The sequence below is a fragment of the Actinomadura latina NBRC 106108 genome, from assembly GCF_001552195.1.
In the GTDB taxonomy this organism is placed as follows: Bacteria; Actinomycetota; Actinomycetes; order Streptosporangiales; family Streptosporangiaceae; genus Spirillospora; species Spirillospora latina.
Window position 1 is genome coordinate 789,113 of the sequence record NZ_BCQS01000005.1, and the last position, 55,409, is coordinate 844,521.

Sequence of the window (55,409 nt, forward strand, 5' to 3'; positions counted from 1 at the left end):
AGTCCGCACAGTTCACTCACACGTACACCCGTCCCGTAAAGCACCTCCAGCACGGCCAGATCGCGGAGGCCGAGAGGGCCTTGGGCGTCCATGCTGTCGAGCAGGCGCGCCGCATCGTCCTGGGTGAGGACGCCAGGAAGGTCACGTTGCCGCTTGGGTGTGCCTAGGAGCAGCCCTGGATCGTCCTGTAGAAGTCCACGCCTGTGCAGGTGCCTGGTGAAGCCGCGCGCGGCGGCCGTCCGGCGAGCCAGGGTGGCGCGGGAGCGGCCAAGGGCGTGCTGGCGTGCGAGCCAGGCCCGCAATAGCGAGACATCCAGTTCCGCGGGTTCGGTAACGCCGGTGACGGCGGCGTAGGCGCACAGGTCGGCTAGATCTCCCAGATAGGCGCGCAGGGTGTGCGGCGACACGTCGCGTTCGGCGCCGAGATGCCGCCCGAAATCGGCTGCCGCGTCCTCCAGCGCGTTCGTCACAGGCGTCACGCTGCGCCAACGACCCGGCCGGCGCAAGCACCGACCGGGGTTGCGCGTGAATTGCCGCAAATCGCCGCCAGAGTTATCCACAGAACGTCATTCTGTCGCTACGCATCGTCGCGTCCCGGCAGTGTCTGAGGCCGGAGGTGAGGCACCCGTGAATGCTCACATCAGTCTCGGCCGGCGCGGTGAGGACGCTGCGGTCGACTACCTCGTCGGCCTCGGCTGGACGATCCTCGACCGCAACTGGCGATGCCGCGAGGGCGAACTCGACATCGTCGCCCACGACGGGCGCGGGCACATCGTCTGCGAGGTGAAGACCCGCCGCTCCGCCCGGTTCGGCGACCCGCTCGAAGCGATCACCACCGACAAGGCGGCCCGGTTACGGCGGCTGGCCTGGCGGTGGGCCGCCGCCCACGGGGTCAGCGGCGCGCCCATGCGGGTGGACGTCCTCGGCCTGATCGGCGACCGCGACGGCTTCTCGATCGATCACCTGCGGGAGGTGTGCTGATGACGCTCGCGAAAACCCGCTCGGTGTCCCTGGTCGGAGTGGACGGCTTCGTCGTGGACGTGGAGGCGGCCATCACCAGCGGCGTCCCGGGCCTGCACCTGGTCGGCCTGCCGGACACGGCGCTCAGCGAGGCCCGCGACCGCGTCCGCGCCGCCATCTTCAACTCCGGCGAGGACTGGCCCAATCGCCACGTCACGGTGTCGCTGTGCCCGGCGAGCATGCCGAAGAAGGGCTCGACCTTTGATCTCGCTATCGCGATTTCGCTGCTCGCAGCGGCGGAGGTCATACCGGCGCGCAGCTGCGCGGGGCTGGTGGTGATCGGCGAACTCGGCCTGGACGGCCGCATACGCCCGATCCAAGGCATACTGCCCGCCGTGCTGGCCGCCGCCAACCGCGGCTGCCGCACGGTCGTCGTGCCGCAGGCGAACGCCTCGGAGGCCGAGCTCGTCCCCGACATGCAGGTCGTGTCCGCGAGCACGCTGCGCGGCCTGCTGTGCCTCCTGCGCGACGAGCCACCGCCCATCGAGGAGGAAGAGGAGGACGATCTCTCCCTCTCCGCGGACCGGTACGCCATCAGGCAGCAGGAGATCCCACCCGATCTGGACCTGGCCGACGTCCGGGGGCAGGCCGAGGCCCGCCGCGCGCTGGAGATCAGCGCGGCCGGAGGGCACCACCTCTTCTTCGCCGGCCCCCCGGGCTGCGGGAAGACGATGCTCGCGGAGCGGCTGCCGACGCTGATGCCGGCCCTGGAGTCCGAGATCGCGCTGGAGGTCACCGCGATCCACTCGGTCGCCGGAACCCTGCGGCCGGGGCAGCCGCTGATCACCCAGCCGCCGTTCTACGCCCCGCACCACACCGCCTCGCGGGCGTCGATGGTCGGCGGCGGGTCGGGCCGCGTGCTCCAGCCGGGCGCCGTGTCCCTCGCACACCGGGGAATCCTCTTCCTGGACGAGGCCCCGGAGTTCCACGCGGGAACGCTCGACGCCCTGCGCCAACCCCTTGAAGAGGGCGTGGTGCGCATCTCCCGCATTGAGGGCATAGCGCAATTCCCGGCGCGGTTCACGCTCGTCCTCGCGGCGAACCCGTGCCCGTGCGCCGCCGCGAAGCAGATCGACTGCTCCTGCGCCCCGGGCGTCCGCCGCAAGTACGCCAGCCGCGTGACGGGCCCGCTGCTCGACCGCATCGACCTCAAGCTGGAACTGGCACCGGCCAGCCGGGCCGAACTCCGCTACGACCTGGAGTTCGCCGAATCCAGCAAGGTGGTGGCCGAACGCGTCGAACTCGCCAGGGAACGGACACGCCACCGCCTCGCGGACACCCCGTGGCGTTCCAACTCCGAGGTCCCCGGACCGGAGCTGCGCAGACGCTTCACCCCCTCCGCCGAAGCGATGCGAGGGGCCGACGAAGCCCTGCAGCGAGGCACGCTGAGCGCGCGCGGACTCGACCGCATCCTGCGGGTCGCCTGGACCATCGCCGACCTGGCCGGCCACGACGAACCCGGCCCGGACGACGTCGGCGGCGCACTCGCCCTGTGGTCCGCGGGGCGCCAATGAGCGACGAGAGAACCGCCCGCGCCACCCTCACCGCCGTCGCCGAACCCGGCGACGCGTTCCTCAACCGAATCATCGACCACCGCGGCCCGGAGGGAGCACTCGAAACCGTCCGCACCGGCCGGCTCCCCGGCACCATCGACGCCACACCCAAGGAGATCAAGCGCCTCGGCCAATGGCGGATCCGCCTCATCGCCGCCGAACCCGACCAGGACCTGGCCGTCTGCGCCCGGTTCCGCGGCCGCCTCATCTGCCCGGGAGACCCCGAATGGCCGACGACCCTCGACGACCTGGGCTCCGGACGCCCCTACGCCCTGTGGCTGCGCGGCCCCGGCGACCTGCGCTACTGCTGCCTGCGTTCGGTCGCCATCGTCGGTTCCCGCGCCGCGTCCCCCTACGGCCTGCGCGCCGCCGCCGACTTCGCGTCCGACCTGGCCGACGACGGCTGGACGGTGATCTCCGGCGGCGCCCTCGGCATCGACGCGGCCGCCCACCGGGGTGCGCTGGCCGCCGACGGCCCCACCGTCGCGGTCCTCGCCAACGGGGTCGACGTCCCCTACCCGGCGTCCAACGAGGGGTTGTTCGCCGAGATGGCGCGGCGGTCCCTGCTGGTCAGCGAGTCGCCGCCGGGCACCCATCCGCACCGGCTCCGGTTCCTCGTCCGCAACCGGGTGATCGCTGCGCTGTCCCGCGGCACGGTCATCGTCGAGGCGGAAGCCCGCAGCGGCGCCCTGAACACGGCCGGCTGGGCGTCCAAGCTCGGCCGCGTGGTCATGGCCGTCCCCGGTCCGATCACGTCCCGCTCCTCGGTCGGCTGCCACCGTCTCCTGCGGGAGGAGGGCGTCGCGCTGGTCACGCGCCCCGAGGAGATCATCGAAGCCGTGGGACGCATCGGCGCCGACCTGGCACCGCCGCCCAACACCCCCGTCCTCGCCCGCGATCGCCTCGAACCGGTCACCCGGTCCGTTCTGGAGGCGTTCCCCGCCCGCGGCGCGACCGGACCCGCGCAGCTCGCAGTCAAGGCGGGCGTCGACCTGACCACGGTCAACGCCAAGCTGGGCCTCCTGTCGGCGGCCGGCTTCATCGAACGCGCCCCATCCGGCTGGCGCCTCACGAAGTCCGGAAAATCCCCCCAAGGCCCCGCCGAAGAACCCGCGACCCGGCAGCCTCCACCCGCCCTTCCCGAGGAGCCAAAGTGACCCGCCCGACCAACCAGGCACCACCCCCAAGGCCGAGGCCGACCTGGGCGTCCCGAACGACGCGGAGAACGTCCCAGGCAGGACAGCCCCAAGCCGCAAGAGAGGCAAACCTGCGACGGCGACAAGGTCTGGTTCGGGTTGAGGGGCCTACGGGCGTCTTGCCGGGACGTGGTTCTCCCGGCAGCTCCTCGAGTCCTCAGTCGGCGTGCCCGAGCCTGGAAAGTCACGGCAGCAGGGCAGACACCCAGTGCTCTCGCCAGCCCCAGGCCGAGACTCCACCCACCGCCGAACCTAAAGGAGAGCATCCCGCCAAGCCCCCAGGCCCCGAACCCGAACCCGCGAAAAGCCACGACAGGAGCGCGAACACCAATGCCTCGGAAACCCGCGGACCAGGGCGGAGCCCGCCCGCCCCCACGGCCTCGAAAGCTAATCGTCCGAAGGGAGTTCGAAGTCGCTCTTGGCGAGTTCTTCGACGTTCACGTCCTTGAACGTGACAACGCGCACGTTCTTGACGAAGCGGGCAGGGCGGTACATGTCCCACACCCACGCGTCCTGCATCGTGACCTCGAAGAAGATCTCACCGGTGTCGGCACCGCGCACCTGCAGGTCGACCGAGTTCGTGAGGTAGAACCTGCGCTCGGTCTCGACAACGTAGGTGAACAGGCCGAGGACGTCCCGGTACTCGCGATAGAGCTGCAGCTCCATCTCGGTCTCGTACTTCTCGAGATCCTCGGCGCTCACGCTCGTGCCCCTTCCGCGCGGCCCTCGCCGGAGACCTCCCCTTCGGTCTCCTCCCCCACGGCCACATCTCCATTGTTACGCAAGGCCCGCCCGACGTTGACGTAGGAGAACCGATGCTCCGGACATGGACCGTGCGCGGTGAGCGCCTCGCTGTGCACGCGGGTCACATAGCCCTTGTGGACGTCGAAGCCGTATTCGGGGTACCGCTCGTGGAGTCCGACCATGATCCGGTCCCGGGTGACCTTCGCGACGATGGACGCCGCGGCCACGCACGCCACGGCCTGGTCACCTTTGATCATCGCCAGGCCGGGGACGTCCAGACCGGGCACCGGGAAGCCGTCGCTGATCACGTAGGCGGGCCGCTCGTCCAGAGCGGCCAGGGCCCTCCGCATCCCGGTGACGTTGCACCGGTGAAGGCCGATCCGGTCGATGTCATGGCACGGGATGACGACCGCGCTCCACGCGTATGCGCGCTCGGTGATCTCCGCGTACAGCTGCTCCCTGCGTCCGGGAGTGAGCAGTTTGGAGTCGGTGAGGCCGTCGATCCTGCCGCGCCCGCCCTGCAGGATCACCGCACCGACCACCAGCGGCCCCGCGCATGCCCCGCGCCCCGCCTCATCGACACCGGCCACGGGACTGAACCCGCCGTGCGCCAAGGCCCGTTCGAACGCGAACAGGCCCGCGTCCCGGCGGGGGGTGAAGCGGAGTGGACGTCCCCTCATGCCCGCAGCGTACGTCCCCGCACTGACGCCCCGCTCCGAATGCCCGCGATCACCCACCTTGTCCCCAACCACATGACGAGCGGCGGGTGGTTAGACGCGCGGTTCGTCGGGTGACGGCTTGGGCGTCTGGGCACTCGGGGCCGCGTCGCCTTGGGGTGGGCGCGGCATGGGGTTTCTGGTGGGTCAGGCGTTCTTCAGGTAGTGGCGGCGGCGGAAGTAGGCGAGCGGGAGGGTGCAGAGGACGGCCAGGGCGTACGGCGCGGCGGGAAGAGCGGCGGCGGTCGGCTTCTCCAGGCCTCGCTGCTTGAAGGTGCTGGGGATCGGGAGGGTGTCCAGGCGGTCCAGGGGCCAGACGATGACGAAGGCACGGCCGATGACGCGGTCGATCGGGATGGTGCCGCCGCCGGGGTCCCCGCGGTGGGAACGGGAGTCGTAGGAGAGTTCACGATGGTCGCCCATGACCCAGAGCTGGCCCGGCTTCACGGTGACGTCGAACGGATCGTTGGACGGCTTGTTCTGCTCGTGCGTGATCTGGTCGGTGAAGATGTAGGACTTCTCGTCCAGCGGTACGCCGTTGACGGTGACGCGGCCCTGGGCGTCACAGCATTTGATGTGGTCGCCGGGGATGCCGATGACGCGCTTGATGTAGTCCTTCTCGTTGGGCGCCACACCGAACGCGGTGCCGACGGCGCGCAGCGCCTTGGAGATCGGGTTGCCGGGCTCTTCCACCTGGATTTCGGGGTCCCAGGAGTCCAGGCCGTTGAAGACGATCACGTCGCCTCGGGCGATGTCCCGGGTGTGATAGACGATCTTGTTCACGAGGACGCGATCGCCGACCTGGAGGGTGTTCTCCATGGAGCCGGACGGGATGTAGAAGGCCTGGACCGCGAACGCCTTGATGACGAGGGCGAGCACGACGGCGACGACGATGAGGACGGGGAGTTCTTTCCAGAACGATCCCTGCTTCTTCTTGCCCTTGCCGTCGTCTTCGGAGTCGCCGGCCGTCTCCTCGGCCGAGTCCACGGGCTCCTTCTCTTCGGGCACCGCGCCCTCGGCTTCGGATCGCACGTCTCTCCGATCGTCCTCGTCAGTCATCAGAGCGAAAGCCTAGCGCCGCAAGGCCTGCGGGACGCCGCCCACGGGCGTGTCGCGAGCGTCCGCGGCGGTCGCGGCGGTCCGGAACAGGCAACGCCCCGGGTACCGTCGCGGGTTCCCGGGGCGCCGTGGTCCATCCGCTCAGTGCTCGCGCTTCTCCTTGATGCGCGCGGCCTTGCCGCGCAGGTTGCGCAGGTAGTAGAGCTTGGCGCGGCGCACGTCGCCGCGGGTGACGACCTCGATCTTGTCGATCGACGGGCTGTTGAGCGGGAACGTCCGCTCGACGCCCACGCTGTAGCTGACCTTGCGGACGGTGAACGTCTCGCGGGCGCCGCCGCCCTGCCTCCGGATCACCACGCCCTGGAAGATCTGGATACGGCTACGGTTGCCCTCGGTGACGCGCACGTGCACCTTCAGCGTGTCGCCCGGACGGAAGTCCGGGACGTCGGCGCGCATGGCGGCCTTTTCGATCTCCTGGATCAGGGTGTGCATCGCAGCGGTTCCTCGTGGTCGAACGCGGGCGTCGAGAGGCCCCGATGGGACTTTCGTGGGGGCGTCGCGCCGCGGGAAGTGGTCTTCGGGTGCCGTGCGCTCTGGAGGCACGGACGCTCTAGTCTGCCATATCTTCGCCGTCAACCGGAAAACCGGCGTCGCGCAGAATGGCGCGGTCCTGTTTGTCGAGGTCGTCCGGCGCGAGACGGGCGAGCAGTTCGGGACGGTGCCGGGCCGTCCGGCGGAGTGCCTCGTCGCGCCGCCAGCGGGCGATCGCCCCATGGTGGCCTGACAGGAGGACGTCCGGAACCGGCCGATCCCGCCAGACGGGAGGCTTGGTATAGACGGGGCCCTCCAGGAGCGACTCCATGGCGCCGGGGGCGAAGGAGTCGTCCGCGACGGAGGCCGCGTTGCCGAGGACGCCCGGCACGAGACGCCCGATCGCCTCGATCATCACCAGGACGGCGACCTCCCCGCCGGCGAGCACGAAGTCGCCGAGGCTGACCTCGTCCACGGGCATGCGGGTGCGGGCCTCCTCGACGACACGGGAGTCGATGCCCTCGTAACGCCCGCAGGCGAAGATCAGCCATGGCTCGGCCGCATACCGCACTGCATCGGCCTGTGTGAACGGCCGCCCGCTCGGGGTAGGGATGATCAGCCGCGGCACCATCCCCGCACCAGCGGCACTGGGTGCTTCAGCCCCGGCGGCTGCGGCCCCGCCGTATGACGCTGTCCCGCCGAACGATCCTGTGCCTCCTTCTGCCCCAACCCCGCCCGATGCCTCAACCCTGTCGGCTGCTGCATGGTCGCCGAAAGGCGCGGCTTCGGGGGGTGGCGCTGTATCGGCAGATGGCCCTGTATCCGGCGACGTGGCGCCGCCAGAGGAGGCCGGGACGCCCGATGCCGTTGCTCCGCCGGATGAATTTGTTCCGTCGGGTTGTGCGGGGGCGCCGAAGGGCGTGGTTTTGGGGGAGGTTTCTGCTTCTGACGGGGCGGCGGTGGTGGGTGTCGTGGGGGGGTGCGGTGGCGTTTTGGGGGGGCTGACTTCAGTGGGCGTGGCGGAGGTCCCGTGCCCTGGGGATGGCGGGGGTGGCGGGGTGGGAGAGCCTGGGGAGTCGGGGTGGGGTGGGACGAGCGTGTCTAGGGCTTCGCCCCAGGGGGTGGGTTTCATGACCATGCCGGGGCCGCCGCCGTAGGGGGTGTCGTCTACGGTGCGGTGCCGGTCGTGGGTCCAGTCGCGCAGGTCGTGGACGCGGACGTCCAGCAGGCCCGTGCGCCGCGCCTTGCCCAGGAGGGAGATGTCCAGGGGGGCGAAGTACTCGGGGAAGATCGTGACGATGTCGATTTTCATGATTCGTCGAGGAGTCCGGGGGGCGGGTCGATGACGAGCCGCCCCCCGGGAACGTCCACCTCGGGGACGAGCGCGGCCACGAAGGGCACGAGCTTCTCCCCGCCTGCACCGCGCACCACGAGAAGGTCCTGGCCGTGGTGCAGGATGTCCGCGACCCGGCCGACGTCGGTGCCGTCCGCGGTGACCACGGCGAGACCGATCAGTTCCTGGTCGTGGAAGTCGTCCGGGTCGGTGGACGGGGTGATGTCACCGGGGTCGACGACGAGCCATGTGCCGCGCAGGGCCTCGGCGGCGTCGCGGTCGCCGATCCCGGCGAAGCGCACGAGCAGGCGTCCCGAATGCCAGCGAAGCCGCTCGACGGTGAGCGGGCCGGCGGCGCCGGGGTCGGTGGCGATCTTCGTGCCCGCGGCGAACCGGGTGTCCGGTTCGTCCGTGCGGACGTCGATGGTGACCTCGCCACGGATCCCGTGCGGCCGTCCGACACGTCCGACCACGAGCGGTTCGCTCATCGGAACGCCACTCAGCGGACCTCGTTGACGTCGAGCAGGTCAACGCGCACGTAGCGGCCTCCGGAGAGGGCGCTGATCACCGTGCGGAGGGCCTTGGCGGTGCGGCCGCCGCGGCCGATGACCTTCCCGAGGTCCTCGGGGTGCACGCGCACCTCCAGGACCCGGCCGCCCCTGATCCGCCGGGCGCGGACCCGGACGTCGTCCGGGTTCTCCACGATCCCGCGGACCAGGTGCTCGAGCGCTTCTTCGAGCACTGTCAGCCCTCGCTCTTGGCTTCGTCGGTCTCGGTGGCCTTGGCCTCGGACTTCTTGGCCTCGGACTTCTTCGGCTCGGCCTTCTTCTTGCCGCGGGTCGCGGTGCCGGCGGCCTCGTCGTCGCCCAGGGACTCCTTGACGGCGGCCTCGAAGGCGGCCTTCTTGTCGGCCTTGGGCTCGGCGACCTTCAGGGTGCCCTCGGCGCCCGGCTCGCCCTTGAACTTCTGCCAGTCGCCGGTGATCTTCAGCAGGTTCAGCACGGGCTCGGTCGGCTGCGCGCCGACGCCGAGCCAGTACTGCGCGCGCTCGGAGTCGATCTGGATGAGCGACGGCTCCTGCTTGGGCTGGTAGAGGCCGATCTCCTCGATGGCGCGCCCGTCCCGCTTGGTGCGGGCGTCGGCGACGACGATCCGGTACTGCGGGTTCCGGATCTTCCCCAGGCGCTTGAGCTTGATCTTGACTGCCACGGGTGCGGTGTACTCCGATTTCATTACTGGGTGGACGAGCCCGCGCCAGGTGGGGAAACACCGGCTCGCGGCCGCCCGATGGACTCCGGCCGCGCAGGACGAGAGAGGGCGCCTCGCGATTCCGGTTTTCCAGCCTGTCATTCTGCCAGACGTTCGGTGTAAAGGTGCAATCGCACGGCACCGTGTCCCGACTCGTCCGACGCAGTGCGCGGCGCCGCCGCGGGCGGCTGAAGGGTCCGCGGCGGGCCGGTGCTCACTTCTTCTTGCGGCCCTGGAGTTTGCCCAGGTCCGGCATCTGGAAGCCGGGGGGAAGCTGGCCGCCGAGGCCGGGCGGAAGCCCGCCCGGACCGCCGCCGAGGCCCGGCGGGAGCCCCTGGGGCACGCCGTCGGCCGCGGGCTGCTGGTCCGGCCGGTCCTTGCCGGCGGCGCGCTTGCGCGGGTCTCCGCTGCGCTGCTTGCCCTTCCTGCTCTTCTTCGCGGCGGCCTTCGCCGCCTTCTTGCGTCCGCCCGGCATGCCGGGCAGCCCCATGCCGCCGGCCATCTGCCGCATCATCTTCTGCGCGTCGAAGAACCGGGTGACGAGGCTGCTGACCTCGCCGACGCTGACGCCGGACCCGGTCGCGATGCGGGCCCGCCGGGAGCCGTTGATGATCTTGGGCTGGGAGCGCTCCTGCGGCGTCATCGAGCGGATGATCGCGGCGATCCGGTCCAGGTCCTTGTCGTCGATCTGGCTGATCTGGTCGCGGACCTGCCCCATGCCGGGCATCATCCCGAGCAGGTTCCCGATCGGGCCGAGCTTGCGGATCATCATCATCTGCTCGAGGAAGTCCTCGAGGGTGAAGTCCTCGCCCGACGCGAACTTGGTCGACATCTTCTCGGCCTGCTCGGCGTCGAACGCCTGCTCGGCCTGCTCGATCAGGGTGAGGATGTCGCCCATGTCGAGGATCCGGCCCGCCATGCGGTCCGGGTGGAAGACGCTGAAGTCCTCCAGCTTCTCGCCCGTCGAGGCGAACATGATCGGGCGCCCGGTGATGTGCCGCACCGACAGCGCCGCACCGCCGCGCGCGTCGCCGTCGAGCTTGGTGAGGACGACGCCGTCGAAGCCGACGCCGTCCATGAACGCCTGGGCGGTGTTGACCGCGTCCTGGCCGACCATGGCGTCGACGACGAACAGGATGTCGTCGGGCTGGACGGCTTCACGGATGTCGATGGCCTGCTGCATCATCTCCGTGTCGACGCCGAGCCGGCCCGCGGTGTCGATGACGACGACGTCGTGCAGGGCGTGCCGGGCCTGGTCGAGCGAGCGGCGCGCCACGTCCACCGGGTCTCCGACGCCGCTGCCCGGCTCGGGCGCGAACACCGGCACGCCGGCCCGTTCTCCGACGACCTGGAGCTGCTGGACGGCGTTGGGCCGCTGCAGGTCGGCGGCCACCAGCATCGGCGTGTGGCCCTCCTGCCGCAGCCACCGGGCGAGCTTGCCGGCGAGGGTCGTCTTACCGGCGCCCTGCAGGCCCGCGAGCATGATCACGGTCGGCGGCGTCTTGGCCAGCCGGATCCGGCGGGTCTCGCCGCCGAGGATCTCGACGAGCTCCTCGTTGACGATCTTGACGACCTGCTGCGCCGGGTTCAGCGCCTGCGAGACCTCCGCGCCGGCGGCGCGCTCCTTGACCCGCGCGATGAAATCCTTGACTACGGGCAGCGCGACGTCGGCTTCGAGCAGCGCGATCCGGATCTCGCGGGCCGTCGCGTTGATGTCGGCCTCGGACAGCCGGCCTTTGCTGCGCAGGGACGAGAAGACCGTCGTCAACCGGTCGGAGAGCGTCTCGAACACGTGTCTGGACCGTCCTTGGAAAGCTTCTGGGATCGCCTATCAGCGTATCGGGTCACCGGCCGGGCCCCGCCCGCATCGCCGGACGCGTTCGCGGCGCCTCTCGCGGGGCTCCCCCGGCTTCAACGCAGCGCGGCCAGAACCTCTTCCCGGACGGCGGCGAGGGCGTCGGGCTCTTCGAGCGGGCGCCCTGCCCCGTCCACCACGTAGAAGACGTCCACGGCCTCGGCCCCCAGGGTGTCGACCTGGGCGGCGCGGACCTGCAGCCCGCACGCGCCGAGCGCCTGCCCGACCCGCCACAGCAGCCCGGGACGGTCGTGGGCCCGCACCTCGATGACGGTCGCCGTCCGCGAGGCGTCGTCCACGATCATGACCCGCGGCGGCGGCGCCGTCGCGCCGGGCCGCACCCGCACCGACCGCGCCCGCCGCTCCAGCCGTCCCGCAACGTCGAGCCGCCCCGCGAGCATGAGCCGCAGGTCCGCCTCCAGTCCGGCGGGATCCGGCGGCGTCCCGAACTCCGGAACGGCCGTGAAGTCGAGCACCGCGGTCCCCCCGCCTCCGGCGGCGGCGGAGGGCGCTGAGGTGGTGCGGGCGGTCTTCACCGCCAGGCGGTGGAGGGCCAGGACGCCGGCGGCGCGCCAGAGGAGGCCGTGGCGGTCGGGGGCGGCGATGGTGATGCGGGAGCCGGTCACGCGGACGGCGGCGCCGTCATGGCGGGCCAGGGCGAGGTGGTCGGACTCCGGGGCGGGGGCGGGCGGGGGCGTTCCGCCGGAGAGGGCGGCCGCCGAGCGGCGGGCGAGCTCGGCGACGAGGCCGGCCTTCCAGGCGCCCCAGGCGGCCGGGCCGGTGGCGGTGCCGTCGGCGATCGCGAGGGCGGCGAGGATGTCGAGGACCTCGCGTTCGCGGCCCGGTGCCCCGGAGACCGCGGCAGTGACGGTCTGGACGGTCACCGGGTCGTCGATGTCCCGGCGCGTCGCGGTCTCCGGGAGCAGGAGGTGGTGGCGGACGAGGGTCTCCAGGACGCGCACGTCGTCGTCCGGGAAGCCGAGGCGGGCGCCGAGGTCGCCGACGACGACGGCGCCGCCGGCCGAGTGGTCGCCGGGCCATCCCTTGCCGATGTCGTGCAGCAGGGCGCCGACGAGGAGGAGGTCGGGGCGGGCGACCTCGCGGGTGAGGGCGGCTGCGCCGGCCGCGGTCTCCACGAGGTGGCGGTCCACGGTGAAGCGGTGGACGGGGTTGCGCTGCGGCCGGTTGCGGACGCGTTCCCAGTCGGGCAGCAGCCGGACGATCAGCCCCGCCTGGTCGAGGGCCTCCCACACGGGGATCGCGGCGGGGCCCGCGCCGAGCAGGGAGACGAGGGCGTCGCGCGCGCCGGCGGGCCACGGCACCGGTGGGAGGGCGGCGCGCTCGGCCAGCCGGGCGACCGTGGCGGGTGCGAGCGGGAGGCCGCCCTGGGCGGCGGCTGCGGCGACGCGGAGGATGAGGGCCGGGTCGTCGAGGTCGGCGTTCCGCGCGAGGACGACCTCGCCCTCGTACTCGACGGCGCCGTCCCCCACGGGACGCCGCTCGGCAGCGGGCCGCTCGGCACCGGGCCGGCCGGCGCCGCGCGGGTTCGCGTCCGGGCTCCGCCGGCTCGCGCGCCGGGATCTGGTCCGGCGGTCGACGTGGCGCCACAGCGTGGTGCCCGCGTAGGTGATCGTGCGGGCCGCCTCCGTGATCGAGCGTTGCAGGACGGCCGCGTCCAGAAGGCCGAGGGCGTGGGCGACGGCCTCCTGTTCCTGCAGGACGAGGCGGTCGGTGGCGCGGCCGGTGACGTCGTGCAGGGCGTGGCGGACGTCCAGCAGCAGGTCGTGGGCGGCGCGGACCCGCCCGTCCGGACCGGACGCCACCCAGGACGCGGCGACGGCGTGCATCACGTGGACGTCGCGCAGGCCGCCGTGGGCTTCCTTGATGTCGGGTTCGAGGAGGAAGGCCAGCTCGCCCTGCGCGTCCCAGCGCTCGCGGCACATCTCCGACAGTTCCGCCAGCCGGACGGCGGAGTCGGCGCGCCAGTCGGCGAGCACGGCGGCGCGCAACTCGTCCACGAGCGTGTGGTCGCCCGCGATGCGGCGCGCCGACAGCAGGCCGAGGGCGGCCTTCATGTCGCCGCGCGCGACGGTCCGGGCCTCGTGGACGGTCCGGACGGAGTGGTCCAGGCGCAGGCCCGAGTCCCAGACCGGATACCAGACGCGGTCGGCGACGGCGGCGACTCCGGCCAGGCCGCGGTGCAGGAGGACGAGGTCGAGGTCGCCGCCGGGGGTCAGCTCGCGGCGGGCGTGGCTGCCGACCGCTACGAGCGCGACGGCCTCCGGGGCGGGAGCGAGGAGGGAGGCCAGCCAGCGGTCGAGGTCGCCTGCGCGCCCGGCCCGCGCCGCCGCGAGGGCGGCGCGGGCCGCACCGGCCGGAGGGCGGGGCGCGGTGCCTCCGTCCTCGGGCGGTGTGCGGGTGTGGGGCACCGGGGGACCTAGAGGGCTTCCGGGCCGGTCTCGCCGGTGCGGACGCGGACGACGGTGTCGACGGGCACCGCCCACACCTTGCCGTCACCGATCTTGTCGGTGCGGGCGGCGCGGACGATCACGTCGATGATGTCGTCGGCGTCGTCGGCGTCGACCAGGACCTCGATCCGCAGCTTGGGCACCAGGTCGACCTGGTACTCGGCGCCCCGGTAGACCTCGGTGTGGCCCTTCTGCCGTCCGTAGCCGCTGGCCTCGCTGACGGTCATGCCCCTGACCCCGAAGGTCTCCAGGGCCTTCTTGACCTCGTCCAGCTTGAACGGCTTGATGACCGCCGTGATGAGCTTCATCCCTACGCCTCAACCTTCTTCGCGGGGGCGGCGGGCGCCGCCGCGGTCGCCCCGGAGCCGATGCCCGCGCGGATCGTGCCGAAGTCGTAGGCGGTCTCCGCGTGCGCCGTGCTGTCGATGCCGGCGGCCTCGTCGTCCTCGCTGATCCGGAAGCCCATCGTCAGGTCGATGACCTTGGCGATCACGTAGGTCACGACGAAGGAGTAGGCGAGGGTCGCGAGGACGGCGATGGCCTGCTTGCCGAGCAGCGCGAGCCCGCCGCCGGCGAACAGCCCGTCCGCGCCGGCGTCGTTGACGGCGGTGGTGGCCAGGAGGCCGATCAGCAGCGCGCCGACGATGCCGCCGACCATGTGGACGCCGACCACGTCGAGCGAGTCGTCGTACCCGAGCTTGTACTTGAGGCCGACGGCGAACGCGCAGACCGCGCCGGCGACCAGGCCGAGGACGATGGCGCCGAGCGGGGTGATGAACGCGCAGGCCGGGGTGATGGCGACGAGCCCGGCGACGACGCCGGACGCGATGCCGAGCGTGGTGGACGCGCCGTCCCGCAGCTTCTCGACGATGATCCAGGCGAACGCGGCGGCGCAGGTCGCGGCGAGCGTGTTGATGAACGCGACGGCCGCGGTCGCGCCGGCCGAGAGGGCGGATCCGGCGTTGAACCCGAACCACCCGAACCACAGCAGGCCCGCCCCGAGCAGGACGAACGGCAGGTTGTGCGGGCGCATCGGCTCCTTCGGCCAGCCCTTGCGCTTGCCGAGGACGAGCACCAGCGCGAGCGCCGCGACGCCGGCGTTGATGTGGACGACCGTGCCGCCCGCGAAGTCGAGCGCGCCGAGGTCGAACAGCCAGCCGGACTTGCCGCCGTCCTGGCCATCCGACCACCACACCCAGTGCGCGATCGGGAAGTACACGAGCGTGGCCCAGACCAGGGTGAACACGACCCAGGCGCCGAACTTGGCACGGTCCGCGACGGCGCCGCTGATCAGCGCGACGGTGATGATGGCGAACGTCGCCTGGAAGGCCACGAACACCAGCTGCGGGATGCCCGTGCCGTCGTCGGCCGTGGCGGCCTTCTCCAGGCCGACGAGCCCCCAGTCGCCGAATCCGCCGATGAACGAGCTGAGCGCGCCGCCGTCGCCGAAGGTGAGGGAGTAGCCGTAGACGACCCACGCCATGCCCACCACGGCGATGCTGACGAAACTCATCATCATCATGTTGAGCACGCTCTTGGCGCGGCTCATGCCTCCGTAGAAGAAGGCGAGCCCGGGTGTCATCAGCAGGACGAGCGCCGTGCTCGTCAGCATCCAGGCGGTACTACCGCTATCGATCTTCATGTCTCTGAGAGCCCCTCCTCGCCAGGGAACTTCGAACTGCTCAGAGACTCGACCTCGGCGGTTTCGCGCGCGGGGCCCCCGCGTTTCGCAGGTGTGAAAACCCACCCCCGGGTGTTTCGCGAGTGTTACTAAGTCCTCACATGCCGCATTTTGTCGTTCATAGGTCGCTCTCAGTCGCCCAGAATCGCGTCCACGAACGCCTCGGGCTCGAACGGCGCCAGGTCGTCCGGGCCCTCCCCCAGCCCGACCAGCTTGACCGGGACGCCCAGCTCCCGCTGCACCTGGACGACGATGCCGCCCTTCGCGGTGCCGTCCAGCTTCGTCAGCACGACGCCCGTCACGTTCACGACTTCGGCGAACACGCGCGCCTGCTGCATGCCGTTCTGGCCGGTCGTCGCGTCCAGGACGAGGAGCACCTCGTCCACCGCGGCCTGCTTCTCCACGACGCGCTTGACCTTGCCCAGCTCGTCCATCAGCCCGGTCTTGGTGTGCAGCCGGCCCGCCGTGTCGATGATCACGACGTTGACCTTGGACTCGATGCCCTGCTTGACCGCGTCGAACGCGACGCTCGCCGGGTCGGCGCCCTCGTCCTTGCGGACGACCTGCGCCCCGACGCGCGTCCCCCACGTCTCCAGCTGGTCGGCGGCGGCGGCGCGGAAGGTGTCGGCGGCGCCGAGCAGCACCGTGTCGCCGTCCCCGACGAGGACGCGGCCGAGCTTGCCGCAGGTGGTGGTCTTGCCGGTGCCGTTGACGCCGACGACCATCAGCACCGCCGGGCGGTCGCCGTGCGCGTCGGTGTGCAGGGAGCGGTCCAGGTCCGGGCCGATCTGCTTGACCAGCTCCTCCTTGAGCAGCTCCCGGACGTCCGCCGCGCTGCGGGTGCCGAGCACCTGGACGCGGGTGCGCAGGTCGTCGGTGACCTGGCGGGCCACAGTGGTGCCCATGTCCGCGGTGATCAGGGTGTCCTCGATCTCCTCCCACGCGTCGTCGTCGAGCGTGTCGCGCGACAGCAGGACGAGCAGGGTCTTGCCGAACGTGTTCTGGGAGCGCGCGAGCCGGGCCCGCAGCCGGACCAGCCGGCCCGCGCCGGGCGGCGGCCTCTCGATCTCGACCGTGGGCCGCGGCGCCGGCACCTCCGTCGGCGGCGCCCGCTCGACGGTCGGGGCCCCGGCCTCCGCCTCGTCCACGGCGGTCGCGCCACCGGTCCGTTCCGTCGGCCGCTCCACCGGCGGCCGCGGACGTGTGCGGCGGGGCCGCAGCAAGGTGATGCCGCCGACGATCAGCGCGACGGCGGCGAGTGCGGCGATGACGATCAGATATTCCATAGCGCCCCCAGTTTTCCAGACCTGTCTACCCAGGGGGCCGCCCCCCTGGAACCCCGATACGGCGCAGGGCGTGCCCGCGCCTGTCGCTCAGGTCGGCTCCAAGGCTCAAGTCTGATCCATGAAGGTCAGGCGTGACTCGTCCGGAACCGGGGTTCAGACCGCGTCGGGTGCCCGGCCTGGTAGCGATGCCCTTTCGGAGGATTCCCACTCGTCGACGTTGCGGAGAAGGGCCTCCAGGTAGGAGCGCAGGTGGGTGCGGTAGACGTCGCTGTAGGTGCGCAGGTAGGCGATCTCGCGTTCCATCTCGCGGCGTTCGTCGGGCGGGAGGGGCGCGGACGGGGGCGGCTCGGCGGAGCGGACGGCGGCGTCGGCCACGGCGGCGGCCTTGCGGTGGGCGTCCTCCAGGAGGTGTTCCGCGCGGCCCTTGGCGTCGGACAGGATCGCCTCCCGGTGCAGCCGCGCCTCGTGGGCCAGTTCGCGGGTGTACCGTTCGGCGTCCGCGACGTAGAGGTCGGCGGTCTGCTGGGCCTGCGACAGGATCCGGACGGCCTGGAAGTGGGCGTCCTCCGGCGCCAGCACACTCGGCGTGCCCTTCGCGCGCAGCCGGTTCACCTCGCCCGCGAGGGCGGCCTTGTCGTTGAGGATCTGCACGAGTTCCCGCTCGACGTACGCCAGGAAGCCGCGGACCTCGTCCTCGTCGTATCCGCGGCGTCCGAGCGCGGCGCGGGCGAACACCACCGCCTGGAGTTCGCCCGGGGTCAGCCGAGACCCCGTGGACACGACGGGAAGGTTCGGGGAGTTCAACGCGCTCACCTCTGTGCGTCGGCGAAGGTTTCCAGGCGGATGCGGCCACGCGGGACGCCGAGCCGCGTCAGCTGCTCGACGGTGTGCCCGACCATCGCGGACGGCCCGCACACATAGGCGTCGTGGCCGTCCCAGGGGCCGTGCCTCGCCACGATGTCCGACAGGTTGCCGTGCTCGACGTCGTCCGACCGGAGGAACTCCGAGAAGCCGTGGCCGCCGGGTTCGTCCGACACGGCCGGGACGACGGTGAGCCAGTGGAACCCGCGGGCCAGCCTGGTCAGGTCCTCGAGGTCGTACAGGCCGTCGCGGGTGCGGGCCCCGAAGAACAGGTGAACGCGCGGCGGGACGGGACGCCGTGAGATCTGCTCCAGGATCGCCTTGAGCGGCGCCAGGCCGGTGCTGCCCGCGATGAGCAGGACGTTCCGCGCCGACTCCTCGTCCAGCGTGAGCGTGCCGATGGGGGAGCCCATCCGGAGCCGGTCGCCGGGCTCGGTGCCGCGCACCAGGACCGGGCTCACCGGCCCGCCGTCCACGAGCCGGACGTGGAAGTCGACGGTGTGGTCGGGACGGGGCGCGTTCGCCATCGAGTAGTACCGCCAGTGCCGCAGCCGGGCCGGCACCTCCAGCGCGACCGACTGACCGGGCGTGTAGGGCAGCGGCCGGTCCGGCTGGACGCGCAGGACGGCGATGTCGAACCGGCGCCGTTCGACCGCGACGACCTGGCCGTTCCACCAGGCCGGGCTGTTCAGGGCGTTCTGGTCCGCGGCCTCGAGCATCACCTTGGCGACGAGGCTGTAGGCGGCGTTCCAGTCGCTTTCGACGTCGTCGGTCCAGTCGTCCCCGGTGAAGTGCCGCAGGGTGGCGAGGAGGCTGGCGCCGACGTGCGGGTAGTGCTCGGCGACGATCCCGAACCGGCGGTGGTCGCGGCCGAGCTGCTGGAGGAACGGGACGAGCGCGGGGAGGTCGTCGACCTGCGCGACGATGTGGCCGAGCGCGCGCAGCAGCTTGTCGCGCTGCCCGGTCATCCCGATCGGGAACATGTCGCGCAGGTGCGGGTTGCGCACGAACAGGTCGGAGTAGAAGAACAGGGCGACGGCGTCGCCCTGTCCGGCGACCTTGTCGAAGTGGTCCTTCAGTCGTTGGGCGTCCACGCGGGATCAGGCGACGGGCTCCGCGGCGGCCTCGGCCATGACCTTGGCCACGACGCCGTAGGCGGCCGTCCAGTCGCGTTCGAGGTCCTCGCTCCACGCGGGTCCGCTGAAGTAGGCGAGGGTCGCGAGGAGGCTCGCGCCGACGGGGCCGTAGTGGTCGGCGACGACGCCGAAGCCGTGGTGGCGCCGGCCGAGGTCCCGCAGGAACGGGACGAGCGCGTCCGGATCGTCGACCGACGAGACGATCTGGGAGAGCGCGGCGAGCAGCACCTCGTGCTGCTTGGCCATCGCCGCCGGGAACAGGGACCTGAGCTGCGGCGAACGCGCGAAAAGGTCGGCGTAGAAGTATTCGGCGACGTCCACGCCGTTCGTTCCCACCAGCGCGAAATTGTCCTTGAGTTTCTGAGCGTCCATGGGCATCACGTCTCACCGGTTCTCCGGCACCGGACGGAGTCGGCCCGATTGGGGAGGCCGGAGAACCACGGTCCACATGGGTAGTCGATGCCTCCTTGCACGCACAAGCCCGCGAACGTAGCCGTAATGTCACGGTCAGTGCGGGCTGATCTCCCCCATTACCCCTCACCGGCGAAAATGCGCCATAATCCGTCAGTTATTGCACATCGCACAAATTTTCCGCCCGTCCGAAATGCGGCAAGATGGGCGATGCAACGTTCCAAGTAAATCCGTGACGGATATTACGGACATATGAAATCGACGGTCAGCGGAGCCGCTGGCTGACGACCTGGGTGACGCCGTCGCCGCGCATGCTGACGCCGTAGAGGGCGTCGGCGCCCTCCATGGTGCGCTTCTGGTGGGTGATGACGATCAGCTGGGACGACTCGCGCAGTTCCTCGAAGACGGTGATCAGCCGCTGCGTGTTGGTGTCGTCCAGCGCGGCCTCGACCTCGTCCAGGACGTAGAACGGCGAGGGACGCGCCTTGAACACGGCGACGAGGAAGGCGATGGCGACCAGCGAGCGCTCACCGCCGGACAGCAGCGACAGCCGCTTGACCTTCTTGCCGGGCGGGCGGGCCGAGACCTCGACGCCGGTCGTGAGCATGTCGCCGGGCTCGGTCAGCGAGAGGCTGCCCTCGCCGCCGGGGAACAGCCGCGCGAAGATGCGCTCGAACTCGCGGGCGGTGTCCTCGTAGGCGGTGCCGAACACCTCCTGGACGCGGTCGTCGACCTCTTTGACGAGGCCGAGCAGTTCGCGCTGGGTCTTCTTGAGGTCCTCCAGCTGCGAGGTGAGGAACGCGTGCCGTTCCTCCAGCGCGGCGAACTCCTCCAGGGCGAGCGGGTTGACCTTGCCGAGCTGGTTGAGCTGCCGCTCGGCGACCTTGGCGCGCTTCTCCTGGACGGTCCGGTCATAGGGGACGGGCTGCGCGTCCTCCCCCTGCTCGGGGTCGGGCGGGACGTGCTGGTCGGGCCCGTACTCGGCGACGAGCGACTCGACCTCCAGCCCGAACTCCTCCAGCGCCCGCTGCTCGTACTGCTCCAGCCGGAGCCGCTGCTCGGCGCGGGCGACCTCGTTGCCGTGCACGACGTTGACCAGGCGCTCCAGGGTCGCCGACAGCTCGCGGACCTGCGTCCGGACGACCTTCAGCTCGGCCTCGCGCGCGGCCTTCGCCTGCTCGGCGGCCTCGCGGCGGCGGACGGCCGCGGCGAGGGAGTGCTCGATGCGGTCGAGGGCGGTCCTGGCGCCCCGGTGGACGGCCTTGGCGACCCTCGCCTGCTCCTCCCGGCGGGCGCGGCGCTGGGCGGCGCGGGCGCGCTCCTCCCGCTCGCGGCGGGCACCGCGTTCCAGGGCGTCGGCGCGGCCGGCGATCGCCTGCACGCGCTCCTCGGCGGTGCGGACCGACAGCCGCGCCTCCATCTCGGCGGACCGCAGCCGCTGGCAGCGGGCGTTCAGCTCGTCGCGCGCCTCGGTGTCGTGCCCGGCCTCGGCGGCGACCTCGGCGGCCTCCTCCGACTCGGCGAGCCGCATCGCCAGCTCCTCGGCCGCCTGGGTGTCGCGCTCCAGCGACTCGGTCGCCGCGTCGAGGGCCTTGGTGAGCCGTTCCGCCTCGCCGCGCGCGGCGCGGACGTCGGCCTCCAGGCGCGCGGCGCGCTTGGCCTCCTGCGCGGCCTGCGCGTCGAACTCGCGCAAGCGCGCGCGGACGCGGTCAAGTTCGCTCTGGGCCTGGTTGACGCTCGACTGGGCCTCTCCGGCCGCGGCCTCCGCCGCCTCCAGCGCCGTCTGGGCGGACTGCTCGCGCTCCATCGACGCGCTGAGCTCGTCGGCGGCCACCCCGGCGCCGGTCTCGGCGGCGGCAAGGTCCTCGGTGGCCTCGTCGAGCGTCGCACGCATCCGCAGGAGGCTCTGGCCTCCGCCGGCCGCGCCGCCCTGGGCCCAGTGCGCGCCCACGAGCTCGCCTTCGCGGGTCACGGCGCGCAGCGACGGCTCCCGGCGGACGAGCGAGGCCGCGGACGGCACGTCGTCCACCACGGCCACGTCCCGCAGGAGATGCTCGACGGCGGGACGCAGCGCGTCCGGAACGCTCACCGCGTCGACCGCGTAGTCGACACCGGGCACCCGCGCGGCCGATGCCGCCGCTCCCCCGCCGATGAGCAGCCCGGCGCGTCCCGCGTCGCGGGAGCGCAGCAGCACCAGGGCGGCCTCGGCCGTGTCCAGGGAGCCGACGGCGATGGCCTCGGCGGCGTTCCCGAGCGCGGCGGCGACCGCCGTCTCGTAGCCGGCACGGACGTTCAGCAGCGACGCGACCGTCCCCAGCACCCCGTCGAGCGTGCCGTCCGCCCCGGCCGACAGCAGGGCCTCCCCGCCGTCGGCGGCGCTGGCGAGCGTCAGGTTCAGGGCCTCGATCCGCGCTTGAAGCGCCGCGACCTTCTTCTGCGCGGCCTGGTCGGCGGACCGCGCCGACCCCACCGCGGCCCGCGCCTCCTTCAACGCCCGGCGCGGACCGTCGACGCCCGCGCGCGCCGCCTCGGCGGCGTCCTTCGCGGTCGCGAGGGCCTCCTGCGCGACCTCGTGCTCGGCGGCGAGCGCCGGGTCCTCGACGACCTCGGCCTCGAACGCCTCGAACTCGACCCGGGCGTCCTCGGCGCGCTGCCCGGCCTCCTCCCGCGCCTCGGCGAGCCGGCCGATCTCCGACCGCCCGGCCTGCGCCTTGCTGCGCAGCGCCTCGACCCGGCCGCGCAGCCGGGCCAGCTCCTCGCGCCGGTCGGCGGCGGCGCGCGCGGCGGCCTGCAGACGGCGCTCCTCGGCCGCGAGGGCCTCCTCGACGCCCGTCCGCTCCTGGACGGCGTCGGCGAGCCCGTCCTGCGCCTCGTCCAGCACGGCGCGGAGCATCTCCTCCTGCTCGCGGATCTCGGCGGCCTCGCGCTCCATGTCCTCGGGGTCGCGGCCGCGCCGCTCCTCCTCCCGCGCCTCGGCGGCGTTGCGGTGCCGCTCCGCGGCGAGGTCGGCGACGCCGTTCAGCCGCTCCTTCAGCGCCGACAGCTGGAACCACGTGTCCTGGACCTGCGCGAGCTTCGGCGCCTGCTCGGCCTCCTCCGCCTCCAGGACGGCCTCGCGCCGCTGCGCCTCGGCCAGCGCCCGCTCGGTCTCGGTGCGGCGCTCCCGGATCGCGGCCTCGTCGGCGGCCTCCTGCTCCAGCCTCGTCCGCAGCGTGACGAGGTCATCGGCCAGCAGCCGCAGCCGCGCGTCGCGCAGGTCGGCCTGGATCACCGCCGCCCGCCGCGCGATCTCGGCCTGCTTGCCGAGCGGTTTCAGCTGCCGCCGCAGCTCGCCCGTGAGGTCCTGGACGCGCGTGAGGTTGCCCTGCATCGCGTCCAGCTTCCGGAGCGCCTTCTCCTTGCGCTTGCGGTGCTTGAGGACGCCGGCGGCCTCCTCGATCACCGCCCGCCGCCCCTCCGGCCCCGAGTGCAGGACGCGGTCGAGCTGCCCCTGCCCGATGATGACGTGCATCTCGCGGCCGATGCCGGAGTCCGACAGCAGCTCCTGGATGTCCAGCAGCCGGCACCCGTCGCCGTTGATCGCGTACTCGCTGGACCCCGACCTGAACATCAGCCGGCTGATCGTCACCTCGGTGTAGTCGATGGGCAGCGCCCCGTCGGAGTTGTCGATCGTCAGCACGACCTCGGCGCGGCCGAGCGGCGCCCGGTTCGCCGTCCCGGCGAAGATGACGTCCTCCATCTTGCCGCCGCGCAGCGACTTGGCGCCCTGCTCCCCCATCACCCAGGCCAGCGCGTCCACGACGTTGGACTTGCCCGAGCCGTTCGGCCCCACGACGGCCGTGATCCCCGGCTCGAACTTCAGCGTGGTGGAGGACGCGAAGGACTTGAAGCCGCGCAGCGTCAAGGTCTTCAGGTACAAACCCTCGCCATCCTCCCTGCTCCGCGTCGGTGCCGGACGCCGGGCGCCCCCCCGCGGCGGCCACCGGTTCCGCGCCCGATCGCAACGCTAGAGGCTATCGCGTACCTGCGCCGACGACCCGGGCCGCCGCCCATCCCGCCCGGGCGGGGCCGCGCCCGGCCCCGCCCCGCCCGTCAGATGCCACATTTCCAAAGATCAACACGGAACGTCCGGATTCGGCCGGCCCGAAAACAGAAGAACCTTTACCGCACCTTGAACGAGGCACACTCCGGCCGTCCAAACGGCCCGCCCCGGACGACAACTCCGCGGGACAAGAAGGGGCGACGCTCTCCGGAACTCGGGCAGGCACCCGTGAGCGCGATGACCTGGTAATTCACAGCCCTGGACGCGCCGATGCGGCGTCCCGCGAGCGCCCTTCCGGCCACCGGGTGACCCGAACGTCGCGACCGCGCACGTTAGAGGCCCAGCGCCACCGGTTCGGCGGCGTCTGGGCCTGGGGATCTGAGCCCGGCCCCACGGCGGCCCCAGCGCTGCGATCGCGTCCGAAGGCCGAAGGAGGAGAGCAGAGAATGAATGCAGCGCCGATCAGGTCAGCGCGGGTTCGCGGTCCTTGACCGCAAGGGACATCACATCGTCGTCCGGCGCCGTCGCGAGCGCGTCGTTCTCTGCCTGAAGCCGTACGAGCTCGGCTTCCAGATCACGTACGCGCTGCTGCAGGCGCCGCATCTCCGCGACCATCCGGGGGTCGGGACCGCCGACGTGGCCGAGTAGAGCCTTCGCCATGACTAAGGGTCCTCCACGCTGAGTAACCAGCAGGGATCGCGCACGAGAATCAACTGAAGTCGGTGCGCGTATCGTCTAGAGTCGCACCGGCCGGTGTCCTGGTCAAGACGCACATCACAGGCCGGTAACAACCTTCCTCTACTAGTTTAGCAGGTACGAACCGGAACGCCCCACCCGGTCAGCGTTCCAGGAAACCGGCGGCCTCGCCGCGCGGCGCGCTCCAGCGCTCCGTGACGCCCGTGACCTTGCCCGGACGTCCGGAAGTGTCACCGCCCAGCAGGTCGAGCAGCTGAAGGCAGCGGGCGCGCGGCCCCTCCGCCACGACCTCGACGCGCCCGTCGCCCAGGTTCGTCGCGCTGCCGGCCAGGCCGAGCTCCAGCGCCCGCGACCGCACCCACCAGCGGAACCCGACGCCCTGGACGCGTCCGCGCACCCAGGCCGTGAGCCGCACGATCTCCTCGTCGTCCGCTTCGTCGTCCGTCACGCTCCGAGACCCTAGTAGCGGGCGCGGCGGGGGCGCGGCTGGCACACCGGGCAGCTGTAGGACGAGCGGTTCATGAACTCGTCGCGGCGGATCGGGGCACCGCAGCGGCGGCACGGCTCGTCGCGGCGGCCGTAGGCGTCCAGGGAGCGCTCGAAGTAGCCGCTCTCGCCGTTCACGTTGACGTACAGGCTGTCGAAGGACGTGCCGCCGACGGCGAGAGCCGCCCCCATGACCTCCTGTGCGGCCTCCAGGACGCGCGTGGCCTCCGCGCGGGTCATAGTGTCGGTGGGGCGCGCCCAGTGCAGCTTCGCCCGCCACAGCGCCTCGTCGGCGTAGATGTTGCCGACCCCGCTGATCAGCGACTGGTCGAGCAGGGCGCGTTTGATGCCGGTCCTGCGGCGGCGCAGGGCCCGGAAGAACGCCCCGGCGTCGAAGGCGTCCTCCAGCGGATCGGCGGCGATGTGCACGATCGGCTCGGGGACGAGCGCGCCGGCGGAGAACGCGTCCGGGACGAGGCCGGTGAGCATCAGGTGCCCGAACGTCCGCTGGTCGACGAAGCGGAGGTCGTGGCCGCCGTCGGTGAAGGCCGCCCGGACCCGGAGGTGCTTCTCGCGTTCGCGGCCGGGCTCGCCGACGAGCAGCTGCCCGCTCATGCCGAGATGCGCCAGCACCGCCTCGGACTCGTCGTCGAGGGGGATCCACAGGTACTTGCCGCGGCGGCGCGGAGCCCGCATCGTGCGGCCGGCGAGGCGGGCGGCGAAGTCGGCCGGGCCGGCCTCGTGGCGGCGCACCGAGCGGGGGTGCAGGACCTCGGCGGACGCGATCGTCCGGCCGGTCGTCCAGCGGTCGAGGCCGCGCCGGACGACCTCGACCTCGGGCAGCTCAGGCACCGGCCTGCGCCTCCTGGACGGCCTCCTGGACGGCCTGCTCCCCCTGCGCTTCGGCCTCGCGCCCGACGACGATCGCGCGGATCTCGTTCCAGGCGGCCTCGGCGGCGTGCTGCTCGGCCTCCTTCTTGCTGCGGCCCTCCCCCGACCCGTAGGTCTTGCCGCCGACCCGCACGGACGCGCGGAACGTCTTCTGGTGGTCGGGGCCGCTCTCGGCGACGTGGTACTCGGGGACGCCCAGCTCCTCGACGGCCGTGAGCTCCTGCAGCGAGGTCTTCCAGTCGAGCCCGGCGCCGAGGCCCGCCGAGCGGGTGATCAGCACGTCGAAGAGCCGGTGCACGAGGGCGGACGCCTCGTCCAGCCCGCGGTCCAGGTAGACGGCGCCGATCAGCGCCTCCAGGGTGTCGGCCAGTATCGACGACTTGTCGCGCCCCCCGGTGCCCTCCTCGCCGCGGCCGAGCCGGATGTGCGCGCCGACGCCGAGGCCGCGGGCGACGCCCGCCAGCGCGCGCATGTTGACGACGGCGGCGCGCAGCTTCGCCAGCTGGCCCTCGGGCAGGTCGGGATGGCCGCGGAACAGGGTGTCGGTGACGACGAGGCCCAGCACCGAGTCGCCGAGGAACTCCAGGCGCTCGTTGGTGGGCAGGCCGCCGTTCTCGTAGGCGTACGAACGGTGCGTCAGCGCCCGTTCGAGCAGGTCATCGGTCACTTCGACGCCGAGCGCGGCGGTCAGTTCCGCCTTGTCCGGCGTGGGTGCGCTCTTCTTGGCGCTCACGGGCCCTCCTCGCAGGCCGTGCACCGCGCATGGCGCGGTCGCTGGTGCTGCGCGCCGGCCGAAGCGGCCGGGACGGCGAGGACGCGCGGCGAGGAGGATGTCCGCGAAGACGAGGTGCGCGCCGGTCTGCCTGATCCCGGCGTGCACCACGGCTCCGGGCGCAGCGAACCTTGGTTCAGTCTCCGCGCCGGTCACCACGCCGACGTCGCGCGCCGGGGTGGTCGGGGTGGGATGTCGTCCCGCACCTCGGGGGGCGGGCCGCGCCGTGCGCGGTTCCGCCCCCCAGGATGCGAGGAGACTCAGGCCGACGGGGCGATGACCTGCCGCCGGTCGTAGGTTCCGCATGTCGCGCACGCGGTGTGCGGCAGCTTGTGGTCGCGGCACGTCGGGCACTCGACCAGGTTCGGCGCCGCGGTCTTCCACTGCGAGCGCCGGTGCCGCGTGTTGCTGCGCGACTTCTTCCGCTTGGGGACGGCCACGTCAGCCCTCCTGCTTTCCTTCTCGTCGGTCCACTCCACGGGGGCCGGAGCTCCCGTTCCCCCGTTCCGGGGAGGCCGGCGCCATGTCGCCGGCGAGGTCCTGCAGCACCGCCCACCTGGGGTCGGCGACGTCGTGTCGGTGCTCCGGCTCGACGTCCGCGAGCCGTGCGCCGCAGTCCGGGCACAGGCCCGGGCAGTCGTCCCGGCACAGCGGGGACAGCGGCAGCGCGAGCACCACCGCGTCCCGCAGGACGGGTTCGAGGTCGATGAGGTCGCCCTCGAGGCGGAGCTCGTCGTCGCCGGCGTTCCCGCCCGAGCGGGTGTCGTCGTAGACGAACAGCTCCTGGAAGTCCGCCTCGAAGGTCGAGGCGATCGGGTCGAGGCAGCGGGAGCACTCCCCCGTCAAGGGGACCGTCGCCGTGCCGGTGACGAGCACCCCCTCCAGGACCGCTTCGAGCCGGAGGTCCAGCTCGATCGCGGCGCCCTCGGGGACGCCCACCATCTCGACGCCGAAGTTCTCCGGTGCCGGCACGGTCCGGCGCTCCTCCCGCGACGACCCGGGTTGCCTGCTCAGAGCCCGGGTGTCGAGCACGAGAGGGGTGTTGGGGTCAAGGCGAGTCAGCGGATTCCTGCTTTCCGTGAGGCATGGTGAACTGCGGCCGCCTGTGATGGCCGATGTACCAGGGTACCGTCCCGAGAGCGCCGGCCCAACTCGCGGCCCGAGTCGCCGCCCGACCATCAGGCCGCCCGGCGGTCAGCTCTGCTGCTGGAGGCGCTCCACCAGCCGGTCGTGGACGCTGTCGGGGACGAGACCGGAGATGTCCCCGCCGAACTTCACGACCTCCTTCATGAGGCTGGACGACAGGAACGCGTACTCCGGGTTCGTCGCCATGAAGAGCGTCTCCACGCCGGCGATCCGGTGGTTCATCTGGGCCATCTGCAGCTCGTACTCGTAGTCGCTGACGGCCCGCAGCCCCCGGACGATGACCGGGATGTCCTGCTCCCGGCAGTAGTCGACGGTGAGCCCGTAGAACGTGTCGACCTTGATGTTGCCGTACTCGCGGGTGACCTCGGTGATCATGTCGGCCCGCTCGTCGACGGTGAACAGGCTCTTCTTGTTCTTGTTGATCAGCACCGCCACGACCACCTCGTCGTACAGACGGGAGGCGCGGCTGATGATGTCGAGATGCCCGTTGGTGACGGGGTCGAACGATCCCGGACAGACGACACGGCGCACGACGCGAACCCCTTCGGTCCCGGTTTCTGACCTGCGGCGGTGAACGTACCAAATCCCATTCGGCCCGGTTTCACCCGGGACCGGCAAACCGTTCCCGGTCCGTCCCCGGACGGTTCCCGCCCGGCGCCCGTTCAGTCCCCCAGCGCGTCGATGATCTTGGCGGCGATCGGGCCCGACTCGATGCCGTAGCCGGGCGCCTCGGTCATCACCGCGACCGCGTACTTCGGGTCGTTCTTCGGCCCGAAGCCGATGAACCAGCGGTCGTTGTAGGAGGCGCCCTCGACGTCGGCGGTGCCGGTCTTGCCGCCGAGGATGGACGTCCCCTTCAGCGACTTGCCCGTGCCCCTGTCGACGACGGCCTTCATCAGGTCCCGCATCTGCTTCGCCTGCTCGGACGTCAGCGCGCGCGACATCCGCTTCGGCGAGATGGTGTCCACCGTGGTGCCGCTCGGGGCGCGCAGCTTGTCGATGAGATGCGGCTGCATCACCTCCCCGTCGTTGAGGACGCCGGAGGCGACCATCGCCATCTGCAGCGGGGTCGCGACCGTGCTGCCCTGGCCGATCGAGCCGAGCGCACTGAGCACCGGCTGGTCGGTCGTGGGGAACGAACTGGGGGCGCTCAGCAGGCCGTCGGCGTACTCGATCCGGTCGCCGAACCCGAACTCGCCCGCCTTCCTGTGGACGGCGCCGTTCCCGGGCTCCTCCGCGCCCATGTAGGCGAACGTGGTGTTGCACGACTGCGCGTACGCCTCGATCAGCGGGATCCGGCTCAGGTCGCAGGAACCGCCGATGTCGCCCGCGTCGTTGCTGATCGGCTGCCCGCCGCCCGGCGGCCGGTAGCTGCGTCCGGCCGTGACCCTCGTCTGCTCGCTCGCGCCGGCCTCCAGCGCCGACGCGGCGACGAGGGTCTTGAACGTGGAGCCGGGCGGGAACAGCTCCCGCGTGGCCTTGTCGAGCAGCGGCTTGAGCTTCTCGCCGTTGAGCCGCTCGAACACCTTCTCCGCCTTCTTCCCGTCGAGCGTCGAGACGTCGTTGGGGTCGTAGGACGGCGTGGACGCCATCACCAGCACCGCGCCGGTGTCCGCGTCGAGGACCACGGCCGCCGCGCGGCGGACGCCGCTGGACGCCAGCGCCTCGTAGGCGACGCGCTGCGCCTTGACGTCGACGGTCGCCTCGGCCGTCCCGCCGGGGACGTGGTTGCCGATGAGCTTGTCGACGAGGTTCGTGGTGGCGAGACGGGGGTCGGTGCCGTCCAGGAAGTGGTTCGCGGCCTCTTCGAGACCGGTCTGCGAGAACACGGAGAAGTAGCCGGTGATCGGCGCGAAGACCCTGCCGTCCCTGTAGTGGCGCTGGTAGCGGTCCCCGTCGGTCTTCTCCGACCAGGCGAGCCGCACGCCGTCCGCGACGATCGGCCCCCGGTCGACCTTGAAGCGGTCCTGCAGCCGGCGGGCGTTGAGCGAGTCGTCGCGCAGGTCCTGCGCCTCGAAGCCCTGGACGTAGGTGATGTTCGCCATCAGCGCGACGGCCATCACCAGGGCGACGACCCAGGTGCGTCCGACCGCGCGGTCGATCCCGGGCTTCATGGGCATGCCTTTACCCGTTCTCCCGCCGTGTCAACGGCCGTCCGCGCGGCCGTACCAGAAAATCGCCTCGCCGTAGCGCCGGTCGCGCTCCGCCTCGTACCCGTCCGGCCAGCGCAGCGCGGGCCCGCGCGCGGCGCGCTCCACGACGACCAGCGCGTCGGGCGCCGCCCAGCCGTGGTCGCGCAGGTCCTCCAGGAGGGCGGTGACGGCCGCGTCCGCGAGCGCGTACGGCGGGTCGGCGAAGATCAGATCGTAGGGCTCGCCGGGCTCCTTCCGGACTAGCCGCTCCACCTTGTCGGGGCACGGGACGGCGCCGGGCAGCCCGAGCGCCTCGGCGTTCTGCCGGATCACGCGCATCGCGCGCGGATGCGACTCGACCAGCAGCGCGTGCGCCGCGCCCCTGGACAGCGCCTCGAAACCGACGGCGCCCGACCCGGCGTACAGGTCGGCGACGCGCAGCCCGTCCAGCGGTCCGAGGAGGGCGAGGACGGTGGCGAACAGGCCCTCCCTGGCACGGTCGCCGGTCGGCCTCGTGTCCCTGCCCGGCGGGACGGCCAGCCGCCGCCCGCCGGCGCTGCCCGCGATGACCCGCGTCACGCCTTCTCCAGGAAGCCGGCGCGGTCCTCGTCCAGGAGGGACGCCAGGACGGTGGCGAGGCCGGGGTGCTCCGAAAGATCGGGATCGTCCTCGACGAGCGCCGTCGCCTCCTCCCGGGCGTCGCGGATCACGTCCTCGTCCCGCTGGAGGGTGAGGAGCCGCAGGCTGGACGCGCGGCCGGCCTGCGCGGCGCCCAGCACGTCGCCCTCGCGGCGCTGCTCCAGGTCGAGGCGCGACAGCTTGAACCCGTCGGTGGTGGACGCGACGGCGTCGAGCCGCTCGCGGGACTTGCCGCCGGGCTCGGCCTCGGTCACGAGCAGGCAGAGGCCGTGCAGGGAGCCGCGCCCGACGCGTCCGCGCAGCTGGTGGAGCTGGGAGACGCCGAACCGGTCGGCGTCCATGATGACCATGACGGTGGCGTTGGGGACGTCCACGCCGACCTCGATGACCGTGGTGGCGAGCAGGACGTCCAGCTCCTTCTCGGTGAAGCGGCGCATCACCGCGTCCTTCTCATCGGGGTGCAGCTTGCCGTGCAGGACGCCGATGCGCAGGCCGTGCAGCAGCTCCTCCAGCTTCGGCAGCACCTCCATGATGCCGAGCGGCGACCTGCGCTCCCCCTCCTCCGCGGCGACGGCGTCGCCTTCGTCGCCCTCCTGCTCGCCGATGCGCGGGCAGACGATGTAGACCTGCCGCCCCTTCGCGGCCTCCTCCCGGATGCGCTCCCAGATGCGGGCGAAGAACGCGGGCTTCTCGGGCGGCACCACATGGGTCTGGATCTCCGACCGCCCGGCCGGGAGCTGCCCGAGGACCGACGTCTCCAGGTCGCCGAAGACGGTCATCGCGACCGTGCGCGGGATCGGCGTCGCCGTCATGACCAGCACATGGGGGCGCCCGCCGCCGACCTTCTCGCGCAGCGCGTCCCGCTGCTCGACGCCGAAGCGGTGCTGCTCGTCCACGACGACGAGGCCGAGGTCGGCGAACTGGACGCTCTCCTGGAGCAGCGCGTGGGTGCCGACGACGATCCCGGCGGCGCCGGACGCCGCGTCCAGCAGCGCCTCCTTGCGCGCCTTGGCGCCCTGCGACCCGGTCAGCAGCGCGACGCGGGTGGCGTGCTCCGCGCCGCCGATCTGCCCCGCCAGGGCGAGGTCGCCGAGCATCCCGGTGATCGACCGGTAGTGCTGCTGGGCGAGCACCTCGGTGGGCGCCAGCAGCGCGGCCTGCCCGCCGCCGTCCACGACCTGCAGCATCGCGCGCAACGCGACCACCGTCTTGCCTGCGCCGACGTCGCCCTGGAGGAGGCGGTGCATGGGGTGTTCCCCGGCCAGGTCCGCGGCTATCTCGTCGCCGACCTGGCGCTGGCCCTCGGTGAGTTCGAAGGGCAGCCGCGCATCGAACTCCGCCTGGATGCCGCCGAAGACGGGCGGGCGCGGCTTGGCCGGGAGCGCGGCGGCGGCGAGGCGGCGCTGCGCCAGGGCGATCTGGACGACGAACGCCTCGTCCCACTTGAGTCGCTTCTTGGCGCGGCCCAGCTCGTCCCAGCTCTTCGGGCGGTGGATGCCCTCGTACGCCTCGCGCAGCCCGATCAGGCCGCGGCGCTTGAGCAGCGCCCCGGGCACCGGGTCGGCGGGAAGGTCCAGCTGCGTCAGCACGGTCTCGACGGACGTGCCGATCGTCTCGATGGGCAGCGCCTTCGTGGACGGGTAGATCGGGATGATCTCGTCCGCCCACTCCTGCGCGGCCTGCTCGGCGCTCCGCTCGTGGACGACCTTGTACTGCGGGTGGGTGAGCTGCCGGACGACGTTCCCGCTGCGCGGCCGGTAGGTGCTGATCTTCCCGGCGAACAGCCCGCGCGTGCCGGGCGACAGTTCCCGCTCCGCCTTGTAGGAGCCCTTCCGGCCGAAGAAGCTCAGCTTGAGCTCCCCGGTCCCGTCGGTGACGGTGATCTCCAGGACGTAGCCGGGGTTGCGGGTGAGGGTCCGGCCCTGGACCTTCACGACCTCCGCCATCACCGTGACGTGCTCGCCGTCCTCCAGGCCGCTCAGCTGCGTCAGCTCACCGCGGTGGGCGTAGCGGCGCGGGTAGTGGTGCAGCAGGTCGCCGACCGTGCACAGGTCGAGGCCCTTCTCCAGCGCCTTGGCCGTCTTGTCGCCGAGGACATTCCGCAACGGCTCGTCGAGATTCGCCACGCACCCTTTTCTAGCCCATCGGCACGACGGGAATCACTCGACGCCGATGAGCAAGGGATATCGTTCCTGCCCGCCGTCGTAGACGCCGACCTCCACATCGGGGTGCTCTCGGCGCAGGTGCTCTTCGAGAGCCGCCGCGAGGCCGGGCGGGGCGTACGTGCCGGCGATCAGCGTGACGAGTTCGCCGCCGCCGGACAGCATCCGGTTGAGGACGCGCCGTGCGACCTCCGCGACGTCCGCGCCGATCGTCGCGACATCGCCCTCGATCAGGCCGAGGACGTCGCCGGGCTGGCACAGCCCGACACTCGTCACCGCCTCCTGCTCCGCGACCTCCAGGTGGCCGAAGCGGGTCGCGCCCGCCGCGCGGGTCATCTCGATGACGTCCTCGCCGAAGCGGCGCAGCGGATCGTGCACCGCCAGCGCCGCCATCCCCTGCACGGACGCCTTCGTCGGGACGACCGCGATCCGCGCGCCGGCGTCCCGCGCGCGCTCCGCGGCGGCCTCGGCGAGCGCCAGCACCTCGGGCTCGTTCGGCAGGACGGTCACCTCGCTCCCCGCCGCGAGGATCGCCTCCGACAGCACCGCGAGCGGCGGCGGCGCGCCCGGCTCCCGGCGGACGACCCGCGCGCCGCACTCCTCGAACAGCGCGGCCAGCCCGTCGGCGGCGGTCACGGCGATCACCGCGCGGCCGGTGTGCGGCGCGTGCGGCTCGCCCGGGTCCGCGCGCAGGTAGCTGACCCTGATCCGGTGCGGACGCCCCGCCGCCATGCCCGCCTCGATCGCGGAACCGGCGTCGTCCACGTGGACGTGGACGTTCCACAGCCCGTCGCCGCCGACCACGACGAGCGAGTCCCCGAGCCCGTCGAGCCTCTCCCGCAACGCGTTCACGGCGGCGTCCGGCGCGTCCAGCAGGTACATGACCTCGTAGCCGGGTCCCTGCGGCGCCGGGGGCTCCGGCTCGCCCGCAGGGGTCCCGGCGGCGCGGGCGGGCACCTCGTACCGCTCGGGGTACTCCTCGGTGACGACGGCGGCCAGCGCGTCGAGCACCACGCACAGCCCGGCCGCGCCCGCGTCGACCACGCCGCTGCGGGCGAGCACCTCCAGCTGGCCCGTGGTCCGGCGCAGCGCCCGCCGCGCCCCGCCCGCGGCGGACCGGCACGCGTCGGAGAGCCCGGCTCCCGACTCCGCGCACGACGCGGCGGCCTCGGCGACCACGCTCAGGATGGTCCCCTCCACGGGATGCTCGACGGCACCGCGGGCGAGCCCGGACGCGTGCGCCAGCGCGTCGGCGAACACCGCGCCGTCCGGCGGCGCCTCCATCGGGGCGAGGACGTCGGCGAGGCCGCGGAACACCTGGCTGAGGATCACGCCGGAGTTGCCCCGCGCGCCGAGCAGCGCGCCCTGCGCGAGCGCCCGCCACGTCTCGGCGGGGCCCGCGCCGGCCGGCAGCTCGTCCAGCGCGTCCGCCGCCGCGAGGACGGTCAGGTGCAGGTTGGTGCCGGTGTCGCCGTCGGGGACGGGGAACACGTTCAGCGCGTCGATCTCGCCCCTGGTGCGGCCGAGCGCCTCCGCCGCCAGCCTGCACCACCGCCGCACCGCCGCCCCGTCGAGCACCTCGCCCAAGAACCCGCTCCCCTTCCCGCTCACCGCCGCCGGCGATTCGCCTACCGACGGGCTGTCGGCTAGTCTGATCCGTGCGCCTCGTCCGAGGCGCTCGTCAGTGAGCACCCATGATGCCCGGCCCGCCCCCGTCGGCGGCACCGGGCGGCGCTCCGGTCAGAGCATCGACACCACTTGGAGTTTCCCGTGGCTTCCGTCTGCGACGTCTGCGGCAAGGGACCCGGTTTCGGCATGCGCGTCTCCCACTCGCACCGCCGCACCCCGCGCCGCTGGAACCCCAACATCCAGCGCGTCCGCGCCGTCGTGAACGGCAGCACCAAGCGCATCAACGCCTGCACGTCCTGCATCAAGGCCGGCAAGATCGTCAAGCCCACGGTCTGACCCGGGCCCGCGGACGGCACGAACCGCAGAGACTTCACGTCGGCTCATCGGAATCCCGGTGAGCCGACTTTTGCGTGTCCGGGTTCAGGGGCGGTGCCGCCAGCCGTGGTCGACCGGGCCGATGCCGGAGCCCAGCGGGAAGCCGGCCGCGATCGCGCCCGTCACGTAGTCCTTGGCCTTCGCGACGGCGGTGGGGACGTCCTCGCCCAGGGCCAGGTTGGACGCTATGGCGGAGGCGAGGGTGCAGCCGGTGCCGTGGGTGTGGCGGTTGTCGTGGCGGGGAGCGGTGAAGAGGTGCTCGTGCTCGCCGTCGAACAGCAGGTCGGTCGGCTCGCCCGGCAGGTGGCCGCCCTTGATCAGCACCCACTGCGGGCCGAGCGCCCTGACGGCCTCGGCGGCCTCGCGCAGACCGGACTCGTCCACGACCTTGACGCCGGTGAGCTGCTCCACCTCGTAGAGGTTCGGCGTCACGACGGTCGCGGCCGGGAGCAGGGCCGAGCGGACGGCGTGGACGGCGTCGGGGGCGAGCAGCGAGTCGCCGTGCTTGGAGACGCCCACCGGGTCGACGACGGCGGGCGCGGCGGAGCCGGCGATCGCCTCGGCGGCGATCTCCACCAGCGCCGTGGACGCGAGCATCCCCGTCTTGAGCGCGTGCACGCCGATGTCGGACAGGACGGAGTCGAGCTGCGCGCGCACCGCCTCGGGCGGCAGCTCCCAGTAGCCCTGGACGCCGAGGGAGTTCTGCGCGGTGACGGCGGCGACGACGCTCATCCCGTGGACGCCGTGGGCGAGCATGGTCTTCAGGTCCGCCTGGATGCCGGCGCCGCCGCCGGAGTCCGAGCCCGCGATCGTCAGGACGAGGGGCGGGGCCGGGGACGGATGGTGCGACATGCCGTCCACCCTATGGCGATCCGACCGGTTCGGCGATCCTGCCTCAGACCAGGGCGCAGGGCAGCTTGTTCAAGATGCAGGACGACGGCCGGGAGGCGGTGCCGCGCGCGGTGAACACGATCCGGACCGTGTCGCCGGGGGCGATCCCGCTGCGGCCCCGGACGAAGGCGAGGCTGCCGGTCCTCACGACGGTCGCGCCGCTGATCGCGGTGACCGAGGCGTTGGGGATCTTGAAGGCGAGCGCCCACGCGGTGACGGGCTGCGCGCCCTTGTTGGCGATGGTGGCGGTGGCCTTGAAACCGCCGGGCGTCTCGGACGCGACGCGGAAGGCGATGATGAGGCCGTCGGCACGGCCGGTGCCGCGGCCGGCGCGCTCGCCGGGGCCGCGCTGGGAGACCTGGCTGTCGCGGGGATTGGTGACGGTGTCGCGGGGTGCGCCGCCCGCGAAGTTGAGCGATATCTGCTGCGTGCTCAGCGCGTAGGAGACGATGCCCACCGCGATGACGAGCGCGACGATCGGCAGCAGCGGGAGCGGCAGCATGGAGAGGAACTTCGGCCAGCCGCGCCCGCCGGGCGATTCCGCGTGCGGCGCCGGCCGGTCGCGCGGACGTTCCGGGGGCCTCTCGCGGGCGCCGGCGGGAGCGCCGGGGTAGTCGCCCGGATAGTCGCCGGGCAGGGGGTCGAGCCGGTAGCCCGGCGGGCCGTGCTGGCGGTCCGCGGCCGGCGGCGGACCGGGCCGTGCCCGCTCGTACGACGACACGAACACCCGGTCGTCGGTCGGCCCGGAGAAGACGTCGTAGGACGGGTCGACGGGAGCGCCGTAGTACGGACCCTGGGACGCGGGGGCGCCTGATACGGGTTCGTCGTCCGGCTGCTCGTGCCTCGTGTGTCGTCCCATCCCATTCCTCTTCGATCACAGGATGTATACCAAACCCGTACCAAACCTGCCTACCGGATGTGTCAACGCACACGGGTGTACGCCGTCCGTGAGGCCGTCGTTCAGACGGCGAAGTGATCCCACGCGCCGGGCGGCGGTTCGCGGCCGTCCACGCGCACCCCCGAACCCGCTGCCACGGCGCCGATCCGCGACCAGGACGGCGGCGGGTCGCCCGGGAACGTCCCGGCGAAGGCGTGGTCCTCGCCGCCGGTGAGCGCGTGCCGCAGCCCGCCGGGCCCGAGGATCTCCGGGACGGGGACGGCCGCGGAGTCGATGTCGATCCGGACGCCGCTCGCGTCCGCGATGTGCCCGAGGTCCTGGACGAGCCCGTCGCTCACGTCCAGCAGCGCGGTGGCGTCGCGGGCCCGCGCCTCGTCCCCGGCGCCGTAGGGCGGTTCAGGGCGCCGGTGCGCCGCGATCAGCTCCTCGGGCCCGTCGCGTCCCTCGGTGAGCAGCGCCAGCCCGGCGGAGGCGAACCCGAGCCTGCCCCGGACGGCCACCACGTCCCCCGGACGGGCCCCGGAGCGCAGGAGCGGTGCCGCACCGCCCAGATCGCCGAGCGCCGTGACGGCGAGCGTGACGTGCGGGGCGGACACGACGTCGCCGCCCGCGACGGACGCTCCGGCGACGCGGCACTCGTCCGCGAACCCGTCGTACAGCCGCTCGGCCCAGCCCGCCTCGGTCTCGGCCGGTGCCGCGAACCCGATCAGGAGGGCCGTCGGCCGGGCGCCCATCGCGACGACGTCGGCGAGGTTCTGCGCGGCGGCCTTGCGCCCGATGTCGTAGGGGCCGGACCAGTCGCGGCGGAAGTGCCGTCCCTCCACGAGGAGGTCGGTGGTGGCGACGACGCGCCCGTCCGGTGCGGCGACCACGGCCGCGTCGTCGCCCGGGCCGAGCCGGACCGCCGCCCCCGGCGGCAGCCGCCGCGTCAGCCGGCCGATCAACCCGAACTCGCCCAGCTCGCCGATCGTGCCCATCCGCGCCCGTTCCCCCGTGTTCCGCCTGTTCGGCCCGCGCCGCCGCGGCACCCGGTACCCCGGGCCCCCGCCGCGGCGGGTAACACGATACGGTGAACCGTCCGACGGCAGATTCTCCGCTTGGGGAGGACGTGATGGTGCAGGCCTACATCCTCATCCAGACCGAAGTCGGTAAGGCCGCCGAGGTGGCGGGTCACATCTCCGGCGTGACCGGCGTCACGCTGGCCGAGGACGTCACGGGACCCTACGACGTGATCGTCCGGGCGGAGGCGCGCAATGTCGACGAGCTGGGCAAGCTCGTCGTCGCGCAGATCCAGGCGGTCGAAGGCATCACCCGCACCCTCACCTGCCCGATTGTTCACATCTAAAGGGCTTGGGCCGGGAGGTCCGGGGGGCCGTCCCCTGAGGCGGAGCGCACGGTTGGCCGCGCTCGCCGGGCTGGCGGCGCTCGCGGCGGGGTGCGGCGACGGCGCGGTCCAGGTGCCCGTGCCGAGCCCGGACGCGGCGATCACGCGGCTGTGCGAGGGCCTGCGGCTGCCCGAGCGGGTGCACGGCCAGGAACGCCGCGACACCTCCCCGGGCTCGCCGCTGACCGCCGCGTGGGGGTCGCCCGCGATCGCGCTGCGCTGCGGCGTGCCGCGGCCCGCGGCGCTCCAGCCCCGGTCCGAGCTGGTGACGATCAACGGGATCGACTGGTTCGGGACGCCCGTCCACCGGCCGGTGACCTGGACGGCGGTCGGACGGCAGGCCTACGTCGAGGTGACGGTGCCGCCGAAGTACAACCCGGCCGGGGACGTGCTGATCGAGCTGGGACCGTCGATCACGTCGACGATCCCGCCGAAGCCCGAGGGCCAGATCTGATCACCAGATGGGGACCGGGCTCTCGCCACGCGGGTAGTAGCCGGGGATCGGCTCGCCGGCGGCGGCCCGGTCGAGGCGCCGCTTCATCCCGTCCGACAGCACGCCCGCCTTCATCATCTCGACGAACACGGACGTGACGTTGCCGAGGTCGAACCAGTCGCGCTGCCACGACCACTGGCGGTTCCCCGCGTACCGGAACCAGGACCCGCCGATGCCGAGCACCTCGTAGGGCGTCCCGTCGGGGCGGACGGCGTCGGCGACCTGCTTCCAGAAGCCGACGACCTCGCCCTTGACCTCGTCGACGAGGATGCTCTGGTACGGGTACGTCCAGCCGTCGAGGCCGCCCATCTCCAGGCCGAGCGCGATGTCGCGGATCTCGCCCCGGCCGACGGCCATGAAGTCCTGGTCGGGGCCGATGTTCCAGCCGTAGGTGGCGTCCTCGGTGTAGAGGTCGGCGAGCGGGCGCCAGTCTCCGAGCTCCTCGCACCGGCGGTTCTCCGCCAGCCAGTGCTCCACCATCGCGTCGAGTTCTTCTCGGGGGAAGGACGGCATCATGTCTCCAGCAGTCTGAGGGCCTGGGTGGGGCAGTAGCGGACGGCGGCGGCCACCTCGCGGCGCATGTCCTCGGGCGGCTCGGCGTCGAGGACGCGCACCTTGCCCTTGGGCGGCACTTCGAAGACGCCGGGGGCCTCCAGCTCGCACATGGCGTGTCCCTGGCACAGGTCCAGGTCGGCCTCGATCCTCACCGGCGCCTCCTGCGGTAGCGGACGGCGCACGGCTGGGCGAGCTGGACGACCATCTTGGAGTGGTCGTTGCGGTAGGTCTCGGGCGGCTGCGCGGGCTCGAACTCCCAGTCCCGCAGCAGCACCGAGAAGATCGCCTTGAGCTGCATCATCGCGAAGTTCGCGCCGACGCAGCGGTGCCGTCCGGCGCCGAACGGCACCCACGTCCAGCGGTGGAGGAGGTCCTCCTCGCGGGGCTCGATGTAGCGGCCGGGGTCGAAGGCGTCGGGGTCGGGGAAGTCCTCCGGGATCCGGTTGGAGACGGCGATGCTGCAGCCGACCATGGTGCCCTCGGGGATGTGGTGGCCGAGGACCTCGTGGTCGGTCTTCGCGACGCGCAGCAGCAGGATCAGCGGCGGATGCAGCCGCAGCGCCTCCTTGATCGCCGACTCCAGCCGCGGGATCGCGCGCAGCGCCTGGAACGACACCTCGCGGCCGTCGTCGTAGAGCTCGTCCAGCTCCCGGACGACGCCGTCCAGCACGTCGGGGTGGCGGAGCAGCTCGATGAGCGTCCAGGCGGCGGTACCGGACGTGGTGTGGTGCCCGGCGAACATCATCGAGATGAACATGCCGGTGACCTGGTCGGCGTCGAACTTCAGCGTCCCGTCCGCGTCCTTGATGGACATGAGGACGTCGAGGAGGTCGCGGTCCTCCTTGGGAGGCTTGGCCGGCCGGCCGTCCATGATCCCCTGGACGAGCTCGACGAGCGCCGCCCGCGCGGCGTCGCGCTTGCGGAAGCTCTCGATGTCGGCGTACGGGTCGACGTAGGCGATCGCGTCGGTGCCGCGTTCGAGGTCGTGGTACAGGTCGGCGAACCGGCGGTCGAGCTGCTCGCGGAACTTGCGCCCGATCAGGCACGCGGACGAGGTGTAGATCGTCAGCTCGGCGAACCAGTCGAGCAGGTCGATCTCGCCCTCCTCGCCCCAGCCGGCGACCAGCCGGTCGACCTCCGCGGAGATCGTCGCGGCGTGCCCCTTCATGAACGAGCCCTTGAGCGCCTGGTTGTGCAGGGCCTCGCGGCGCTGCTCGGGGGTGGCGTCGAACACCACGCCCTCACCGAAGATCGGCGTCATGAACGGGTACGCCTCGGCCTGGTCCAGCTCCTCGTCCGGGGCCCGGAAGAAGAACTCGTTGGCCTCGGCGCCGGACAGCAGCACGACGCGCCGCCCGGCGAGCCGGAACTCGCCGACGTCGCCGCATTCGTCGCGGACGCGGCGCATCAGCCCGATCGGGTCGGTGCGCAGCTCCTCCAGATGGTCGGGACCGCCCGACACGACGCGCGGCTCCACCAAAGCGGTCATGATTCCTCCAGGGGGGCTTCGGGCTGTACTTCGACGAGCCGCAGATGGGCGCCGCGCGGGGTCGCGACGATCGCGGCGACGGCGGCGGCGACGTCGGAGGGGCGCAGGAAGTAGGGGTGGCGGGCATGGCCCCACTTCGCCCAGTCCTCCAGGACGGCGCCGGTCGTCTCGGCGTCCCAGGTCATGCCCATGCCGGTCGCGGTGGGTCCGGGCCGGACGATGGACGCCCGCACCCCCGTCCCCTCCAGCTCCATCTGCATGGTGCGGGCCATGCCCTCGACGCCGTTCTTCGCCGCGACGTAGGCGCCCGTCCAGGAGCGCGGGGCGGGGACGGTGTCGGACGAGACGAACACGATGTCGCCGCGCCGCCGCGCCACCATGGGCGGGACGAAATGCGACACGAGCCGGTGCGCACCGACGAGGTGGACCTGCAGCTGCGCGAGGAAATCGTCCGAGCCGAGTTCGTGCAGGCGCCCGGCGGACAGGTCTCCGGCGCTGGACACGACCACCTCGACGGGTCCGAGCGCGTCGCCGGCCGCCGCCGCGAACGCCTTGACGGAGTCGGAGTCGCCGACGTCCAGCGGGTGCGCGAACGCCTCTCCCCCGCCGGCCCGGATCGTCGCCGCCAGCTCCTCGCACTTCTCGGCGCGCCGCGCGCCGAGCGCGACCGGGTGCCCGGCCAGCGCCAGCGCCGTCGCCGTGGCCGCGCCGATGCCGGACGACGCGCCGGTCACCACGGCCGGGCGCCGCTCGGGGTGGGGGTCGAACCGGGGCATCTACCGCACCTCCACGCTGACGGGCAGCGCCGCGAAGCCGCGGACGTTCACCGAATGCACCCGCTCGGCCTTCGCGAAGTCGACCTCGTAGGACGCGACGTTCCGCACGAACTCGGTCAGCGCGATGCGGGCCTCCAGCCGGGCCAGGTTCGCGCCGAGGCAGAAGTGCCGCCCGCCGCCGAAGCTGACGAGCTGCGAGGTGTCGCGGTCGAGGTCGTAGACGTCGGGGTCGTCGAAGACGCGCGCGTCGCGGTTGGCGGAGCCGACCAGCAGCAGCACCCGGTCGCCCTCGGGGACGCGCCGCCCGTGCAGCTCGACGTCCTTCGCGACCTTCCGGGCCAGCATCTGGCTGGAGGTGTCGTAGCGGAGCGTCTCCTCCACCCAGTCGTCCACCCGCGCCGGATCGCGCAGCGGCTTCGCCACCTGGGCGGGGTTCCGCGCGCCCCAGTACAGGGCGTTGGCGAGCAGCTTCGTCGTGGTCTCGTTGCCGGCGACGACCATCAGGAAGAGGAAGGCGATGATCTCGGTGTCGTCCAGCCGGTCGCCGTCGATCTCGGCGTCCAGCAGCGCGGACGTCAGGTCGTCCGACGGCTTGCGGCGGCGCTCGGCGACCATGTCCTGGTAGTAGCCGACGAGGGTGAGCGCGGCGTCCATCCCGGCGGGCGGGACGTCGTTGAGCCCCTCCTCCCGGTGGACGACCGTGTCGGCGAGCCGGCGCACCTCCACCCGGTCGGCCTCGGGGACGCCCATCATCTCGGAGATGACGTCCATGGGCAGCAGCCCGGCGATGTCCGCGACGAAGTCGAACTCGCCCTTCTCCAGGGCGGGCTCCAGGTGGCGCAGGGTCAGCGCGCGGATGCCGTCCGCCATCTCCTTCACCCGCCGGGGCGTGAAGCCCTTCGACACGAGCGCGCGCATGCGCGTATGGCGCGGCGGGTCGAGGGCCAGGAACGACATCGTCCGGGGCGCGTGCGGCCCCCACGCGCTCGGCTCCACCGAGACGCCGTGGGAGTTGGAGAACGTCCCGTGGTCGCGGAACGCCGCGGCGACATCGGCGTGCCGGGACAGCGCCCAGAACCCGAGCTCGTCGTTGCGGTAGAGGGGCGCCTCCTCGCGGAGACGCTCGTAGACGGGGTAGGGGTCTTCATGGACGGCGTAGTCGAACGGGCTGTAGGAGACCTGCGCGGCAGGGTCCACGGCCGTCACCTCACTCCGGGGGGTCGGGCAGGATGAGCTCCGCCATCTCGGCGAGCCGGTCGGCCATGCGGGCGTAGGACGTGTAGCCCATGCCCGCGTGCACGAGCGCGCCGGTGTAGGCCAGCTCCAGCGCGCCGAGGATCTTGGGGTCGTCGTGGTCGCGGAGCGCGGCCTGCAGCCGCTCGCGGATCGCGACGCCGATCCGCACCCGCAGCTCGCGGACGTCGGGGTCGGTGCCGAGCAGCGCGGTGGTGCACGCCGCCGCCAGCTCCGGCTCGTCCGACACCAGCAGCGCGATGTCGCGCAGCGTCTCCACCACGCGTTCGAGCAGCGCGCCGTCCGCCTCGACCGGCGGCAGCGCGCTGAGCCGCCGCCAGAACACCTCCGTGATCAGATGGTTCTTGGAGGCGAAGTAGGTGTAGGCGGTGGCGGGGGCCACCCCGGCGCGCTTGGCCACGTTGCGGACGGTCAGTCCCTCGTAGCCGGTCTCGCCGACCTCCACCACGGCGGCGTCGGTCAGCCGCCGCACCGTGTCGGCCTGCCGCTCGGTGAGGCGGCGGCGGGTGGGTTCGGTCGTCAGCTGCTCGTTACCGGACACGTGTCCAGACATTAGTTCAGGAAGCGGGACCGCGCAACAGCCACCGGTGGTCAGGGCGCCAGATCGACCCGGACGCCGTCCGCCGGGCCGGCCGGCAGGACGACCGGCAGGACGACCGGCGTGCCGTCGCCGTGCCCGGCGTCAGGCGGGCGAGCGGCCGTCGGCGTCCACGACGCCCGGGATGGGCTCGGTGCCGGTGAACTGGTCGCGCATCGCGTCCACGCCGCACTGCGGGCCGGCCAGCGGAACGAAGTCCTGCCGCTCCTCGCGCTTCTTCTCCGTGTCGAGCCGCATGTTCTGGTCGCGGTCGCGCTTGAGGGCCTCGTCGCACTCGCCCTCGCGGTTGAAGGACCACATCAGCATGGGGTCGCCGATGGGAAGCGCGTGGCCGGGCTCGCCGTCGTGTCGTCCCGTGTGCCAGGTGTGCCACGTCTTGCCGTAGGAGTTCATCAGGCGCTTCATGAACGCCTTCTCCGCGACGTCCGGGAGGCCGGGCGCGGCGAGCTGGCCGGACAGGATCTCGAAGTTGTGCGGGTGCCAGTAGGACTTCTCCTGCTCGTCCAGCGAGTCGAACATCTCCTTGGAGACGATGTACTCGATGCCGATCAGGTTTGCATCGCGCGTGTTGCCGTCGAACAGCACGCACTGCAGGAGGTCGTCGTTGACGACACGGCAGTAGTGGTGCGCCTCCATCTGGTTGTGCGGCTCGTCCTTGGCGCAGTGGAAGCCGACCACGTAGACGTCGAAGTCCTTCAGCGGCGTCGCCTCCTGCAGCAGGTTGGCGCCCTGTTCGAGCGTCGACAGCCATGCCCCCTTGCCCTTGCCGGGCGGACGTGTCGGGCTGCGCCGCTCCTTCACCTTCGGGTTCACCGAATGCCCCCTCGTATCGGGTTGCCGTCGGTGCCCTACTGCCCTTGAAGGATGAGGGGAATCTCGGTGGGGCGGGTGGGATTCGAACCCACTCAGCGCGTGGCACCTGGGTTACGGCCAGGCCCGACTCTCCGAGCGTCGGCGCCGCCCCGTGCGCGGGATCAACCGCGTCGTACCTCCGGAGGGATTCGAACCCCCAGCACACGGCACCTCATGCCGCTGTCTCTACCGTTGGACTACGGAGGCGTGCGTGCGGCCCCCGGGATTCGAACCCGGAGCGTCCACTTCCTGAGAGTGGCCCCTCTGCCGGTTGGGGTAGAGCCGCATGGATCGCGAGGAGGCGTCACTCGCGGCGGCTCGGCCGGGGCCTCGTTACGAGGCGGGATACCGGCCGGGGCGGGCGTGCGACGCCAAGGGCAGTCGGAGTCGATACTGCTCCAGAGCCATGGCCGGTCCTCCTCTCCACCGTCTTCGACGGGCTGACACCGCCTACGGTGCCATCGGCGGCGCACGGGCCGCAACGGGTTTCCGGGCGGACGGTCAGGTCTCGTCGGGCAGGGACCAGCCGAAGGCGACCAGCGCCCAGAAGGCGACCATGATCCAGCCGAGCGCGATCCCGGTCACCGCGAGGCCCAGGCCCCGCTCGCCCGACCTCCGTACCCGCACCCACGCCATGTGCCCGGCGATGATCGCGGGGATGGACGGCAGCCCGCACGTGATCAGCCCGACCGCCCCCATGGACACCGCGTAGATCGCGAGGCTGTTGACCGGCGGCTTGCCGTGCGGCCCCGGGTACCGATGGCCCGCGTGCGGCTGGTGGGCCGCGTGCGGCGGCTGCGTCGGGTGGCCGCCGTACCCCGCGGGCTGCCGGAAGGCGGCCGGGCGGGCGGCGATCGCGTCGGCGTACCGGTTCCAGGACTCCGCCTCGGCGGTGCGGCCCTGACCGGTCAGCAGCACCGCGAGGCTGCGCATCGCGGACGGGTCGCCGCCCTGGGCGGCCTGCCGGTACTGGCTCTCGACGAGCGCCTCCGCCTCTCCCGCGGCGAGCCGCGGGGCCGGCGGCGGGGTGGACGGGTGCGCCGCCGGCGCCTGGGTGGGCTGCTGCCGGACGTCGCTGGAGATGAGGCGGTCCAGGAGCGACTGGGCGGACGGGCGCTTCGCCGGGTCCTTGGCAAGCGCGGCCCGGACGGCGTCGAGCAGCATGCCGTCCAGCCCGCTGAGGTCCGGTTCGCCGTTCATGATCTGGTGGATGACCGCGGGCAGGGAGTGGCCGCCGAAGCACGACCCGCCGCGCGCCGCGAACGCGACGGTCGCGCCCCACGCGAACACGTCCGACGCCGGGGCGGCGCCGCGCCCGTCCAGCTGCTCGGGGGCCATGAACGCTGGCGTGCCGACGATGCCGCCGGTCGCGGTGAGGCGCGTCCCGTCCAGGGACCGGGCGATGCCGAAGTCGATGACGCGCGGCCCGAACGTGGACAGCAGCACGTTGGCGGGCTTCAGGTCGCGGTGCACGACGCCCGCGTCGTGGATGGCGGTCAGCGCGGTCGCGATCCCGACCGCGACGGCCTCCAGGTCGGCGCCGCGCAGCGGCCCGTCCTTCGCCACCGCGGCGTCGAGGCTCGGGCCGTTCACGAACTCGGTCACCAGGTACGGCGGGTCGGCCGCGGGGTCGGCGTCCAGGACCGGAGCCGTGCAGAACGGCCGGACGCGCTGCGCCGCCGCGACCTCCGCCTCGAACCGCGCGCGGTACCGCCCGTCGGCGGCGTACTCGCGCCGGATGACCTTGATGGCGACCTTGCGCCCGCTCGTGTCCAGCCCCGCGTACACGGTGCCCATCCCGCCCTCGCCGAGCCGGTCCGCGACCCGGTAGGGGCCGATGCGTTCCGGCAGGCCGGGCTGGGACACGGGTCCTCCTCTGGATCACTGGGCCGGTGCGACCAGCCTGCCACAACTCCCCCGCGACCCGGCCCGGAATGTCGGCCCGGTACCAGATCGGAGTCTTGCCGCACTTGCGCTCCAGCGGGCCCTGAACTGTAGTCTGGACAGGTGTCCAGAACAACCGATCGCTTGCTTCTGCTGGACGGGCGGCTCGTCCCCGGGACGGGCGGCGCCTTCGAGACGATCAATCCCGCGACCGAGGAGGTGCTCGGCACCGCCGCCGACGCCACCGCCGCCGACATGGACCGCGCGATCGGCGCCGCCCGCCGCGCGTTCGACGAGACCGCCTGGGCGACCGATCACGCGTTCCGCGTGCGCTGCCTGCGGCAGCTCCGGGAGGGGCTGCAACGGCGCGCCGACGAGCTGCGCGAACTCACGATCAAGGAGGTGGGCGCACCCCGGTTCCTGACGTTCGGGGCCCAGCTGGACGCACCCGTCGACGACCTCGGGTGGTTCGCCGATCTGGTCGGGTCCTACGAGTGGGAACGGGACCTCGGCCGGGCCGAGCCGATGGGGATGCCCAGCCACCGGCGGGTCCGCCGGGAGGCCGCGGGCGTCGTCGGCGCCATCACCCCGTGGAACTTCCCGCACCAGATCAATCTGGCCAAGCTCGGACCGGCGCTGGCGGCGGGGAACACGGTGGTGCTGAAACCGGCGCCCGACACGCCCTGGTGCGCGGCGGTGCTCGGCGAGGTCATCGCCGAGGAGAGCGACATTCCGCCCGGCGTCGTCAACGTGGTGACGTCGTCCGATCATGGGCTCGGGGCTCAGCTGACGCAGGATCCGCGCGTCGACCTGGTGTCGTTCACCGGGTCCACGGCGACGGGCCGGAACGTGATGGCGAGCGCCGCCGCCACCCTGAAGCGGGTCTTCCTCGAACTGGGCGGCAAGTCCGCGTTCGTGGTGCTGGACGATGCCGATCTGCGGGCCGCGTGCTCGTACGCGGCGTTCTCCGGGATCGCGCACGCCGGGCAGGGGTGCGCGATCACCACCCGGATCCTCGTCCCGCGCGAGCGGTACGAGGAGGCCGCCGAGATCACGGCGGGCACGCTGGCGAAGCTCGGGGCCGGCGACCCGCAGGACGACCGGACGATCTGCGGCCCGGTCATCTCCGCGAAGCAGCGCGAGCGCATCGAGGGCTACCTGGAGCTCGCCGCCGAGGAGGGCGGTTCGTTCGCGTGCGGCGGCGGCCGCCCGGAGGGCCGCGACAAGGGCTTCTGGATCGAGCCCACGCTGATCACCGGGCTGGCGAACGACGCCCGCGCGGCGCGCGAGGAGATCTTCGGCCCGGTGCTGGTGCTGCTGCCGCACGACGGCGACGACGACGCGGTGCGGATCGCGAACGACTCGCCGTACGGGCTGTCGGGCGCGGTGCACGGCGGTGACGCGGAGCGGGCGCGGGCGGTCGCGCGGCGGCTGCGCACCGGGACGGTCAGCGTGAACGGCGGCGTCTGGTACGGCGCGGACGTCCCGTTCGGCGGCTACAAGCAGTCGGGGATCGGCCGCGAGATGGGCGTGGCCGGCTTCGAGGAGTACCTGGAGACCAAGGCGATCGCGGAGGGCGCATGAGGTTCGAGGGAAAGGTCGCGGTCGTCACCGGGGCCGCGCAGGGCATCGGCGAGGCGTACGCGCGGGCGCTGGCGGCCGAGGGCGCGCACGTGGTCGTCGCGGACGTGGACGAGCGCGGGCAGGGCGTCGCCGACGACATCAAGGGGCTGTTCGTCCGGACGGACGTGTCCGACCCCGCATCGGCCGAGGCCATGGCGGCGGCCGCGAAGGAGCGGTTCGGCGGGATCGACCATCTCGTCAACAACGCCGCCATCTTCGGGACGATGAAGCTGGACTTCCTCTTCACCGTCGACTGGGACTACTACAAGAAGTTCATGTCCGTGAACATGGACGGTGCGCTGCTGTGCGCGCGCGCCTGCTACCCCCACATGCAGGAGCGCGGTGGCGGTTCCATCGTGAACCAGTCGTCCACGGCGGCCTGGCAGTACTCCGGCTTCTACGGGCTGGCCAAGGTCGGCGTCAACGGGCTCACGCAGCAACTCGCGCACGAGCTGGGCAGCATGAACATCCGCGTGAACGCGATCGCGCCCGGCCCGATCGACACCGAGGCCAACCGCGCGGTCGTGCCGGGCAACATGTCGCAGAAGATCGTCCGGGACAAGATGGCGCTGAAGCGCATGGGCTCGCCCGGCGACCTCGTCGGCGCGTGCCTGTTCCTGCTGTCGGACGAGGCCGCGTGGATCACCGGCCAGATCGTCAACGTCGACGGGGGCGAGGTGTTCCGCGCATGACGGTCGGGTTCATCGGGCTCGGCCAGATGGGCGCCCCCATGGCGGGCCACCTCGCCGGCCGGGGCCTGGTCGTCTACGACGCGCGTCCCGAGGCGATGGCGCCGCTGGTCGCGGCGGGCGCGCGGGCCGCGAAGAGCGTCGCGGACGCCGCCGCGCACGCCGACCTCGTCTCGATCATGGTGCGGGACGACGGCCAGGTGAACGAGGTGGGCGACGAGGTGCTCGCCAGCGCCCGTCCGGGCACGGTGCTGGCGATCCACTCGACGATCCGCGCCAGGACGGCCGAGGACCTCGCGACGCGGGCCCACCGGTACGGGATCGAGGTCGTGGACGCCCCGGTCAGCGGCGGGTTCATGGGCGCGAGCGCGGGCAGCCTCGCGGTGATGGTCGGCGGGACGGACGAGGCGTTCGAGCGCTGCCGCGAGCCGTTCGGCGCCTGGGCGGAACTCGTCCTGCACATGGGCCCGGTCGGCGCGGGCACCCGCGCGAAGCTGGCCCGCAACATGCTGCACTTCATCTCGTTCACGGCCGCCGCCGAGGCGCAGCGGCTGGCGGAGGCGTCGGGGGTGTCGCTGCGGAAGCTGGGCCGGGTCGTCCGGCACACCGACGCGATCACCGGCGGCGCGGGGTCGATCATGCTCCGCCCGACGACCGCCCCGCTGCAGCCCGGCGACGACCTCTACGACATCCTCTGCCATACCCGCGACCTCGGCGAGAAGGATCTGACCCTCGCCCTGGAACTGGCCGACGAGCTGGGCGTCGACGTCCCCCTCGCCCGCATCGCCCGCGACCGCTTCGGCCCCGGGCTCGGACTTCCTGGAGACACCGATGGATGAACGGCGCCGGCGCGGGCTGGAGATGATGCGGGAGGTCTACGGCTGGGAGATCGGCGACGCGCCGGGCGACTTCTTCGGCATCACCGTCGACCACCTCTTCGGCGACATCTGGACGCGTCCCGGCCTCAGCCTCCGTGACCGGCGCCTGCTGCTCATCGGCATGCTCGCCGGTCAGGGGCTCAACGACGTCCTCGACATCCAGATACCGGCGGCGCTGGCCAACGGCGAGGTGTCCCCGGACGAGCTGCGCGAGATCGGCATCTTCCTGACCCACTACATCGGCTGGCCGCTCGGCTCCAAGCTCAGCGTCCAGATCGACACGCTGATCGCCAAGCACGCGAAACGGCTGAAAAAGGAGGAATAGGCAACCGGGCGGCCGGCTCCCCCACGGCCGGCGCGCGGCTAGCGCAGGCCGGTCGAGCGCTTCAGGGCCGTCTGGATGAGCCGGTCGACCAGCGCCGCGTAGCCCAGCCCGGTCGCCGCCCACATCTGCGGGAACGCCGACGCCGGGGTGAAGCCCGGCATGGTGTTGATCTCGTTGAGGATCCACCGGCCGTCGGGCGTGTGGAAGAAGTCGACGCGGGCGAGGCCCTCGCAGTCCAGCGCCTCGAACGCCTGCACGGCGACGCGGCGGACCTCCTCGATCGCGGCGGGCGGCAGGGCGGGCGGGATCTCCATCCGGGTGGCGCCGTCGAGGTACTTGGTCTCGAAGTCGTAGAAGTCCTGCTCGCCCGACGTCAGCACCTCGGCGGGCAGGCTGGCCTCGGCCGGGCCGTCGTCCTCGCCCTGCAGGACGCCGCACTCGATCTCGCGGCCCTCGATCGCGGCCTCGACGATCACCTTCGGGTCGTGCTCGCGGGCCGCGTCGACCGCCGCCTCGAGGTCCGCCTCGCCGGTGACGCGGCTGATGCCCATGCTCGACCCGGCGCGGGCCGGCTTGACGAACACCGGGGTGCCGTCCGCGAGGCCCAGCTCCTTGATCTCGTCGATCTTGCGCTTGCGCTCGCGCCGCCACTCCCGGTCGCCGACCAGGACGTACGGGCCGACGGGCAGGCCGCGCGCCTGCCAGACGAGCTTCATGTACCCCTTGTCCATGCCGACGGCGCTGGCCAGCACGCCGGCGCCCACGTACCGGACGCCCGCCAGGTCGAGGAGGCCCTGGATGGTGCCGTCCTCGCCGTAGGGGCCGTGCAGGAGCGGCAGGACGACGTCCACCTCGGCGAGCGGCTCGGGGATCTCGCCCGGCTGGACGACCATCAGCCCGCGGCTGTCGGGGTCGAACGGCAGCGCGAGGACGCCGCCGGCGCCGGTCACCTCGGGCAGCCGGCCGTCCTCGATCGCGAGCCGCAGGTCCGCGGGCGGGAGCACCCAGCGCCCGTCGCGGGCGATGCCGATCGGCACCACCTCGTACCGGTCCCGGTCGATGGCGGCCATGACGGCGCCCGCGGTGACGCAGGAGATCGCGTGCTCGGAGCTGCGCCCGCCGAAGACCACCGCCACGCGGATCTTAGAAACCTGGGACATGACGTCCGACCCTACCTGTGATCAGCCCGCGCGGGCCACGAGCGATCCGGGCGCCGCCCACCGCATCACACTCCGTACCGCTCGGGCTTCGGCGAGCGCGAGATCAGCGAGATGGCGGCCTCCTTGATCGGCATGCCGTGGTGCAGGACGGCCGTGACCGCCTCGGTGATCGGCATCTCCACGTTGTGCTTGCGGGCGAGCTCCAGCACCGCCTCGGACGACTTGACGCCCTCGGCCGTCTGCTTGGTGACCGCGATGACCTGGTCGAGGGTCATGCCGCGGCCGAGGTTCTCGCCGAACGTCCGATTCCGCGACAGCGGCGAGATGCACGTCCCGACGAGGTCGCCCATCCCGGCGAGGCCCGCGAACGTGTGCTCGTCGGCGCCGAGCGCCGCGCCCAGCCGGGCGATCTCGGCGAGCCCGCGGGTGATCAGCAGCGCCTGGGTGCTGGCGCCGAACCCGAGCCCGACCGACATGCCGACGCACAGCGCGACGATGTTCTTCACCGCGCCGCCCAGCTCGCAGCCGACCATGTCGGTGGAGGTGTAGACGCGGAAGTACGGGGTCATCGTGGCGGACTGCAGGCGCCGCGCGACGGACTCGTCCACGCAGGCGGCGACGGCGGCGCCGGGCTCGCCGCCGGCGATCTCCCGGGCCAGGTTGGGGCCGCAGAACACGCCGACGCGCTCCTGCGGGATTTCGGCGACCTGGCAGATCACCTCCGACATCCGCAGCGACGTGCCGATCTCGACGCCCTTCATCAGGCTGACGAACACCGCGTCCGGCGGCAGGTGCGGCAGCCACCCGCCCAGGTTCCGCCGGAGCGTCTGCGCGGGGACGGCCAGCGCGACGAAGTCGGCGCCCTTCAGCGCCTCCGCCGGGTCCAGCGTCGCGCGGACGCCCACCGGCAGGGTGACGCCGGGCAGGTAGTCGGGGTTCTCGTGCCGCTCGTTGACCGCCTCCACGACCTCGGGGCGGCGGCCCCACAGGACGACGTCGCCGCCCGCGTCGCGCAGCAGCTTGCTGAACGTCGTCCCCCAGGATCCGGCGCCCATCACCGCGGTACGGAAGGTCACGAGCCGGCCGCCTTCCGCTTCGCCGCGGGCCCGGTCCCCGGCTCGGACGGCGGCGCCGGCTCCGGGACGGCGGCCCTGGCCGCCGCGTCCGCCCGGCGGCGCTCCTCCAGCACCCGGTGGTGGTCGTAGCGCTCCTCGGGCGGTTCCTCGCCGCGCAGCTCGCCGAGCAGTCCGGCGATCGCCGTCATGATGTCGTCGGTCGCGGACCGCAGCGTCTCCTTGCCGAGCGGCAGCCCCTCGTACGCGGACAGGTCCACGGGCGGCCCGGCGATCACCTTCATCGTCTTGCGGGGCAGCGGGTGGAACCCCTTCTTGAGGCTGCCCGCGAGCCCCTTCTGCTCGCCCTTCTTGTACGGCATCAGCTCGTGCGCTCCCCAGCTCGCCACCGGGACGACCTTGGCGCCGGTCTTCAGCGCCATCCGGGCGACGCCGGTCTGGCCGGTCATGGGCCACAGTTCGGGGTCACGGGTGCAACTGCCCTCCGGGTAGAACATCAGGCATTCGCCGTCCATCAGCGCCTTCTCCGCGTCCTGTAGGGCCATCGCCGCGTCCTCGCGGTCGCGGTACACGGGGATCTGGCCGGTGCCGCGCAGCACGGCGCCGATGAACCGCACGTCGAACAGCGTGGACTTGGCCAGGTAGACGGGGTAGCGGCCCGACTCGAAGACGAAGTGGGCGAGCGCGAGGGGGTCGGACTCGGAGATGTGGTTGGCGGCGATGATGACGCCGCCCTTCCCGGGTACGTTGCCCCGGCCCCGCCAGTCCCGTTTCAGGAGCCCGAAAAGCAGCGGGCGCAGGATGACGATCGTGAGCTTCCGCCATCCGGGCGAGTACCCGTGGCTCATGCCCGTCCCCTCCTCATTCCGTCCCCCTCCTCGGTCCACCCCCCGGATGAACATGGGGTGTCCTCAAGTGTCGCGGTTGCGTGCGCATAGTGTCGAGTTGCCATGTCTACAACAGCACGGCCCGCCGCGGCGCGCGGCGGGCCTCATCTCCACTGGTCACTCGTGGTCCCCGTCAAGGTGCTGGCCAGGGCGAAGACCCGGATGGCCGCGGCGGCGGGCCCGCACCGGGAGGCGCTCGCGCTCGCGGTGGCGGCGGACACGGTCGCCGCGGCGCTGCGCTGCGACCGGGTCCGCGACGTGATCGTTGTCACCGACGATCCCCTTCCGGCGGACGCCCTCGCCGCCCTCGGCGCCCGGGTGGTGCCCGACGTGCCGGACGCCGGCCTGAACCCGGCGCTGGTGTACGGCGCCGGCCGGGGGCGCGAGCTGTCGCCGGACGCGGGCGTCGGGGCCCTCTCCGCGGACCTGCCCGCTCTGCGGCCGGATGAACTCGGCCGCGTCCTCGACGCCGCGGCGGCCGCGGCCGAGGCGTTCGTCCCGGACGCGGCGGGCGTCGGCACGACGCTCTACACGGCCCGTCCGGGCGTCCCGTTCGCGCCCGCGTTCGGCGGCGGCTCCCGGGCGGCGCACCGGTCCCGCGGCGCCGCGGAGATCGTCCTGCCCGGCACCGACAGCGTCCGCCGCGACGTCGACACCCCGGACGACCTCCGCGCCGCCCTCGCCCTCGGCGCCGGCCCCCGCACCGCCGAGGTCGCGGCGCGGCTGCCGTCGCTGGCCTAGAGTGCCGCCCATGCAGGCGACGGTGAAGGCGTTCGACGCGGAGACCCGGTCGGGGAGCGTGCTGCTCGACGACGGGACGGAGCTGGCGTTCGACGCGGACGCGTTCGCGGCCGGGGGGCTCCGGCTGCTGCGGTTCGGCCAGCGGGTCAACCTCGCGCTGGACGGCGGCCGCGTCTCGGCGATCACGCTCTCGACGTTCCCGCTGCCCTCCTGAACGCGTCAGCGCCCGGGACCGTCGGGTCCCGGGCGCTGTCGCGGTGAGGCTACTTCTTTCCCGCCACCAGGTTCTTGAAGTCGGCGCCGGCCTTGAACTTCGGCACGGACGTCGCGGGAACCTCGATGGTCTTGCCCGTTGCGGGGTTGCGGGCCGTACGGGCAGGCCGGTCGGCCTTCTCGAACGAACCGAACCCGGTGATCGCGACCTTGTCGCCCTTGGCGACGGCGGTCTGGATCGCCTCCAGGATGGCGTCGACTGCCTCGGCTGCGGCCTTCTTGCTGCCCAGCCGGTCAGAGATCGCGTCGACCAGCTCACGCTTGTTCATGGGTTACTCCTCTAGTTCCCCCCTTGCCCGAACGAAACTAAGGGACCCTCAGCATGGACACAATCACCTGCACGCAATACTTGGCGTGTCGCTGGCGTTTTTGTCGCCCTCGCCCCCGTCTCGCCGGGTGACCGGACCGGATCCGGCCACTGCGCACGCTAACCGACGCCGGGCCCGTCTTGGAAATCGGCGAGGAACGCGTCCAGCCTGCGGGCGGCCAGCCCGGCGTCCCGTTTCGCCAGATCGGTGATCGCCAGCAGGTGCCGGATCAGCCGCTGCCGGGTCTCCGCCGGAAGCGGCGCGACGGCCTTGTGAGCGTCACGCAACTGCCGTGCGAGCTGGGTCAATGCAGGGTCGTCCCACTCCGGGCCACCCCACGGAACCGCGCCCAATTCCCTTCCCCCAAACGCTCGGTGAGCATGGCAACGGAGAAATTGTCCCCGGTGCCCCTCCCCCTCGACACGCCCGGGGGTGTATTAGGCGTGTCGCGGCGACGCCACGCCGCCGCCACGGGCGCAGAGACCGTGACGGCGGCGTGAGGATCGCCTGCGTCGTACCGGGTGTTCCAGGGGTCGGCCCTCGGGCTACAGGGTCGCGGGGAGCCAGGGGCGGCGGTTCGACTCGAAGTCGTTGATGGCCTCGGCGTGGCGGAGGGTCAGGCCGATGTCGTCGAGGCCCTCCATGAGGCGCCAGCGGGTGTAGTCGTCGATGTCGAAGGACGCGACGACGTCGGCGTAGCGGACCTCGCGCTTGTCCAGGTCGACGGTGATCTCCAGGGTGGGGTCCTTCTCCACGCGGGTCTGGAGGTCCTCGACCTGGTCGCTCGTCAGGATGACGGGGAGCAGGCCCATCTTGGTGGAGTTGTTGCGGAAGATGTCGCCGAAGCGCGGCGCGATGATGACGCGGAAGCCGTACTGCTGCAGGGCCCAGACGGCGTGCTCGCGGGACGAGCCGGTGCCGAAGTCGGGCCCGGCGACCAGGACGCCGGCGCCGTCGTACTGGGGCTGGTTCAGGACGAACCCGGGGTCCTCGCGCCAGGCGGAGAACAGCCCCTTCTCGAAGCCGGTGCGGCTGACCTGCTTCAGCCAGACGGCCGGGATGATCTGGTCGGTGTCGACGTTGCTGCGGCGCAGCGGGACCGCACGCCCGGTGAAGGTGGTGAACGCTTCCATCGTGGGATTCCTCAGAGGTCGGCGGGGGCGGTCAGGCGGCCGGTGACGGCGGTTGCGGCGGCGACGGCGGGCGACACCAGGTGGGTGCGGCCGCCGGGTCCCTGGCGTCCCTCGAAGTTGCGGTTGGACGTGGAGGCGCTGCGCTCGCCCGGCGTGAGCTTGTCGGGGTTCATCGCGAGGCACATGGAGCAGCCGGCCTCGCGCCATTCGGCGCCGGACGCGGCGATGACCTCGTCGAGGCCCTCCTCCTCGGCCTGCTTCTTGACCTTCATGGAGCCGGGGACGACCAGCATGCGGACGCCGTCGGCGACCTTGCGGCCGCGCAGCACGCCGGCGACGGCGCGGAGGTCCTCGATGCGGCCGTTGGTGCAGGAGCCGACGAAGACGGTGTCGACCTCGATGTCGCGCAGCGGCGTCCCGGCGGTGAGGCCCATGTAGTCCAGGGCGCGCTCGGCGGCCTGCCGCTGGACGGGGTCGGAGAACGACGCGGGGTCGGGCACGGACCCGCCGAGCGGCAGGCCCTGGCCCGGGTTGGTGCCCCAGGTGACGAACGGCGTCAGCTCGGCCGCGTCGATCACGACCTCCTTGTCGAAGACCGCGTCGTCGTCGGTGCGCAGGGACGTCCAGTACTCGACGGCCTTGTCCCAGTCCTCGCCCTGCGGGGCGTGGGGGCGGCCCTTGAGGTACTCGAAGGTGGTCTCGTCCGGAGCGATCATCCCGGCGCGGGCGCCGGCCTCGATGGACATGTTGCAGACCGTCATGCGGCCTTCCATCGACAGGGAGCGGATCGCCTCGCCGCGGTACTCGATGACGTGGCCCTGGCCGCCGCCGGTGCCGATCCTCGCGATGATCGCGAGGATGAGGTCCTTGGCGGTGACGCCCGCGGGCAGCGCGCCGTCCACGGTGACGGCCATCGTCTTCGGCTGGACCTGCGGCAGCGTCTGGGTGGCGAGGACGTGCTCGACCTCGCTCGTGCCGATGCCGAAGGCGAGCGCGCCGAACGCGCCGTGCGTGGACGTGTGCGAATCGCCGCAGACGACGGTCGTGCCGGGCTGGGTCAGGCCGAGCTGCGGGCCGATGACGTGGACGATGCCCTGGCCCTCGTCGCCCATCGGGTGCAGCCGGATCCCGAAGTCGGAGCAGTTCTTGCGCAGCGTCTCGACCTGGGTGCGCGACA

General features: G+C 72.4%; 58 protein-coding genes, 3 tRNA genes and 2 pseudogenes (2 of these 63 running past the window's edge). 12 read left to right on the forward strand and 51 right to left on the reverse strand.

All coding sequences use genetic code 11. The annotated features are described in order from the left end of the window. Positions 1-470, reverse strand: partial view of a tyrosine recombinase XerC gene (locus tag AL2_RS09980; RefSeq protein WP_245666494.1) — the 5' portion only. Its footprint begins 442 nt before the window's first position; only the first 470 of its 912 coding nucleotides appear in the window; it begins with the start codon at positions 468-470; its stop codon lies beyond the left edge, outside the window. A 157-nt stretch (positions 471-627) separates the two neighbouring features. On the opposite strand from AL2_RS09980, the gene AL2_RS09985 reads away from it, so the two are divergent. The 3 genes from AL2_RS09985 to dprA are packed head-to-tail and all read left to right on the forward strand — an operon-like array spanning position 628 to position 3,730. Then, positions 628-981 (forward strand): YraN family protein, encoded by a 354-nt coding sequence (locus tag AL2_RS09985; RefSeq protein WP_067632116.1) that lies wholly within the window; start codon positions 628-630, stop codon positions 979-981. After that, positions 981-2,534, forward strand: coding sequence for a YifB family Mg chelatase-like AAA ATPase (locus AL2_RS09990; RefSeq protein WP_067632117.1), 1,554 nt, complete (start codon positions 981-983; stop codon positions 2,532-2,534). Before AL2_RS09985 ends, AL2_RS09990 begins: the two co-directional genes overlap by 1 nt. Then, the gene (gene dprA / locus AL2_RS09995; protein ID WP_067632118.1) at positions 2,531-3,730 is read left to right on the forward strand and encodes a DNA-processing protein DprA; all 1,200 of its coding nucleotides are present in this window, start codon (positions 2,531-2,533) and stop codon (positions 3,728-3,730) included. The genes AL2_RS09990 and dprA overlap by 4 nt, the downstream gene beginning before the upstream one ends. Before the next feature lie 426 nt (positions 3,731-4,156). On the opposite strand, the gene AL2_RS10000 is transcribed toward dprA, so the two are convergent. From AL2_RS10000 to AL2_RS10135, 29 genes and pseudogenes are all read right to left on the reverse strand, one after another. Next, on the reverse strand, positions 4,157-4,471 hold the full coding sequence (locus tag AL2_RS10000; RefSeq protein WP_067632121.1) for a DUF2469 domain-containing protein: 315 nt from the start codon (positions 4,469-4,471) through the stop codon (positions 4,157-4,159). After that, complete coding sequence (locus AL2_RS10005) at positions 4,468-5,193, reverse strand: ribonuclease HII (protein WP_067632123.1); 726 nt, start codon at positions 5,191-5,193, stop codon at positions 4,468-4,470. The genes AL2_RS10000 and AL2_RS10005 overlap by 4 nt, the downstream gene beginning before the upstream one ends. A gap of 183 nt (positions 5,194-5,376) precedes the next feature. After that, positions 5,377-6,261 carry a signal peptidase I gene (lepB, locus tag AL2_RS10010; RefSeq protein WP_067632125.1) on the reverse strand — a complete coding sequence of 295 codons (885 nt, stop codon included), beginning with the start codon at positions 6,259-6,261 and terminating at the stop codon, positions 5,377-5,379. Positions 6,262-6,429: 168 nt separating this feature from the next. Beyond that, positions 6,430-6,780 (reverse strand): 50S ribosomal protein L19, encoded by a 351-nt coding sequence (rplS, locus tag AL2_RS10015; protein WP_067632127.1) that lies wholly within the window; start codon positions 6,778-6,780, stop codon positions 6,430-6,432. 118 nt (positions 6,781-6,898) lie between these two features. Continuing rightward, a pseudogene (trmD, locus tag AL2_RS10020) lies at positions 6,899-7,477 on the reverse strand (tRNA (guanine(37)-N(1))-methyltransferase); the annotation flags it as partial. A gap of 435 nt (positions 7,478-7,912) precedes the next feature. Further along, positions 7,913-8,131: pseudogene (locus AL2_RS36200) on the reverse strand (tRNA (guanosine(37)-N1)-methyltransferase TrmD); the annotation flags it as partial. Beyond that, positions 8,128-8,640: a ribosome maturation factor RimM gene (gene rimM, locus AL2_RS10025; RefSeq protein WP_067632130.1), complete on the reverse strand. Its 513-nt coding sequence runs from the start codon at positions 8,638-8,640 to the stop codon at positions 8,128-8,130. The gene rimM and the pseudogene AL2_RS36200, both read right to left, overlap by 4 nt. Before the next feature lie 11 nt (positions 8,641-8,651). Next, positions 8,652-8,894, reverse strand: a complete 243-nt coding sequence (locus tag AL2_RS10030) for an RNA-binding protein (protein ID WP_067632131.1) — start codon at positions 8,892-8,894, stop codon at positions 8,652-8,654. Positions 8,895-8,896: 2 nt separating this feature from the next. Beyond that, the gene (rpsP, locus tag AL2_RS10035; protein ID WP_067632132.1) at positions 8,897-9,361 is read right to left on the reverse strand and encodes a 30S ribosomal protein S16; all 465 of its coding nucleotides are present in this window, start codon (positions 9,359-9,361) and stop codon (positions 8,897-8,899) included. Between the two features lie 253 nt (positions 9,362-9,614). Continuing rightward, positions 9,615-11,192: a signal recognition particle protein gene (gene ffh, locus AL2_RS10040; protein ID WP_067632134.1), complete on the reverse strand. Its 1,578-nt coding sequence runs from the start codon at positions 11,190-11,192 to the stop codon at positions 9,615-9,617. A gap of 119 nt (positions 11,193-11,311) precedes the next feature. Further along, complete coding sequence (locus tag AL2_RS10045) at positions 11,312-13,684, reverse strand: [protein-PII] uridylyltransferase (RefSeq protein ID WP_067632135.1); 2,373 nt, start codon at positions 13,682-13,684, stop codon at positions 11,312-11,314. A gap of 8 nt (positions 13,685-13,692) precedes the next feature. After that, positions 13,693-14,031, reverse strand: a complete 339-nt coding sequence (locus tag AL2_RS10050) for a P-II family nitrogen regulator (protein ID WP_067632136.1) — start codon at positions 14,029-14,031, stop codon at positions 13,693-13,695. Between the two features lie 2 nt (positions 14,032-14,033). Next, positions 14,034-15,365, reverse strand: a complete 1,332-nt coding sequence (locus AL2_RS10055) for an ammonium transporter (protein ID WP_067632137.1) — start codon at positions 15,363-15,365, stop codon at positions 14,034-14,036. 170 nt (positions 15,366-15,535) lie between these two features. Beyond that, positions 15,536-16,690: a signal recognition particle-docking protein FtsY gene (gene ftsY, locus AL2_RS10060; protein ID WP_067632138.1), complete on the reverse strand. Its 1,155-nt coding sequence runs from the start codon at positions 16,688-16,690 to the stop codon at positions 15,536-15,538. A 153-nt stretch (positions 16,691-16,843) separates the two neighbouring features. Further along, entirely contained in the window at positions 16,844-17,470 is a 627-nt protein-coding gene (locus AL2_RS10065; RefSeq protein ID WP_168444618.1) for a DivIVA domain-containing protein, read from the reverse strand. Positions 17,471-17,499: 29 nt separating this feature from the next. Next, positions 17,500-18,645, reverse strand: coding sequence for a globin domain-containing protein (locus AL2_RS10070; protein ID WP_067632141.1), 1,146 nt, complete (start codon positions 18,643-18,645; stop codon positions 17,500-17,502). Between the two features lie 6 nt (positions 18,646-18,651). After that, the gene (locus AL2_RS10075) at positions 18,652-19,059 is read right to left on the reverse strand and encodes a globin domain-containing protein (RefSeq protein ID WP_067632143.1); all 408 of its coding nucleotides are present in this window, start codon (positions 19,057-19,059) and stop codon (positions 18,652-18,654) included. 304 nt (positions 19,060-19,363) lie between these two features. Continuing rightward, on the reverse strand, positions 19,364-23,017 hold the full coding sequence (smc, locus tag AL2_RS10080) for a chromosome segregation protein SMC (protein WP_067632144.1): 3,654 nt from the start codon (positions 23,015-23,017) through the stop codon (positions 19,364-19,366). A gap of 585 nt (positions 23,018-23,602) precedes the next feature. After that, complete coding sequence (locus tag AL2_RS36205; RefSeq protein ID WP_083946295.1) at positions 23,603-23,800, reverse strand: hypothetical protein; 198 nt, start codon at positions 23,798-23,800, stop codon at positions 23,603-23,605. A 178-nt stretch (positions 23,801-23,978) separates the two neighbouring features. Then, positions 23,979-24,284: an acylphosphatase gene (locus AL2_RS10090; RefSeq protein WP_245666496.1), complete on the reverse strand. Its 306-nt coding sequence runs from the start codon at positions 24,282-24,284 to the stop codon at positions 23,979-23,981. Positions 24,285-24,295: 11 nt separating this feature from the next. Then, positions 24,296-25,174, reverse strand: a complete 879-nt coding sequence (gene mutM / locus AL2_RS10095; RefSeq protein WP_067632149.1) for a bifunctional DNA-formamidopyrimidine glycosylase/DNA-(apurinic or apyrimidinic site) lyase — start codon at positions 25,172-25,174, stop codon at positions 24,296-24,298. Then, a complete protein-coding gene (rnc, locus tag AL2_RS10100; protein ID WP_210748019.1) occupies positions 25,167-25,904 on the reverse strand; it encodes a ribonuclease III in 738 nt (245 codons plus the stop codon). The genes mutM and rnc overlap by 8 nt, the downstream gene beginning before the upstream one ends. Before the next feature lie 341 nt (positions 25,905-26,245). After that, the gene (gene rpmF, locus AL2_RS10105; RefSeq protein WP_067632153.1) at positions 26,246-26,425 is read right to left on the reverse strand and encodes a 50S ribosomal protein L32; all 180 of its coding nucleotides are present in this window, start codon (positions 26,423-26,425) and stop codon (positions 26,246-26,248) included. A gap of 1 nt (position 26,426) precedes the next feature. Beyond that, positions 26,427-27,017 carry a YceD family protein gene (locus tag AL2_RS10110; RefSeq protein ID WP_067632157.1) on the reverse strand — a complete coding sequence of 197 codons (591 nt, stop codon included), beginning with the start codon at positions 27,015-27,017 and terminating at the stop codon, positions 26,427-26,429. A gap of 162 nt (positions 27,018-27,179) precedes the next feature. Next, a complete protein-coding gene (coaD, locus tag AL2_RS10115; protein ID WP_067632158.1) occupies positions 27,180-27,662 on the reverse strand; it encodes a pantetheine-phosphate adenylyltransferase in 483 nt (160 codons plus the stop codon). 131 nt (positions 27,663-27,793) lie between these two features. After that, the gene (locus AL2_RS10120; RefSeq protein ID WP_067632614.1) at positions 27,794-29,245 is read right to left on the reverse strand and encodes a penicillin-binding transpeptidase domain-containing protein; all 1,452 of its coding nucleotides are present in this window, start codon (positions 29,243-29,245) and stop codon (positions 27,794-27,796) included. Positions 29,246-29,275: 30 nt separating this feature from the next. After that, on the reverse strand, positions 29,276-29,842 hold the full coding sequence (gene rsmD / locus AL2_RS10125; RefSeq protein ID WP_067632160.1) for a 16S rRNA (guanine(966)-N(2))-methyltransferase RsmD: 567 nt from the start codon (positions 29,840-29,842) through the stop codon (positions 29,276-29,278). After that, a complete protein-coding gene (recG, locus tag AL2_RS10130; protein ID WP_067632162.1) occupies positions 29,839-32,028 on the reverse strand; it encodes an ATP-dependent DNA helicase RecG in 2,190 nt (729 codons plus the stop codon). Before recG ends, rsmD begins: the two co-directional genes overlap by 4 nt. 33 nt (positions 32,029-32,061) lie before the next feature. Further along, positions 32,062-33,642: a DAK2 domain-containing protein gene (locus tag AL2_RS10135; protein ID WP_245666526.1), complete on the reverse strand. Its 1,581-nt coding sequence runs from the start codon at positions 33,640-33,642 to the stop codon at positions 32,062-32,064. Between the two features lie 192 nt (positions 33,643-33,834). Between AL2_RS10135 and rpmB the strand changes: the two genes are divergently transcribed. Beyond that, positions 33,835-34,029, forward strand: coding sequence for a 50S ribosomal protein L28 (gene rpmB, locus AL2_RS10140; protein ID WP_067632165.1), 195 nt, complete (start codon positions 33,835-33,837; stop codon positions 34,027-34,029). A gap of 84 nt (positions 34,030-34,113) precedes the next feature. Here the strand turns inward: rpmB and thiD are convergent, their stop codons facing one another. The 3 genes from thiD to AL2_RS10155 all read right to left on the reverse strand — a co-directional run bounded on the left by thiD (position 34,114) and on the right by AL2_RS10155 (position 36,834). Beyond that, on the reverse strand, positions 34,114-34,920 hold the full coding sequence (gene thiD, locus AL2_RS10145) for a bifunctional hydroxymethylpyrimidine kinase/phosphomethylpyrimidine kinase (protein ID WP_067632167.1): 807 nt from the start codon (positions 34,918-34,920) through the stop codon (positions 34,114-34,116). Between the two features lie 43 nt (positions 34,921-34,963). Then, positions 34,964-35,818, reverse strand: coding sequence for a cellulose binding domain-containing protein (locus AL2_RS10150; protein WP_067632168.1), 855 nt, complete (start codon positions 35,816-35,818; stop codon positions 34,964-34,966). Between the two features lie 101 nt (positions 35,819-35,919). Beyond that, positions 35,920-36,834 carry a thiamine-phosphate kinase gene (locus AL2_RS10155; RefSeq protein WP_067632170.1) on the reverse strand — a complete coding sequence of 305 codons (915 nt, stop codon included), beginning with the start codon at positions 36,832-36,834 and terminating at the stop codon, positions 35,920-35,922. Positions 36,835-36,968: 134 nt separating this feature from the next. Here AL2_RS10155 and AL2_RS10160 point away from each other — a divergent pair, with 134 nt between their 5' ends. Both AL2_RS10160 and AL2_RS10165 read left to right on the forward strand, forming a co-directional pair. Then, complete coding sequence (locus AL2_RS10160) at positions 36,969-37,202, forward strand: Lrp/AsnC ligand binding domain-containing protein (RefSeq protein ID WP_067632172.1); 234 nt, start codon at positions 36,969-36,971, stop codon at positions 37,200-37,202. 52 nt (positions 37,203-37,254) lie between these two features. Then, a complete protein-coding gene (locus AL2_RS10165) occupies positions 37,255-37,695 on the forward strand; it encodes a DUF3515 domain-containing protein (protein WP_245666498.1) in 441 nt (146 codons plus the stop codon). On the opposite strand, the gene AL2_RS10170 is transcribed toward AL2_RS10165, so the two are convergent. The 11 genes from AL2_RS10170 to AL2_RS10215 all read right to left on the reverse strand — a co-directional run bounded on the left by AL2_RS10170 (position 37,696) and on the right by AL2_RS10215 (position 45,124). Beyond that, positions 37,696-38,250 (reverse strand): hypothetical protein, encoded by a 555-nt coding sequence (locus AL2_RS10170; RefSeq protein WP_218003646.1) that lies wholly within the window; start codon positions 38,248-38,250, stop codon positions 37,696-37,698. Further along, positions 38,247-38,441 (reverse strand): ferredoxin, encoded by a 195-nt coding sequence (locus AL2_RS10175; protein WP_067632176.1) that lies wholly within the window; start codon positions 38,439-38,441, stop codon positions 38,247-38,249. Before AL2_RS10175 ends, AL2_RS10170 begins: the two co-directional genes overlap by 4 nt. Continuing rightward, positions 38,438-39,778: a lanosterol 14-alpha demethylase gene (cyp51, locus tag AL2_RS10180; protein WP_067632178.1), complete on the reverse strand. Its 1,341-nt coding sequence runs from the start codon at positions 39,776-39,778 to the stop codon at positions 38,438-38,440. The genes AL2_RS10175 and cyp51 overlap by 4 nt, the downstream gene beginning before the upstream one ends. Further along, positions 39,775-40,554, reverse strand: a complete 780-nt coding sequence (locus AL2_RS10185) for an SDR family oxidoreductase (RefSeq protein ID WP_067632181.1) — start codon at positions 40,552-40,554, stop codon at positions 39,775-39,777. The genes cyp51 and AL2_RS10185 overlap by 4 nt, the downstream gene beginning before the upstream one ends. Further along, positions 40,555-41,751, reverse strand: coding sequence for a cytochrome P450 (locus AL2_RS10190; RefSeq protein WP_218003647.1), 1,197 nt, complete (start codon positions 41,749-41,751; stop codon positions 40,555-40,557). 10 nt (positions 41,752-41,761) lie between these two features. Next, the gene (locus AL2_RS10195) at positions 41,762-42,349 is read right to left on the reverse strand and encodes a TetR/AcrR family transcriptional regulator (RefSeq protein ID WP_245666500.1); all 588 of its coding nucleotides are present in this window, start codon (positions 42,347-42,349) and stop codon (positions 41,762-41,764) included. 141 nt (positions 42,350-42,490) lie between these two features. After that, on the reverse strand, positions 42,491-43,219 hold the full coding sequence (locus AL2_RS10200; RefSeq protein WP_067632187.1) for an OBAP family protein: 729 nt from the start codon (positions 43,217-43,219) through the stop codon (positions 42,491-42,493). Positions 43,220-43,286: 67 nt separating this feature from the next. After that, positions 43,287-43,370 (reverse strand) — tRNA-Tyr (locus AL2_RS37340). 22 nt (positions 43,371-43,392) lie between these two features. After that, positions 43,393-43,465, reverse strand: a tRNA-Leu gene (locus AL2_RS10205). A 5-nt stretch (positions 43,466-43,470) separates the two neighbouring features. Then, positions 43,471-43,544 (reverse strand) — tRNA-Leu (locus AL2_RS10210). 215 nt (positions 43,545-43,759) lie between these two features. Further along, entirely contained in the window at positions 43,760-45,124 is a 1,365-nt protein-coding gene (locus tag AL2_RS10215; RefSeq protein ID WP_067632190.1) for a protein kinase domain-containing protein, read from the reverse strand. Between the two features lie 141 nt (positions 45,125-45,265). Between AL2_RS10215 and AL2_RS10220 the strand changes: the two genes are divergently transcribed. The 4 genes from AL2_RS10220 to AL2_RS10235 are packed head-to-tail and all read left to right on the forward strand — an operon-like array spanning position 45,266 to position 48,657. After that, entirely contained in the window at positions 45,266-46,726 is a 1,461-nt protein-coding gene (locus tag AL2_RS10220) for an aldehyde dehydrogenase (protein ID WP_067632192.1), read from the forward strand. After that, complete coding sequence (locus tag AL2_RS10225) at positions 46,723-47,457, forward strand: SDR family oxidoreductase (protein WP_067632194.1); 735 nt, start codon at positions 46,723-46,725, stop codon at positions 47,455-47,457. The genes AL2_RS10220 and AL2_RS10225 overlap by 4 nt, the downstream gene beginning before the upstream one ends. Beyond that, positions 47,454-48,293: an NAD(P)-dependent oxidoreductase gene (locus AL2_RS10230; protein WP_067632196.1), complete on the forward strand. Its 840-nt coding sequence runs from the start codon at positions 47,454-47,456 to the stop codon at positions 48,291-48,293. The genes AL2_RS10225 and AL2_RS10230 overlap by 4 nt, the downstream gene beginning before the upstream one ends. After that, positions 48,286-48,657, forward strand: a complete 372-nt coding sequence (locus AL2_RS10235; protein ID WP_067632198.1) for a carboxymuconolactone decarboxylase family protein — start codon at positions 48,286-48,288, stop codon at positions 48,655-48,657. Before AL2_RS10230 ends, AL2_RS10235 begins: the two co-directional genes overlap by 8 nt. A 38-nt stretch (positions 48,658-48,695) precedes the next feature. Here the strand turns inward: AL2_RS10235 and AL2_RS10240 are convergent, their stop codons facing one another. The 3 genes from AL2_RS10240 to AL2_RS10250 form a co-directional block, all read right to left on the reverse strand. Then, a complete protein-coding gene (locus tag AL2_RS10240) occupies positions 48,696-49,817 on the reverse strand; it encodes a D-alanine--D-alanine ligase family protein (protein ID WP_067632200.1) in 1,122 nt (373 codons plus the stop codon). 65 nt (positions 49,818-49,882) lie between these two features. Then, positions 49,883-50,872: an NAD(P)H-dependent glycerol-3-phosphate dehydrogenase gene (locus AL2_RS10245; RefSeq protein ID WP_067632618.1), complete on the reverse strand. Its 990-nt coding sequence runs from the start codon at positions 50,870-50,872 to the stop codon at positions 49,883-49,885. A gap of 17 nt (positions 50,873-50,889) precedes the next feature. Continuing rightward, complete coding sequence (locus AL2_RS10250) at positions 50,890-51,738, reverse strand: lysophospholipid acyltransferase family protein (RefSeq protein WP_067632202.1); 849 nt, start codon at positions 51,736-51,738, stop codon at positions 50,890-50,892. Between the two features lie 102 nt (positions 51,739-51,840). Between AL2_RS10250 and cofC the strand changes: the two genes are divergently transcribed. Both cofC and AL2_RS10260 read left to right on the forward strand, forming a co-directional pair. Next, positions 51,841-52,518 carry a 2-phospho-L-lactate guanylyltransferase gene (gene cofC, locus AL2_RS10255; protein ID WP_067632204.1) on the forward strand — a complete coding sequence of 226 codons (678 nt, stop codon included), beginning with the start codon at positions 51,841-51,843 and terminating at the stop codon, positions 52,516-52,518. Positions 52,519-52,528: 10 nt separating this feature from the next. Next, a complete protein-coding gene (locus tag AL2_RS10260; RefSeq protein WP_067632620.1) occupies positions 52,529-52,732 on the forward strand; it encodes a hypothetical protein in 204 nt (67 codons plus the stop codon). Positions 52,733-52,781: 49 nt separating this feature from the next. Here AL2_RS10260 and AL2_RS10265 read toward each other — a convergent pair whose 3' ends face one another. The 4 genes from AL2_RS10265 to leuC all read right to left on the reverse strand — a co-directional run. After that, entirely contained in the window at positions 52,782-53,060 is a 279-nt protein-coding gene (locus AL2_RS10265; RefSeq protein ID WP_026403810.1) for an HU family DNA-binding protein, read from the reverse strand. A 158-nt stretch (positions 53,061-53,218) separates the two neighbouring features. Further along, positions 53,219-53,452, reverse strand: coding sequence for an SCO5555 family protein (locus AL2_RS10270; RefSeq protein ID WP_067632206.1), 234 nt, complete (start codon positions 53,450-53,452; stop codon positions 53,219-53,221). A gap of 192 nt (positions 53,453-53,644) precedes the next feature. Next, positions 53,645-54,232 carry a 3-isopropylmalate dehydratase small subunit gene (leuD, locus tag AL2_RS10275; RefSeq protein ID WP_067632209.1) on the reverse strand — a complete coding sequence of 196 codons (588 nt, stop codon included), beginning with the start codon at positions 54,230-54,232 and terminating at the stop codon, positions 53,645-53,647. Between the two features lie 11 nt (positions 54,233-54,243). Further along, positions 54,244-55,409, reverse strand: partial view of a 3-isopropylmalate dehydratase large subunit gene (gene leuC, locus AL2_RS10280; RefSeq protein ID WP_067632211.1) — the 3' portion only. It continues 232 nt past the right edge of the window; only the last 1,166 of its 1,398 coding nucleotides appear in the window; the start codon falls outside the window, past its right edge; the stop codon is at positions 54,244-54,246.

Bases quoted from the DNA above. Each gene is read 5' to 3' on its own strand.
- rimM (WP_067632130.1), bottom strand. From the start codon at position 8,640: ATGAGCGAACCGCTCGTGGTCGGACGTGTCGGACGGCCGCACGGGATC.
- cofC (WP_067632204.1), top strand. From the start codon at position 51,841: ATGTCTACAACAGCACGGCCCGCCGCGGCGCGCGGCGGGCCTCATCTC.
- AL2_RS10230 (WP_067632196.1), top strand. From the start codon at position 47,454: ATGACGGTCGGGTTCATCGGGCTCGGCCAGATGGGCGCCCCCATGGCG.
- AL2_RS10160 (WP_067632172.1), top strand. From the start codon at position 36,969: ATGGTGCAGGCCTACATCCTCATCCAGACCGAAGTCGGTAAGGCCGCC.
- AL2_RS10155 (WP_067632170.1), bottom strand. From the start codon at position 36,834: ATGGGCACGATCGGCGAGCTGGGCGAGTTCGGGTTGATCGGCCGGCTG.
- cyp51 (WP_067632178.1), bottom strand. From the start codon at position 39,778: ATGACCGCTTTGGTGGAGCCGCGCGTCGTGTCGGGCGGTCCCGACCAT.
- AL2_RS10120 (WP_067632614.1), bottom strand. From the start codon at position 29,245: ATGAAGCCCGGGATCGACCGCGCGGTCGGACGCACCTGGGTCGTCGCC.
- ftsY (WP_067632138.1), bottom strand. From the start codon at position 16,690: ATGGAATATCTGATCGTCATCGCCGCACTCGCCGCCGTCGCGCTGATC.
- AL2_RS09990 (WP_067632117.1), top strand. From the start codon at position 981: ATGACGCTCGCGAAAACCCGCTCGGTGTCCCTGGTCGGAGTGGACGGC.
- AL2_RS36205 (WP_083946295.1), bottom strand. From the start codon at position 23,800: ATGGCGAAGGCTCTACTCGGCCACGTCGGCGGTCCCGACCCCCGGATG.
- AL2_RS10170 (WP_218003646.1), bottom strand. From the start codon at position 38,250: ATGATGCCGTCCTTCCCCCGAGAAGAACTCGACGCGATGGTGGAGCAC.
- AL2_RS10185 (WP_067632181.1), bottom strand. From the start codon at position 40,554: ATGCCCCGGTTCGACCCCCACCCCGAGCGGCGCCCGGCCGTGGTGACC.
- AL2_RS10055 (WP_067632137.1), bottom strand. From the start codon at position 15,365: ATGAAGATCGATAGCGGTAGTACCGCCTGGATGCTGACGAGCACGGCG.
- AL2_RS10075 (WP_067632143.1), bottom strand. From the start codon at position 19,059: ATGGACGCTCAGAAACTCAAGGACAATTTCGCGCTGGTGGGAACGAAC.
- AL2_RS10250 (WP_067632202.1), bottom strand. From the start codon at position 51,738: ATGAGCCACGGGTACTCGCCCGGATGGCGGAAGCTCACGATCGTCATC.
- AL2_RS10005 (WP_067632123.1), bottom strand. From the start codon at position 5,193: ATGAGGGGACGTCCACTCCGCTTCACCCCCCGCCGGGACGCGGGCCTG.
- leuD (WP_067632209.1), bottom strand. From the start codon at position 54,232: ATGGAAGCGTTCACCACCTTCACCGGGCGTGCGGTCCCGCTGCGCCGC.
- AL2_RS10260 (WP_067632620.1), top strand. From the start codon at position 52,529: ATGCAGGCGACGGTGAAGGCGTTCGACGCGGAGACCCGGTCGGGGAGC.
- AL2_RS10225 (WP_067632194.1), top strand. From the start codon at position 46,723: ATGAGGTTCGAGGGAAAGGTCGCGGTCGTCACCGGGGCCGCGCAGGGC.
- AL2_RS10265 (WP_026403810.1), bottom strand. From the start codon at position 53,060: ATGAACAAGCGTGAGCTGGTCGACGCGATCTCTGACCGGCTGGGCAGC.
- dprA (WP_067632118.1), top strand. From the start codon at position 2,531: ATGAGCGACGAGAGAACCGCCCGCGCCACCCTCACCGCCGTCGCCGAA.
- AL2_RS10235 (WP_067632198.1), top strand. From the start codon at position 48,286: ATGGATGAACGGCGCCGGCGCGGGCTGGAGATGATGCGGGAGGTCTAC.
- AL2_RS10245 (WP_067632618.1), bottom strand. From the start codon at position 50,872: ATGGGCGCCGGATCCTGGGGGACGACGTTCAGCAAGCTGCTGCGCGAC.
- AL2_RS10050 (WP_067632136.1), bottom strand. From the start codon at position 14,031: ATGAAGCTCATCACGGCGGTCATCAAGCCGTTCAAGCTGGACGAGGTC.
- rplS (WP_067632127.1), bottom strand. From the start codon at position 6,780: ATGCACACCCTGATCCAGGAGATCGAAAAGGCCGCCATGCGCGCCGAC.
- AL2_RS10240 (WP_067632200.1), bottom strand. From the start codon at position 49,817: ATGTCCCAGGTTTCTAAGATCCGCGTGGCGGTGGTCTTCGGCGGGCGC.
- AL2_RS10150 (WP_067632168.1), bottom strand. From the start codon at position 35,818: ATGGGACGACACACGAGGCACGAGCAGCCGGACGACGAACCCGTATCA.
- thiD (WP_067632167.1), bottom strand. From the start codon at position 34,920: ATGTCGCACCATCCGTCCCCGGCCCCGCCCCTCGTCCTGACGATCGCG.